30 protein-coding genes and 1 tRNA gene (1 of these 31 running past the window's edge) are annotated in these 57,671 nt (G+C 40.5%); 26 read left to right on the top strand and 5 right to left on the bottom strand.

The genetic code is table 11. The features are described 5' to 3' along the window. The 9 genes from recQ to Q1W14_RS10640 form a co-directional block, all read left to right on the top strand. Positions 1 to 2,179 carry the 3' portion of a DNA helicase RecQ gene (gene recQ, locus Q1W14_RS10680; RefSeq protein WP_300701392.1) on the top strand. Its footprint begins 5 nt before the window's first position, so the window shows 2,179 of its 2,184 coding nt (coding positions 6-2,184); its start codon lies beyond the left edge, outside the window; the stop codon is at positions 2,177 to 2,179. 105 nt (positions 2,180 to 2,284) lie between these two features. Next, complete coding sequence (gene guaB / locus Q1W14_RS10675) at positions 2,285 to 3,760, top strand: IMP dehydrogenase (protein ID WP_300701391.1); 1,476 nt, start codon at positions 2,285 to 2,287, stop codon at positions 3,758 to 3,760. 124 nt (positions 3,761 to 3,884) lie between these two features. Next, complete coding sequence (locus tag Q1W14_RS10670) at positions 3,885 to 5,429, top strand: peptidylprolyl isomerase (RefSeq protein ID WP_300701390.1); 1,545 nt, start codon at positions 3,885 to 3,887, stop codon at positions 5,427 to 5,429. Between the two features lie 58 nt (positions 5,430 to 5,487). After that, positions 5,488 to 6,333 carry a peptidyl-prolyl cis-trans isomerase gene (locus Q1W14_RS10665; RefSeq protein WP_300701389.1) on the top strand — a complete coding sequence of 282 codons (846 nt, stop codon included), beginning with the start codon at positions 5,488 to 5,490 and terminating at the stop codon, positions 6,331 to 6,333. Between the two features lie 16 nt (positions 6,334 to 6,349). After that, positions 6,350 to 7,717: a peptidylprolyl isomerase gene (locus Q1W14_RS10660; RefSeq protein ID WP_300701388.1), complete on the top strand. Its 1,368-nt coding sequence runs from the start codon at positions 6,350 to 6,352 to the stop codon at positions 7,715 to 7,717. A gap of 28 nt (positions 7,718 to 7,745) precedes the next feature. After that, on the top strand, positions 7,746 to 9,470 hold the full coding sequence (locus tag Q1W14_RS10655) for an OstA-like protein (RefSeq protein ID WP_300701387.1): 1,725 nt from the start codon (positions 7,746 to 7,748) through the stop codon (positions 9,468 to 9,470). 4 nt (positions 9,471 to 9,474) lie between these two features. After that, positions 9,475 to 9,771: a hypothetical protein gene (locus tag Q1W14_RS10650; RefSeq protein ID WP_300701386.1), complete on the top strand. Its 297-nt coding sequence runs from the start codon at positions 9,475 to 9,477 to the stop codon at positions 9,769 to 9,771. Positions 9,772 to 9,806: 35 nt separating this feature from the next. Next, on the top strand, positions 9,807 to 11,696 hold the full coding sequence (gene mutL, locus Q1W14_RS10645) for a DNA mismatch repair endonuclease MutL (protein ID WP_300701385.1): 1,890 nt from the start codon (positions 9,807 to 9,809) through the stop codon (positions 11,694 to 11,696). Between the two features lie 241 nt (positions 11,697 to 11,937). Continuing rightward, positions 11,938 to 13,125, top strand: a complete 1,188-nt coding sequence (locus tag Q1W14_RS10640; RefSeq protein ID WP_300701384.1) for an OmpA family protein — start codon at positions 11,938 to 11,940, stop codon at positions 13,123 to 13,125. Between the two features lie 108 nt (positions 13,126 to 13,233). On the opposite strand, the gene trpS is transcribed toward Q1W14_RS10640, so the two are convergent. Both trpS and Q1W14_RS10630 read right to left on the bottom strand, forming a co-directional pair. Then, positions 13,234 to 14,328: a tryptophan--tRNA ligase gene (trpS, locus tag Q1W14_RS10635; RefSeq protein ID WP_300701383.1), complete on the bottom strand. Its 1,095-nt coding sequence runs from the start codon at positions 14,326 to 14,328 to the stop codon at positions 13,234 to 13,236. Between the two features lie 131 nt (positions 14,329 to 14,459). Next, positions 14,460 to 16,493 (bottom strand): PAS domain-containing hybrid sensor histidine kinase/response regulator, encoded by a 2,034-nt coding sequence (locus Q1W14_RS10630; protein WP_300701382.1) that lies wholly within the window; start codon positions 16,491 to 16,493, stop codon positions 14,460 to 14,462. A gap of 388 nt (positions 16,494 to 16,881) precedes the next feature. Between Q1W14_RS10630 and bglX the strand changes: the two genes are divergently transcribed. Together bglX and Q1W14_RS10620 are read left to right on the top strand one after the other, a co-directional pair. Continuing rightward, a complete protein-coding gene (gene bglX / locus Q1W14_RS10625) occupies positions 16,882 to 19,095 on the top strand; it encodes a beta-glucosidase BglX (protein WP_300701381.1) in 2,214 nt (737 codons plus the stop codon). Positions 19,096 to 19,139: 44 nt separating this feature from the next. After that, the gene (locus tag Q1W14_RS10620) at positions 19,140 to 20,933 is read left to right on the top strand and encodes a hypothetical protein (protein WP_300701380.1); all 1,794 of its coding nucleotides are present in this window, start codon (positions 19,140 to 19,142) and stop codon (positions 20,931 to 20,933) included. A 301-nt stretch (positions 20,934 to 21,234) separates the two neighbouring features. On the opposite strand, the gene Q1W14_RS10615 is transcribed toward Q1W14_RS10620, so the two are convergent. Beyond that, complete coding sequence (locus Q1W14_RS10615) at positions 21,235 to 25,155, bottom strand: ATP-binding protein (protein WP_300701379.1); 3,921 nt, start codon at positions 25,153 to 25,155, stop codon at positions 21,235 to 21,237. 4 nt (positions 25,156 to 25,159) lie between these two features. After that, the gene (locus tag Q1W14_RS10610) at positions 25,160 to 26,158 is read right to left on the bottom strand and encodes a nucleoside hydrolase (RefSeq protein ID WP_300701378.1); all 999 of its coding nucleotides are present in this window, start codon (positions 26,156 to 26,158) and stop codon (positions 25,160 to 25,162) included. Positions 26,159 to 26,372: 214 nt separating this feature from the next. Here Q1W14_RS10610 and Q1W14_RS10605 point away from each other — a divergent pair, with 214 nt between their 5' ends. The 14 genes from Q1W14_RS10605 (at position 26,373) to Q1W14_RS10540 (ending at position 57,018) form a co-directional block, all read left to right on the top strand. Further along, a complete protein-coding gene (locus Q1W14_RS10605; RefSeq protein WP_300701377.1) occupies positions 26,373 to 29,450 on the top strand; it encodes a TonB-dependent receptor in 3,078 nt (1,025 codons plus the stop codon). A gap of 18 nt (positions 29,451 to 29,468) precedes the next feature. Beyond that, the gene (locus tag Q1W14_RS10600; protein WP_300701376.1) at positions 29,469 to 31,022 is read left to right on the top strand and encodes a RagB/SusD family nutrient uptake outer membrane protein; all 1,554 of its coding nucleotides are present in this window, start codon (positions 29,469 to 29,471) and stop codon (positions 31,020 to 31,022) included. An 80-nt stretch (positions 31,023 to 31,102) separates the two neighbouring features. Further along, on the top strand, positions 31,103 to 33,505 hold the full coding sequence (locus Q1W14_RS10595) for a glycoside hydrolase family 2 TIM barrel-domain containing protein (protein ID WP_300701375.1): 2,403 nt from the start codon (positions 31,103 to 31,105) through the stop codon (positions 33,503 to 33,505). A gap of 252 nt (positions 33,506 to 33,757) precedes the next feature. Next, on the top strand, positions 33,758 to 37,198 hold the full coding sequence (locus Q1W14_RS10590; protein WP_300701374.1) for a glycoside hydrolase family 2 TIM barrel-domain containing protein: 3,441 nt from the start codon (positions 33,758 to 33,760) through the stop codon (positions 37,196 to 37,198). 18 nt (positions 37,199 to 37,216) lie between these two features. Next, the gene (locus Q1W14_RS10585) at positions 37,217 to 39,961 is read left to right on the top strand and encodes a beta-galactosidase (RefSeq protein WP_300701373.1); all 2,745 of its coding nucleotides are present in this window, start codon (positions 37,217 to 37,219) and stop codon (positions 39,959 to 39,961) included. A 4-nt stretch (positions 39,962 to 39,965) separates the two neighbouring features. Next, positions 39,966 to 41,381: a sialate O-acetylesterase gene (locus Q1W14_RS10580; protein ID WP_300701372.1), complete on the top strand. Its 1,416-nt coding sequence runs from the start codon at positions 39,966 to 39,968 to the stop codon at positions 41,379 to 41,381. Between the two features lie 19 nt (positions 41,382 to 41,400). Beyond that, entirely contained in the window at positions 41,401 to 42,936 is a 1,536-nt protein-coding gene (locus Q1W14_RS10575) for a right-handed parallel beta-helix repeat-containing protein (protein WP_300701371.1), read from the top strand. A 34-nt stretch (positions 42,937 to 42,970) separates the two neighbouring features. Beyond that, positions 42,971 to 45,265, top strand: coding sequence for a family 20 glycosylhydrolase (locus tag Q1W14_RS10570; RefSeq protein WP_300701370.1), 2,295 nt, complete (start codon positions 42,971 to 42,973; stop codon positions 45,263 to 45,265). An 11-nt stretch (positions 45,266 to 45,276) separates the two neighbouring features. After that, a complete protein-coding gene (locus tag Q1W14_RS10565) occupies positions 45,277 to 46,668 on the top strand; it encodes a right-handed parallel beta-helix repeat-containing protein (RefSeq protein WP_300701369.1) in 1,392 nt (463 codons plus the stop codon). Positions 46,669 to 46,673: 5 nt separating this feature from the next. After that, complete coding sequence (locus tag Q1W14_RS10560; protein WP_300701368.1) at positions 46,674 to 49,076, top strand: beta-galactosidase; 2,403 nt, start codon at positions 46,674 to 46,676, stop codon at positions 49,074 to 49,076. Between the two features lie 15 nt (positions 49,077 to 49,091). Beyond that, positions 49,092 to 50,906 carry a DUF5107 domain-containing protein gene (locus Q1W14_RS10555; protein ID WP_300701367.1) on the top strand — a complete coding sequence of 605 codons (1,815 nt, stop codon included), beginning with the start codon at positions 49,092 to 49,094 and terminating at the stop codon, positions 50,904 to 50,906. Between the two features lie 18 nt (positions 50,907 to 50,924). Beyond that, a complete protein-coding gene (locus Q1W14_RS10550; RefSeq protein WP_300701366.1) occupies positions 50,925 to 52,361 on the top strand; it encodes a hypothetical protein in 1,437 nt (478 codons plus the stop codon). A gap of 325 nt (positions 52,362 to 52,686) precedes the next feature. Further along, on the top strand, positions 52,687 to 55,908 hold the full coding sequence (gene carB / locus Q1W14_RS10545) for a carbamoyl-phosphate synthase (glutamine-hydrolyzing) large subunit (RefSeq protein WP_300701365.1): 3,222 nt from the start codon (positions 52,687 to 52,689) through the stop codon (positions 55,906 to 55,908). 546 nt (positions 55,909 to 56,454) lie between these two features. Further along, complete coding sequence (locus Q1W14_RS10540) at positions 56,455 to 57,018, top strand: sugar O-acetyltransferase (RefSeq protein ID WP_300701364.1); 564 nt, start codon at positions 56,455 to 56,457, stop codon at positions 57,016 to 57,018. Here the strand turns inward: Q1W14_RS10540 and Q1W14_RS10535 are convergent. Next, a complete protein-coding gene (locus Q1W14_RS10535; RefSeq protein ID WP_300701363.1) occupies positions 57,013 to 57,372 on the bottom strand; it encodes a thiol-disulfide oxidoreductase DCC family protein in 360 nt (119 codons plus the stop codon). The two genes, Q1W14_RS10540 and Q1W14_RS10535, sit on opposite strands and share 6 nt — an antisense overlap. 222 nt (positions 57,373 to 57,594) lie before the next feature. On the opposite strand from Q1W14_RS10535, the gene Q1W14_RS10530 reads away from it, so the two are divergent. Then, a tRNA-Val gene (locus Q1W14_RS10530) sits at positions 57,595 to 57,669 on the top strand. Positions 57,670 to 57,671 lie beyond the last annotated feature (2 nt).

Here is a 57,671-nt window from a genome sequence, read left to right as displayed (position 1 = left end):
AGGGAAGAAGAATAATTTGACAGACCAGCTGAAGAAATACTTCGGGTTCGATAAATTTAAAGGAAATCAGGAAGCGATTATCCAAAACATGTTGGACGGTAACGATACTTTTGTATTGATGCCTACCGGTGGAGGAAAATCATTATGCTACCAGTTCCCCTCCTTATTAATGGAGGGCACAGCCATTGTGATTTCTCCTTTGATTGCATTGATGAAAAATCAAGTCGATGCGATGCGGAACTTCAGTGAAGAAGATGGTGTGGCACATTTCATAAACTCTTCTCTTAATAAAGGCGCGATAGATCAAGTTAAATCTGATATTGTCAATGGCAAGACAAAGCTGCTTTATGTAGCTCCTGAGTCGTTGACAAAAGATGAAAATGTTGATTTCCTGAAAACAGTAAAGATCTCTTTCTATGCTGTAGACGAAGCTCATTGTATCTCGGAATGGGGACATGACTTCCGTCCGGAATATCGCCGGATTCGCCCCATAATCAATGAAATAGGAAAAGCCCCACTGATAGCGTTGACTGCGACTGCTACTCCTAAAGTGCAGCATGATATCCAGAAAAATCTGGGTATGGTGGATGCGCAAGTGTACAAGTCGTCGTTCAATCGTCCGAACCTCTATTATGAGGTACGACCTAAAACTACAAACGTAGATAGGGACATCATTAAGTTCATCAAAAACAATAACGAGAAATCAGGTATTATTTATTGCCTGAGTCGTAAGAAAGTTGAGGAACTTGCTGAAATCTTACAGGCTAACGGTATCAATGCCCGTGCATATCATGCTGGAATGGATTCGGCTACACGAACACAAAATCAAGATGATTTCTTGATGGAAAAAATAGATGTGATTGTGGCGACTATTGCTTTTGGTATGGGTATCGATAAGCCCGATGTGCGTTTTGTGATCCATTATGATATCCCCAAAAGTCTTGAAGGATATTATCAGGAGACCGGACGTGCCGGAAGAGATGGAGGAGAAGGGCAGTGTATTACTTTTTATACCAATAAGGACTTGCAGAAGCTCGAAAAATTTATGCAAGGCAAACCTGTAGCAGAACAGGAAATAGGCAAGCAGCTTCTGTTGGAGACCGCTGCGTATGCCGAATCTTCCGTGTGTCGCCGAAAGACTTTACTTCATTATTTCGGTGAAGAATACACAGAAGAAAATTGTGGTAATTGTGACAACTGTTTAAATCCCAAAAAACAAGTGGAAGCTCAAGAATTATTGTGTACCGTGATTGAAGCTATTCTAGCGGTGAAAGAAAATTTTAAAGCGGATTATATAATAGACATTATACAAGGTAAAGAAACCTCAGAAGTACAGGCACATCTGCATGAAGATCTTGAAGTGTTTGGCTCTGGTATGGGCGAAGAAGACAAAACATGGAATGCTGTTATTCGTCAAGCTCTTATAGGTGGTTATCTGAGTAAAGATGTTGAAAACTATGGCTTGCTGAAGGTTACGGAAGACGGTAAGAAATTTCTGAAACATCCGAAATCCTTTAAGATTACAGAAGATAATGACTTCGAGGAAGTAGAAGAAGAAGCACCGGCACGCGGGGGCGGAGCTTGTGCGGTAGATCCGGCACTTTATTCTATGCTAAAAGATTTGCGTAAAAAGCTGTCTAAGAAGTTGGAGGTGCCTCCTTATGTAATTTTCCAGGATCCTTCCTTAGAAGCAATGGCTACTATATATCCTATTACATTAGATGAATTGCAGAATATTCCGGGTGTCGGAGCCGGTAAGGCAAAACGTTACGGCGAAGAATTCTGTAAACTTATCAAACGCCATTGCGAAGAAAATGAAATAGAACGTCCCGAAGATTTGCGTGTACGCACGGTAGCTAATAAGTCTAAGATGAAAGTAGCCATTATTCAGGCTATCGACCGCAAAGTTGCGTTAGATGATATTGCTATGTCAAAGGGTATTGAGTTTGATGATCTGCTGGATGAAATAGAAGCCATCGTTTTTTCGGGAACCAAATTGAATATTGACTACTTCTTGGAAGATATTATGGATGAAGATCACATGCTTGATATCTACGATTACTTCAAGGAGTCTACTACCGATAAAGTTGATGATGCGCTGGATGAATTAGGTGATGATTTCACCGATGAAGAAGTACGTCTGGTACGTATCAAGTTCATCTCTGAAATGGCGAACTAACTCGGTTCTTTCGTTTAAAAAAAGAAAAAAAATATTGCGTGCAGATATACAGAATGGAATAAAAACCGTATATTTGCACGCAATAAATTTTAAACGCATAACCCTATGTCATTTATTGCTGATAAGATTGTAATGGATGGGTTGACGTACGACGACGTATTGTTGATTCCTGCTTATTCTGAAGTCTTGCCCAAAACTGTCGCACTTACGACAAAGTTTTCACGAAACATTGAGTTAAAAATCCCGTTTGTAACTGCTGCTATGGATACGGTTACCGAAGCGAAAATGGCTATTGCCATTGCTCGTGAAGGTGGTATCGGTGTGATACACAAGAATATGTCTATTGAAGAACAGGCACGTCAAGTAGCTATTGTAAAGCGTGCAGAAAACGGAATGATTTATGATCCGGTGACCATAAAGAGAGGTTCTACTGTTAAGGATGCATTGGACTTAATGGCCGAATACAGAATTGGTGGCATTCCCGTGGTAGATGATGAAAGATACTTGGTGGGTATTGTTACCAATCGTGACCTTCGTTTCGAGAAGGATATGGATAAGCATATTGATGATGTAATGACAAAGGAAAATATCATCACTACCAATCAGACTACCGATATGGAAGCTGTTTCTCAGATTTTGCAGGAACATCGTATTGAAAAGCTTCCGGTAGTAGATAAGGAAGGAAAATTGGTAGGATTGATTACTTACAAAGATATTACGAAAGCGAAGGATAAACCGATGGCATGCAAAGATTCTAAAGGTCGTTTGCGTGTTGCTGCTGGTGTAGGTGTGACTGCTGACACATTGGACCGTATGCAGGCTTTGGTGGATGCCGGGGCAGATGCTATTGTCATTGATACAGCTCATGGACATTCTCTTTCTGTAATAGAGAAATTGAAAGAGGCAAAGAAACGCTTTCCAAATATTGATATAGTTGTTGGCAATATTGCAACAGGTGAAGCTGCAAAAGCATTAGCCGAAGCTGGAGCTGATGGAGTGAAAGTTGGTATTGGTCCGGGTTCTATTTGCACGACCCGCGTTGTAGCAGGAGTAGGTGTACCTCAATTATCTGCGGTTTATGATGTGGCAAAAGCATTAAAAGGAACAGATGTTCCATTGATCGCTGATGGTGGATTGCGCTATTCCGGTGATGTAGTAAAAGCATTGGCTGCCGGTGGTTACAGTGTAATGATTGGTTCATTGGTTGCCGGAACAGAAGAGTCTCCTGGAGATACAATTATTTTCAACGGTCGTAAGTTTAAATCTTATCGTGGTATGGGCTCTTTGGAAGCAATGGAAAATGGTTCTAAAGACCGTTATTTCCAAAGTGGAACAAACGATGTGAAGAAATTGGTTCCGGAAGGTATTGCAGCTCGTGTTCCTTATAAAGGCACCTTATATGAAGTTATTTTCCAGTTGGTTGGCGGTTTGCGTGCTGGTATGGGTTACTGCGGTGCTGCTGATATTGAAAAATTACATGAAGCCAAGTTCACTCGCATAACAAATGCCGGTGTATTGGAAAGCCATCCTCATGATGTAGCTATTACAAGCGAGGCTCCTAATTACAGTCGTCCTGAATAGTGTAGTTAAAAAAGAAGATATATGCCCGGAAAGTATAAATGCTTTCCGGGCATTTTTATATCTTTGGAGTCGCAAAATGAGGAGTTTACTTCTATCCATTGTTTTGCTTTTATAAAAAGCGATTATGATAAGACAAATATTGACTTACGTTTTTCTTTGCTTTAGTTTCATTGCCGTTGCTCAGCAAGATCCGGTATTGATGCGCATAAATGGAAAAGAGGTGCTCCGCTCTGAGTTTGAATATCTCTATAATAAGAATAATAAGCTTGCGGGGCTTAGTCAGAAGACTCCGAAAGAGTATGCTGATTTGTTTGTAAACTCAAAGTTGAAAGTTGAAGCAGCTGAAGCTGCGGGCATCGATACTACTCGGGCTTTTCAGGCTCGGTTAGACGCATTTCGAAATCGGTTGACTGAATCTTACTTGACTGATGGAGAAACTACCGAGCAAATAGCTCGCCGAAATTATGATAAAATGAAAGCCGACAAACGATTGGATCAAGTGTTTGTAAGTCATATTTATAAATCTCTCCCGCAAAATATTTTAGGTGGAAAATTACGTCAGGTGGAAGCTAAAATGGATTCCATTTATGCGGTACTTATGAAAGGTGGTGGAGGTGCAAACTTTGATACTTTCGTTGAGAAATTTTCTGATGAGAAGGAGACGTTTTGGGTGGGCAGGTTAGGAATGCCAACCGAATTTGAAGATGTGGTTTTTAGTTTGCAAACCGGAGAGATCTCCCGCCCATTTTTTACGCCGCAGGGTATTCATATTGTAAAGGTATTAAAAAAGAGGGAAACACCTCCTTTTGAAGAAGTGAAGGATGAAATAATTCGTCGGCAAATAGGACGTCATGGTATGGACCAGGGAACTGAAGTATTGGTCGAAAAGCTTAAAAAGGAGTATGATTATAGTCCTGATAAGGTTGCAGTGGATGAACTTATTTCTAAAGGTCAGACTTCCCGTATTTTATTCACTTTGGCAAACAAAGCATATACAGGAAAAGAATTTGCCCGATTTGCTACTGCTCATCCCGCAGGAGTGCGTCGCCAGTTGAATGACTTTGTCATGAAATCGGTACTGGATTATGCAAAAAAACATTTGGAAAAGAAGCAACCTGAATTTCGTTTACAGGTGCAAGAGTATCGTGATGGCCTCTTACAGAATGAAATCAATAATCGTGAAGTCAAAAGTAAGATGAACGAAAGTGGATTAAAATCTTATTTTGATGAACACCGATCAGATTACCATTGGAAAGAATCGAGATATAAAGGTGTTGTGTTACATTGTATAAGTAAGCGTGTAGCAAAACAAGCACGTAAATTCCTGAAACATTTGCCTGAAATAGAATGGTTGAATGCTATTCGCTTGACATTTAATGCTGAAGCTACTCCGCAAATTCAGGCTGAGGCTGGCTTGTTCTCTTCTGGTGATAATGCGTTTGTTGATGATTTGGTTTTTAAAACAAAGACTTCCACTCCTCTGATGTCGTTTCCCTTTACCGTTGTAATGGGCAAAAAAGTGAAAGGTCCCGATGATTATAAAGCAGTGGGTGAACAACTACTTTCCGACTATCAGAGCTATCTGGAACAGCGTTGGGAAACTGGTTTACGTGCTTCTAGTAAGGTTGAAATTAACCAAGAGGTTTTAAAAACAGTTAATAATCACTGATGCAACCAATTAAAGCACTATCTTCGTACCTTGAAATAAAGTAAAATATCAGTAGCTGATGCGAACAACCTGCTTTGGGCTTTTATTTATTCTTCTCTGTATGGCCTGTGGTCAACGACAAGACGACCATAAGGGACAGATCCCATTAGTGGAGTTAGACGGAAATTACCTTTATCGGGAAGATTTGCAGGCAGTACTACCTGCGGATTTATCGAAAGATGACAGTTTACTGTTTGCCGAACATTACATTCGCAATTGGGTAGAAGATATTTTGCTGTATGACAAAGCCCAAAGCAATATACCCAATAATACTGAAATAGAGAAGCTTGTAGAGAATTATCGTAAAGCGTTGATAATGCATACTTATCAACAAGCTTTGATACATCAACGTCTTTCAGAAGAGATCTCAGAAGAGGAGTTGAAGGACTACTATGAAAAGAATCAGACGCTTTTCAAAGTAGAACGTCCGCTGATGAAAGGGCTATTTATCAAAGTTCCGCTGACGGCTCCGCAATTAGCTAATGTTCGTCGTTGGTACAAGACCGAGACCCAAGAAGCGGTAGAACATTTGGAGAAATATAGTTTGCAGAATGCTGTGAAATATGAATATTTCTACGATAAATGGGTGCCGGTTTCCGAAATTCTGGATTTAATACCGTTGAAAACGCCTGATGCGGAGGATTACTTGGATAAGAACCGCCGCGTAGAGTTGAAAGATACGGCTTATTATTATTTCCTGAATATAAGCGATTATCGTCCGATGGGCGAACAGGAGCCATACGAATTTGCCCGTACACAAGTAAAGGATATCTTGCTGAACATGAAGCAAGTGGACTTTATGAAGCAGGTAAAAGATGATTTATATCAACGTGCAGTGAAAAGAGACAAAATTAAGTATTATTAGTATAAGAATACCAAGAATGAAAAAGTGTATGAACTTTAAGTTTGTAGTTTTATTTGCCTTGACGTTATTAGCCGGTTCTACCGTATATGGACAAGACAACGTGATTGACGAGGTGGTTTGGGTAGTAGGTGACGAGGCTATATTGAAGTCCGAAGTAGAAGAGGCTCGTATGAGTGCTTTGTATGAAGGACGTAAGTTTGACCGTGATCCTTATTGTGTAATACCCGAAGAGATAGCTGTACAAAAGTTGTATCTTCATCAGGCTGCACTCGATAGTATTGAGGTTCCTGAAAGTGAAGTAATCCAGCGTGTAGACTACATGACGAACATGTATATTACTAATATCGGTTCGCGTGAGAAAATGGAAGAGTACTTTAACAAGACTTCCAGTCAAATTCGTGAAACCTTGCGTGATAATGCTCGTGAAGGTTTGAAGGTACAGAAAATGCAGCAGAAACTGGTAGGAGAAATTAAGATCACTCCGGCCGAAGTACGTCGTTACTTTAAAGATCTCCCGCAGGATAGTATTCCTTACATACCTACTCAGGTGGAAGTGCAAATTATTACCCAACAACCTAAGATTCCTTTGGATGAAATTGAGGATGTGAAGAAGCGTTTGCGTGATTATACTGAGCGTGTCAATAAAGGTGAAAGCTTTTCTATGTTAGCACGTTTGTATTCTGACGACCGCGGCACTGCTATCAATGGTGGTGAAATGCCGTTTACCGGTCGTGGTTACCTGGACCCTGCTTTTGCCAATGTGGCTTTTAACTTACAAGATCCGAATAAAGTTTCTAAAATTGTAGAGTCTGAGTATGGTTTTCATATTATCCAATTGATGGAAAAGCGTGGTGACCGTATAAAGGTACGTCATATTTTGTTGAAGCCTCATGTTCCGGAAGAAGCATTGATAGCTGGTAATGCACGTTTAGACTCTATTGCTGATGATATTCGTAATAACAAATTTACGTTTGAAGAAGCTGCGTCCATACTTTCACAAGATAAGGACACACGTAACAACCACGGTTTATTGCCGAACCCTAATACAAATACTTCCAGATTTGAGATGCAGGAACTTCCCCCTGAAATCGCTAAGGTGGTAGATAATATGAAAGTCGGTGAAATATCTGAAGCTTTTACAATGATTCCGCAAAAGACTGGTAAAGAGGAATGTGTGATTGTGAAACTGAAGAGTCGCACTGTCGGTCATAAGGCTACCATTTCTGATGACTATCAGAACTTAAAGGAAATTGTATTGGAAAAACGTCGTGATGAAATGTTGGAGAAGTGGATACGCGAAAAGCAGAAACATACTTATGTACGTATCAAAGACGATTGGAAGAATAACTGTACATTCAAGTATCCGGGCTGGATTAAAGACTAATCCGGACGGGTTTACATAGACTTTTTGTATGCAAAAGAAAGATACAAGAAAACATCTCCTTTTCAGGCATAGATACCTACTTGCAGGTATTCTATGCCTGTTTGGTATGTGTTTGCTGAGTGCTCAGGACAAGAAGAATACTTCTGATGCTCCGGAGAAAAAGAAGACTGAAGTGTCTGCTGAGAAGAAGAAGATGGGGACTACTGAGAAAAAGAAAACGCGTGTTGATTTGTTGTATGCCGATGAGGCGCAGGCTGATAAGCAACAGCGTCCTGATGTACAAGTATTAATCGGCTCGGTTCGAATGAAACATGATAGTATGTACATGTTTTGCGATAGTGCGTTGATCTTCGAAAAAAGCAATTCCGTTGAAGCTTTTGGTAATGTACGTATGGAACAAGGTGATACCTTGTTTATTTATGGCGACTACTTGTATTATGATGGAATGTCCCAACTGGCAATGATTCGCGAGAATGTGCGTATGATAAACCGTAAAACAGTGTTAACCACTGATAGTTTGAATTACGACAGATTGTATAACTTGGGCTACTATTTCGAAGGTGGTACGCTGACCGATGAAGAAAATGTTCTTACCTCCGAATGGGGAGAATATAGTCCGGCTACCAAGTTGGCTGTGTTTAACCATGATGTAAAGTTGGTCAATCCACAATTTGTATTGACTTCTGATACATTGAAATATAGCACATTGAGCAAGATCGCTACGATTCTGGGACCTTCCGATATTGTGAGCGACAATAACCATATTTACTCTGAACGTGGTGAATATAATACGACGACGGATCAAGCCGAACTGCTAGATCGTTCCGTATTGACCAACGAAGGCAAGCGATTGACTGGTGATAGTCTTTACTATGATCGTAAATTGGGTTATGGCGAAGCATTTGATAATGTGGTGATGAACGATACTGTCAACAAAAATATGCTTACCGGTAACTATTGTTTTTATAATGAACTTACCGGAAATGCTTTGGCTACCCAACGAGCAGTTGCTATAGACTACTCGCAAGGTGATAGTCTTTATATGCACGGCGATACTTTGCGATTGATTACCTATAATCTCGATACGGATTCTATGTATCGTGAAATGCGCGTTTATCATAAGGTACGTGCCTATCGTACTGATGTACAGGCAGTGTGCGATTCATTGGTCTATAATTCTAAAGATTCTTGTATGACGATGTACACTGATCCGATTGTTTGGAATGGTAACCAGCAATTGTTAGGTGAAGAAATCAAAGTCTATATGAATGATAGTACTATTGATTGGGCGCATATCATCAATCAAGCTTTGGCTATAGAGAGAAAAGATAGTATTCATTATAACCAAGTGGCCGGTAAAGAGATGAAAGCATTCTTTGAAAAAGGTGAGATGCGTCAGGTAGATGTGAATGGTAATGTGTTGGTTATCTACTATCCGGTAGAGGAAAAAGATAGTTCGTTGATTGGACTCGATTATACTGAGGGTGGTTTCTTGCGGATGTTGTTGAAAGACCGTCGCATGGAGCGAGGTTCGTTTATAGGTAAGGCTAGCGGTACAATGTATCCAATGAACCAGATTCCACCGGATAAATTTAAACTTGCTTCTTTTGCATGGTTCGATTATATTCGTCCACGCAATAAGGAAGACATCTTTGAGTGGAGAGGTAAAAAAGCTGGTGAGACTTTACAAAAAAGCGATCGGAAACCTGTAACTTCACCAAGAAATATGCATATCAAACGTAATAATAAGTAGCGCTATGGGAATGTTTACAATGCGGAAGCCCCGCGGCTTTAATCACCAATACATCTATGTGGATGAACGGAAAGAGAAATTAGCGAAGATGGAAGAGAAAGCCAAACGCGAATTAGGAATGCTTCCCGAAAAAAAGTTCACGCCCGAAGATATTCGCGGAAAATTCGTAGAAGGGACCACCCACTTGAAGCGTCGTAAGCAAAGTGGGCGTAAACCAGTGCATTTGGGCCTGATTATCATATTGATTGCCTTACTTGCCTTCCTGTGGCATTATCTCCAAACCGGAGAATGGGCCTTCTGATTCCTTCATTAATCATTAAACATTAATCATTAAAAATGAGCGATATCATTCATTTGCTGCCCGATTCGGTTGCTAACCAAATTGCTGCCGGAGAGGTAATACAGCGGCCGGCATCCGTCATTAAAGAATTGGTGGAAAATGCGATTGATGCCGAAGCCCGGGAAATACATGTTTTAGTAACCGATGCCGGAAAAACGAATATTCAGGTTATTGATGACGGAAAGGGTATGTCCGAGACAGATGCGCGCCTCTCTTTTGAGCGCCATGCAACATCGAAGATACGCGAAGCTGCTGACCTGTTTGCTTTACGTACAATGGGATTTCGTGGTGAAGCGTTGGCGTCTATTGCCGCAGTAGCAGAGGTTGAGTTAAAAACGCGTCCTGCTAGTGAGGAATTGGGTACGCGCTTATTTATCGCTGGTTCCAAAGTAGAGGCTCAGGAAGCGGTATCTTGTCCCAAGGGGAGTAACTTCTCTATTAAAAATTTATTTTTTAATATACCAGCCCGCCGCAAATTCTTGAAGGCCAACTCTACGGAGTTGAGTAATATCCTGACTGAGTTTGAACGGATAGCATTGGTGCATCCTGAAGTTGCTTTCTATTTGTATAGCAACGATACCGAGTTATTCAATCTACCTGTTATGCCCCTGCGTCAGCGCATTATGACTGTTTTTGGCAAGAAGCTGAACCAGCAGTTACTATCAGTAGATGTAGATACTACAATGGTAAAAGTATCGGGTTTTGTAGCCAAACCGGAGACAGCACGGAAGAAAGGTGCTCATCAGTATTTCTTTGTGAACGGACGTTACATGCGACATCCTTATTTCCATAAGGCAGTGATGGATGCATACGAGCAACTTATTCCGGCAGGTGAACAAGTTTCCTACTTTATTTATTTCGAAGTAGATCCGGCTAATATCGATGTAAATATTCATCCGACAAAGACGGAAATCAAGTTTGAGAATGAACAGGCCATTTGGCAAATATTGTCAGCTGCGGTAAAGGAATCATTAGGTAAGTTCAATGCTGTGCCGACCATTGACTTTGATACCGAAGATATGCCCGACATTCCTGCATTTGAACAAACACGTCCGATAGAACCACCTAAGGTGCATTATAATACCGACTTTAATCCTTTTAAAAGTTCATCTGCTGCTGCTTACGGTGGTGGTAGAGACTATTCTCGCCCAAAGATGGAGTGGGAGGGGCTTTATTCCGGTATGGAGAAATCCAGTAAAATGAATGAGCCGATGGAGGAAGAACCGGAAGTAGATGAAGGTAGAGAGCCTTATCTTCCCGAACCAACTGATAATATTTCAGTTGCACCTGCTACTTTGTATAGTAGTAATGTAAATATTGAAAAAGGAGCACAGCACTTTCAGTACAAGGGACGTTTTATTCTGACTTCCGTGAAATCGGGACTTATGCTGATTGACCAGCACCGTGCACATATCTGCGTACTGTTTGAACGGTATATGAATCAGATACGTGAGAAACGGGGGATATCACAAGGGGTATTATTCCCTGAGATAGTGCAATTACCTGCTTCCGAAGCAGCGGTGTTAGAAAGCATTATGGATGACTTTTCAGCTGTAGGTTTTGAACTGACTCCACTGGGTGGCGGTAGTTATGCTATCAATGGCATTCCTTCCGGCATCGAAGGTTTGAACCCGGTGGAGCTTGTCCGTAGTATGGTGCATACGGCTATTGAAAAGGGGAATGATGTGAAAGAAGAAGTACATACTATTCTTGCATTAACTTTGGCACGTGCCGCTGCTATTGTTTACGGGCAAGTGCTAAGTAATGATGAAATGGCTAATCTGGTAGATAATCTTTTTGCATGTCCAACACCGAACTATACGCCGGACGGACGAATAGTATTGTCGACTTTAAAAGAAGAAGATATCGAAAAATTATTTAAGTAATTGGACTGATGTCCGAAACGCATGGTCTGTTTGAGGTAAACAGATGATGCGTTGATGGCAAACAGACCATCTGTTTATGTTAAGCGGATGGTCTGTTTGTTTTTTATGTATTATATAGAAGATTTTTCGAACTCATATTTAGCAAAAAAAAAACATTTTCAGAACTTTTTAGTCCAACTGGTGTTTTTATATCAGTTTATAAGATTGGAAAAACAATTAACCACTTAACTATTTAAAGTATATGAAAAAGATTCTAATGATTCTGGCATTGTCCAGTTTAACCTCTGTTGCTTTTGCGCAGCAGAGTGAAGTAGTCGTCGGATTCGAGGAAATCCAGGTACAAGACAAGTATCGAGTGTTAACTAATACATTTTGGGATAACTGGTTCTTCTCTATTGGCGGCGGTGCTTCTGCTATGTTTGGAGATAATGACCAAGCAGGTAGTTTTGGTGATCGCATTAGCCCGACTTTGAATTTTGCTGTCGGTAAATGGTTTACTCCCGGATTGGGATTACGTGTGCAATATAGCGGTTTGCAAGCTAAAGGATTTACGTATGATGCAGGTGCACCTTATGTAAAAGGAACCCAAATGAAGGATGGCTATTACAAACAGCGTTTCGATTATATGAACTTACATGGTGATGTGATGTTCAATTTGAATGCCCTTTTTGGAGGTTACAATCAATATCGTGTATACGAAATTATACCTTATTTAGGAGCGGGGTTTACTCACAATTACTCAAGCCCTCAGCGCGAAGCTCTAGCAGTAAACGCAGGTATCATCAATCGCTTCCGGATTTCGAATGCAATCGATATTAACCTGGAGTTGAGCGCAATGGGTGTAGAAGATAAATTTGATGGTGAAGTCGGTGGCAAACATGGATTCGATGGTGTATTGAGTGCAACTCTCGGTCTGACTTATCGTTTCCCTAAACGTGGCTTCAATCGTCCTATTCCTCAGTTGATTTCTCAGGCAGAATTGGCTATCATGCAAGAACAGCTGGCTCAATTAGCTGCTAATAACCAGCAATTGCAGAATGCGTTGGTAGCTGCTCAGAACCAACCGGTAGCTGAGGTTTCAGAAACTGAAGTTGTTGTTCAAAGTGATATTGCACCGCGTACTGTATTCTTCACAATTGGTTCGGCTGATGTAACTCCACGTGAAGTTATGAACTTGTCTTACTTGGCTGATCAGATGAAACAATTCCCGGATGCAACTTACACAGTCAACGGCTATGCTGACTCTTATACCGGTACACCGTCATTCAACCAAACATTGAGTTTGAAGCGTGCACAAGCTGTTGTGAATGTATTGGTTAAAGACTTCGGAATCTCTGCCGATCGTTTGAAAGTAAGTGCTGATGGTGGTGTCGATAAGTTCGGTCAACCTATCTTAAACCGCGTGGTATTGGTAAAATCTGCAGAATAAGTTACTGATAACAGATAAATAGAAAGTGGGCTACGTTTCCTAAATGGAAATGTAGCCCACTTTTTATTATCTTATAAATAAGAATATAGTGCTATTCTAGATTGCTATTTATTCTCCACTGAATTTCCTGACTTGTTCTGCTATCAATTCAGCATCATCAAAATAATTGATTTTCATTGCTTTGCGAACGTCATCCAAGGTAGCTGCCGCAGCTTCTCTTGCTGTCTCGCAACCTTTCTGCAACATATCATAAATGGCAGGTATATCTTTTTCAAATACCTTGCGACGGTTACGGATGGGCTCTAAAGTCTCTTGCATGATGGAGTTGAGGAAATTCTTCACCTTCATGTCACCCAAACCACCACGTTGATAGTGAGCTTTCAACTCTTCCAGATTCGGATAATCGGGCAGGTAAAGTCCAAAATGTTCTGGACGGCAGAAAGCATCCAAGTAAGTGAATACAGTGTTACCTTCAAGTTTACCCGGGTCTTGTACACGCAGATGGTCAGGATCGGTATACATACTCTTCACTTTCTTCTGTACTTCGTCGGCAGTGTCGGAGAGATAAATGCAATTACCCAATGATTTACTCATCTTGGCTTTTCCGTCGGTTCCCGGCAAACGCAGACATGCTGCATTGTCCGGTAACAGGATTTCCGGTTCAACCAATGTTTCGCCGTATATGAAGTTAAAACGACGGACGATCTCACGTGCCTGTTCCAGCATCGGTTCTTGATCTTCTCCTACGGGAACAGTAGTTGCTTTAAACGCAGTTATATCTGCCGTCTGACTGATGGGATAGGTGAAGAAACCTACTGGGATGCTTGCTTCGAAGTTGCGCATCTGTATCTCAGTCTTAACTGTTGGGTTACGTTGCAGACGAGATACGGTCACCATATTCATATAATAGAAGGTGAGTTCGCAGAGTTCTGCTATTTGCGATTGAATGAAAATAGTGGATTTGGTAGGGTCTAAGCCTACAGCCATATAGTCCAATGCAACTTCAATTACATTTTGGCGCACTTTTTCGGGGTTGTCTACATTGTCTGTCAGAGCCTGTGCGTCCGCAATAAAAACAAAAATCTTATCGAATAATCCGGAGTTTTGTAGTTCAACTCTTCTTCTTAACGATCCTACGTAGTGTCCGATGTGCAAGCGTCCGGTAGGGCGGTCGCCTGTAAGTATAATCTTTTCTTTTCCCATTCTTATGTATCCTTATGATTTAAAAAACGTCACAAAGATACTCGAAATAATTAAGAATTAAGAATGATAAATGAAGAATTAGGAATACAATACCGTTGCATTGCCTAATTCTTCATTTCTAGGTGTGTTAATTATAAATATGCGTGGTTATACATCGTACTTTCCACTATGCTAAGTAACTCCTGTTTCTTGACAGGCTTAGTAAGATATTCATTGCAGCCTGCTTCCAAGGCATTCACTCGGTCGGAATTGAAGGCATTAGCTGTAACGGCAATAATAGGGATGTCTTTGTCGAAGATACGTATTCTGCGAGTGGCTTCCAGTCCATCCATACGAGGCATACGTATGTCCATAAGAATCAGTGAGTAAGGATTCATTCTTGCCATTTCTACTGCTTCGATTCCATTGATTGCTCGGTCTATATGTGCATTTTTCAACAAAGATTTCAGTAATAGGTAATTGCTGTCTTTGTCTTCTGCAACTAATATATACTGATCTTTAAGAAAATCATGATCCGTGCTGGACGATTTGGATAATGTTAGAGGAATGGACAGAATGGCCGGTGCCACCATTTCTGCTTCCTTCAGCTCTATCTCCGCTTCACAACCATTCCAAGCCCAAAAGGTGGAGCCTCTCCCATATTCTGATTCGAAACCTATGCGTCCTCCTACAGCATCGGAGATGGCTTTGCAAATAGAAAGACCTAAACCGGTACCTTGGGCAAAATCATCCAATTTTTCGAAACGTTGGAAGATGAGGTGTTGCTTCTCTTTGGGAATGCCGATACCGGTATCTTCCACATAAAGACGGAGCCCTTTGTCCATATATTCATATCCTATTTTGATGTATCCTTTCGGGGTGTATTTGATGGCATTGGTGGCAAAGTTGGTTAATATCTGTGCCAAACGGTTCTTGTCCAGATGCACGATACATTTGCGGTAAGGATTTACGATACGGAATTCGACATCCGGATTGGTGATGCGCTGCTTCATTGAAGTTGCAAAATCATCGAAGAAAGAAGCCAAGTCAAAGGTTTCACGCTTCAGTTCCATCATACCCGACTCTAACTTTGAGAGGTCGAGAATATCGTTGATTAATCTTAAAAGCAAATCATTGTTTACGTTGATGATTTGGGCAAATTCATCCCGTTCTTCCTGATCATTGGTGGTCATCAATAGCTGTGAGAATCCCACAATAGCATTGAGTGGTGTACGGATTTCATGGCTCATATTGGCAAGGAATGCCGATTTAAGTTTGTCAGCTTCCTGGGCTTTCATCTTTTCTTCTTCCAGACGTTCGTTGATGTTTTTCCACTCGGTGTCGTCGCGGCGGAAACCGATGTACTTGATAACTTTCCCGTTCTGATCTTTTTCAAAAGGAGTACCGTATACCGTAGTATAATGCCAATTGTCATTATCAGAATATCTCAGGCGCTTATGGAACAAGAGTGTTTCATCACGGCCTTCATTCATAGTGTCGATAATGTCTTTTACCCGCTCTTTATCATCAGGATGAACGGCATTGAAGTAATCTTCGGAAGTAAGTATGCTTTCTGAGCCTTTGATATGCTCATTGCTTGAATTGAACAGATGGGTGATATTATCATATTCCCACTGTACCAAACCACTGGTCTGGATGGCAAGTTTTACTTTTTTGTCTTTGTTCTCAAGTTCTTCATTATGCAGATATTGATGAGTTACGTCTTTGAGGGTGCCTACAATACTTTTAACAGTATTGTCATCACTATATTCGGATACTGTCATTTGAGTTTCGAAATACATGTCTGAGTTACTTTCTTTATCATGTATCTTGCAGACACAAACTTCTTTCTGCGATAGATTATTACTAAGGCGGGAAAGGGCAACTTCAAAATTAGTACGATACGGTTCAATAATCAATTTCAGTAACCTGCTGTATTTAACGCTGGTCTGCGATCTTAATTTTCCATATAATGCATTAAATATTTGTTCTTCGCAATTGTAGGACCAAATAGAGATGTCTGCTGCACCAATTGCTAGTTCCAATTTCTTACGGATAGCAATCAATTCAACTTTCTCATTTGAATTATTCCATTGATGTTTTAAGCGACTATAGAGTGTGTACAAGGACACTGTGGTGATGAATAATAGTATAGTCAGTGCTGTTAAAATAAATATAGTTGTCATATAATAATGCAGTTAAAATTGCGACTTTTTGGTTGATGTATAATTGTTGAGACTGAATAACAGGCTCATTAAGGCATAGTATAGACTTTACTTTAAAGAATCTTGTTCATGATACTGCTTATTTGATTGTTCGTAATTGGTTGATTTCCGTAATTATAACAATTAGAAATACTATTATGTTGCAGAAAAAAAGGAATTATTTTTTTTACAAGTGGAGAGTCTTTGTTATTGGCTGTATTAATCGTGAAAATAGGAGGTTAGTATTAGAATTATAGTAGTAATAAGCCTACAGTGGAGTATTGTGTTATTATCAAGTGGCTTTATGTTATTTCGTTATAATTTATAGACCTAAATTTGCCATTGATTGAAATTCATAAATAGAAGTACTATGCAAAAACTATTGATTTTATTGTTATCAGCATTGTATCCTTGCTTAGTTATTCAGGGACAGAAGTTGATTTACAAAGATGCGAAGCAACCGATTGAAGTTAGAGTAAATGATCTGTTAGAACGGATGACTTTACATGAAAAGATACTTCAACTAAACCAATATACATTTGGAGAAAATGATAATCCTAATAATATTGGCACGGAAGTGAAGAACCTGCCTGCAGATATAGGTTCATTAATTTATCTTCATACTGATCCCAAATTACGCAATCAGATTCAGCGGAAAGCAATGGAGGAATCCCGTCTTGGAATACCTATTCTTTTCGGGTTTGATGTGATCCATGGATTACGTACTGTATACCCTATCTCGTTGGCTCAGGCTTGTAGTTTTAATCCTGAATTAGTGACTCAAGCTTGCCGAATAGCTGCCAAAGAAGCTGTGTTATCGGGCATTGACTGGACATTCTCTCCAATGATTGATGTGGCTAGAGATCCTCGTTGGGGACGTATCTCCGAATGTTATGGAGAAGACCCCTATCTGAATGCTATTTTGGGAGTAGCATCAGTGAAAGGATATCAGGGTAAAAACTTGTCTGATCCTTATTCCATAGCTGCTTGTCTAAAACACTTTGTTGGCTATGGGGCATCCGAAGGTGGTCGCGACTACAGATATACAGATATATCGGCTCAGACTCTGTGGGAAACCTATTTACCACCCTATGAAGCATGTGTAAGAGCAGGTGCGGTCACCCTAATGAGTGCTTTTAATGATATAAGTGGTATACCTGCCACTGCAAATCAATATATATTGACTGATATTTTGAAAAAGAAGTGGCAGTTTGATGGCTTCGTTGTATCGGATTGGAATGCTATTGAACAATTGATTTACCAAGGAGTGGCCAAAGATAAGAAAGATGCTGCTTACAAGGCTTTTCAGGCAGGAGTAGAAATGGATATGCGCGATAATTTATATTATGAGTATTTAGAACAGCTTATTGCAGAGAAGAGAATTTCAATTGCACATGTAGATGATGCTGTTGTCCGCATACTTCGGTTAAAGTTTCGTTTAGGATTGTTTGATGAACCTTATACAAAAGAGTTAAATGAATCAGACCGTTATCTACAAAATGAAGATGTTACTTTAGCGGCTGGTTTGTCAGAAGAATCAATGGTATTATTGAAGAATAATAATAATCTGTTGCCTCTTTCTTCAACAGTCAGGAAGATTGCGGTGATAGGCCCCTTGGCGAAGGATAAATCCAATCTATTGGGAGCTTGGGCTTTCAAGGGTCAGGAAGAAGATGTGGAAACGATATATGAAGGGATGCAGAAAGTATTCGGGGCTAAAATTCAACTGAGTTATACGCAGGGATGTGCATTAGATGGAGAAAATGAGTCTGGTTTTTCTACTGCTTTACAAACAGGCAAAGCAGCCGATCTGATAGTCGTGTGTCTGGGAGAGTCCAAGCAGTGGAGTGGGGAGAATGCTTCACGCTCTACTATAGCTTTGCCGGCTATTCAAGAGAAACTGCTCCTACAGCTAAAGCGGGCGAACAAGCCAATTGTACTGCTTCTTTCCAATGGTCGTCCGCTTGATCTATCCCGATTGGAGCCACAGGTCAATGCAATCATTGAGATGTGGCAGCCAGGTATTGCAGGAGGTACTCCGTTAGCAAAGATTCTGGCAGGTGAGGTGAATCCTTCGGGGAAACTATCCATTACTTTTCCACGGTCTACGGGGCAGATCCCTATCTATTATAATATGCGACAACCTGCCCGTCCGTTTGATGCTATGGGAGACTATCAAGATATCTCGACCGAACCTATGTATCCTTTCGGTTATGGATTGAGTTATACTACATTTACTTACTCCAATGCGAAGCTTTCATCCCGAAAAATAAACAAGGGAGAAAGGATTTCTGCTGAAGTTACTGTGACCAATACCGGAAAGGTGGCGGGAAAGGAAACGGTGTTATGGTATATTTCTGATCCGGTTTGCTCAGTTTCTCGTCCGATAAAAGAACTCAAGTTCTTTGAGAAACAGTCATTAGAAGCAGGTGAGAGCAAAGTCTTCCTATTTGAGATAGATCCTGTGCGTGATCTGAGTTATGCAGACGCAACGGGACACCGCTTTCTGGAAGATGGAGAATTCGTTGTACAAGTAGGCGATAAAAAGCTGGTATTTGAAGTCATGCCCTCGCAACCGGAATAAAGTATTTCACTTTTAATAGAAAACCGTTAAAAAGCAAAAAAAATATGTTTTATAAGAAATGTATAATCAGTGTATTACTACTATGGCTATGTACGTTCTCCCTTTGTTTGGCACAGAATGAATTTAGTGCATGGAATAAAAACAAAGCCGCACGGCTTGATAAACCATTGTTTGTTTACAACAACTGGTCTGCTTATGATGAATTGTCTGATAATATACCATTGGACGAAGCATTGGCTATGAAAGAGTTGGAGCACATTGTACGCTTGAAGAACTTAGGTGTACAAGTAGATTATTATATGATGGATGCTTTCTGGTTCGATGTAAACGAAGGGTATCGCAAGTGGCGGTCGGATCGTTGGCCCGAAGGTCCTAAACGTTGGTTAGAAGCTTGCAAAAAAGAAGATATCAAACCTGGATTATGGTTCTCCACCAACCTGTTGCGTATAGGAGGCCCGGCAACCACGATGAAACCTATTCCCGAATGGGAAGGTTCTGTATCAGAAGAGAGAACTACATTATGCTTATTCAGAGGTGGGTATCTGTCTCACTTGATGGAAACGTTGCAAATGTATGCCGATATGGGCATTAAGATGTTTAAATTTGATTTTGCCTACTTTGATGCAGCAACACCTGAGGTCAAATGTACTATGTTACCTTCTGAGATAGAGGAACAGAACCGAAATGCATTTATATTAGCCATCAAGGAATTTCGTTATAAGAATCCGGATGTACTTTTCATCGGATATAATGGATTTGGAGGGGATATGGAAAATACAGTTACGCCATTTCACAAGACTGTAGACCTGCGTTGGCTGGAAATATTTGATACGATGTATTGCGGTGATCCCCGATTATCGGATGTTCCTATGATGAACTTTTGGCGTTCGCAAGATTTGTATTCAGATCACATGACTTTCCAATATTTATTTAATGGACTTCCTATTCAACGCATAGACAATTGCGCCTTCATGATTGGCACCACAGGTACTTGTTATAACAGAGCATTGAATGCTTGGAAAGGAATGATGATTTTGACTATGGCACGTGGCGGTTGGCTGAATGTATGTCATGGAAACATTGATTTGCTAAGTGACGAAGAGGTCCGCTGGATGAGCAAAGTACAACGGCTATACTTGAATGTACAGCAATACGGACGCATTTCCGCATTTGGTTCTATACCGGGTAAAGCGTTGCCATACGGATATATGGCTTCTACCGATGGAGGCAATCTTTATACAATAGTCAATGCCTCACAAAGTAAAGCCAAATTTATCCTGCCGGAAGCTATAGGAGAAGGACGGATCCTTTTCAGAGATAATGGTTATATACCCGTTTTAAAAGGAGATAGTATAGAATTAGGACCGGAACAAATGGCAGTTATCGGTTTTGGCAAATTCAATACTTCCCCCTATGACTTGGGTATTGAAAAAGACATTATCATACCAGAAACCATCCAGCAAGTAGAAATCAATGTCCAAAAGAAAGATGAACATACTTTGCAAGCCCATTACACCCCTTCAGCAGGAAAGACGGTGCGTATATTATTTCAGCAGTTAGACGAACAGGGAAAAGCATTTCGCTCATGGGGAGGTGCTCCACCATCGGGAATAAAAATGGGCCGTTTTTTTAATATAGAAGTACGACAAGGCAAACGCTTACTTCCAATAATGAAATCACATGATAAGATGATTTGGTGCGGTCTGTCATGGGCTGTTGCCGAAATTTTAGCAGATGACGTAAAGGGTAACCAACCTTTAGAAATTAGCTGCACCACTGTAGATGGAAATAGTCAATATTGTAGACTGAATTTGTATGAGGTAGAATACCCTCGTTAAGAAATAGTAGTAACAAACAAAAGGGGTGTCTATGAATTCATTTCAGACATCCCTTTTTTAAATCTAAGCTTGAGATAAGTGTGTATAACGGGAAAGAATTTGAACCTGCCCGGAATACCTTCTGAAGAGTGCATTTCTCCGGCACCGGGGAACGAGGGGTTCGGCACCGAGGAACACTGCCTCCGACACCGGGGAATCCCATCCTTCCCGGTGGCAACTTTTTTAGATAAGCACAACGATGTGCCATTCTCATTTAATTTAATATCATTCAGTAATGATCATTGCTTATGTCGAATTCAGGTTAGTTATTATTTTGTTTTTTCAAGTCTCTAAAGTTTTTAGGTGTTTCATTGTATACTTCTTTAAAGCACTTAATGAAATAATGAGCCTGATTAAACCCCGTCAGATAAGCAATTTCTGCGACGGACAGATCGCTCTTAATTAGTAATTCTGAGGCTTTGCGAAGTCTGATAGCCCGTATAAACTGGTTGGGAGACTGCCCGATAAGCATCTTGAACTTCTTGTGAAGAACAGTCTTGCTAATATTCATTGCTACAGAAAATTCTTCGATATTGAAGTCTGCTTTTTCCAGATTCTCTTCAATCACCTTCATAGCTTGTTGCAAAAATACTTCTTTGGAGTTAAATTCAATATCATCACTATCTTTGGCAATTAAGCTTTTCAGTAGTAATTCCTTTCTCCTTTGACGTGTATTCAGAATATTCATGATTTGATTAATCAAGGCCTCTGTGTCAAAAGGCTTTTTGATGTAAATATCGACTCCCTCTTTGTAGCCCCTCCGCTCATCTTCAGAGGAAGTCTTGGCAGTCAGTAAGATTACAAATATATCAGCATAGAGAGAGTTCTCCTTTATCCGGCGGCAAAGCGTTAAGCCATCCATTCCGGGCATCATGATATCAGATATAACTATTTCGGGAAGATATTCATCGACGCATTTCAATGCTTCTTCGCCATTGGTAGCTGTTACTACACTGAAATAGTCAGCCAGCTTTCCCGAAAGATACTTCAATATTTGTTCATTATCTTCTACCAACAGAATGGTAGCACTATTTTCTATATTGGTGGTAGGCGTTTTAAGCTCTGTAATCATCAGTTCTGCTTGTTCAGCCTTTTCCAGCGGTAACTTGATGCAAAAAGTAGTACCCTGCCCAGGTTGTGAGTCAATAGTAACCTCACCGTTCATGATCGAAACGAACTTCTTTACGACATAAAGTCCTATCCCTAGTCCGTTAGGGGTGTTTTCTTGATTGTACTGTGGTTCACGGTAGAATTTATTGAATACATTGGCCTGATATAGTTGATTGATACCAGGTCCAGTATCTTTTACAAAAACAGACAACTGTTCTTCTGCATACTCCAATACTACAGAAACACTTCCGTTGTCTGGAGTGTATTTGATGGCATTGCTCAACAGATTATAGAGCACCCGTTCAAACTTAACACTATCTATTGATATATAGGTAGAGGGTACATTTGCCTGATAAGAAAGCTGAATGTTTTTGGAATGCGATAAATAATTGAATGCATTAACAATGATACGGCAGAACGAAACAATTTCTACCATCCTATTATTAATCTTTACTTCCGAGAACTCCACTCGTTTAAAGTCAAGTATAGTAGTAAACAGATCAGATAAGAAGGTAGCATTCTTTGTGATAATGCTTAACCTTTCATGTTGGATATCATCCTCTTTGGTTTCACGCAACATGTCATTTGCCGGTGCGAGGATGAGAGATAGCGGAGTAATCAAGTCATGCCCCAGACTCTCAAAGAAACTTTCTTTTTCCTTCAATAATTCTTCTTTCTGCCGGTTTTCCATTTCTTGAATCTTCTGTATGCTCTTTTTCCTGTAATGTCGGATGATTATGTATATAAGCATTGCAATGTTCAATAGAATGATTAAGAACAGAAAAAAATAAAATAATGATGTTTGCCACCAAGGAGGAGTTACTATGATAGACATGGACCAACAAGGTTTATTACCCGCTTCTTCGCTATACTTCATCAATTCCAGTGTATACGTGCCAGGATTGAGTTGTGAAAAAGTCAATGGAACGGATATATCAAGATATTGCCAAGTATCGGTGAACCCTTTCATTCGATACAAGTATCGGTTGCGGTAGTTGGCTTCACCTATTTCTGTAAAAGACAAAGATATCCATTTAGAAGTATAGGATAAAGTGATTGAAGGGATATATTCTGTGTTTTCTTTTAAAATAACCCGGTTGTCTATTGTATCTCCAACGTGTATTTTCTTATGATTTATTTCTAAATCAGTGAGTAAGAGTTTCGTTTTATCAAATTGCTGCAAAGCTTTCTCCACATCTACCGTCATCAATTGTTCTGTATTACCAAACAGAATATATTCTTTGCCCCCATACATGAATTTTTCAGCCGAAAGAATAGAAGAGTTTCCCCAATAACTGATATTAGGTTCACAGATTCGTTGTTCGCTACTAACGTAGCAAAACATCTTTTCTCCAATAAAGAACCAAAGATTATCATTAGCATCAAGAAGCAATGATTTGATAGCTCCTTGCGGTAGTGGATAGGTAGGAAATGCTGTAGATACTTGTAAGGAGTCGCTGCGCAGCTCCATTCTTAATAGGTTATTTGAAGTCCCTATCCACCAACATTTATTTCTTTTATCTTCTATGATGGAATATACTATCTCGTTATCTATCACTTTATCTTTCAATGTAACCTGATCGGAAGCATTAAAAATAGAGAGGCCGTTGTGCGAGGCTATAAACAACTGGTTATCTTGATAAGGAATGATAGCATTTATCCTGTCCCGACTAAAAGAATCATAATGAACATAATTCTTTATCTGTCGATTCTCTCTATCCAGACATACAGACATCAATCCGTTTTGTTTAGTACCAATCCATACCTTAGCATTACTTATATGGAAGGCAGTGATCTTTTCCAACTCATTATTTGCTACAAATTCTTTCCACTGAGTTTTTTGGTTCTGATTATCTTGAAAAGAATATAGTAAACCTATTCCGTCATGTCCTACTAAAGTAATATTATCATCCTGACTGATGGACAGAATATGGTCTTTGAACTTGTCATTACTCTTATAGCATTCTTTCTCAACTGATGTTCGCATATCGTAATGATACATACCATCTCCCAAAGTTCCTAATAGAATTTTATCATGTAATAAGGCTATTGAGGTAATAGGCGAATGAGCTTTTTGGATGGAAAGCAGCTGATTAATCCCTTGATCCGTAGGTGAGTATTTATAAAGTCCTTTCCCGTATGAGCCTATCCAAGTATTATCAAGGCTATCTTTATAAATAGCATTGATAAAAGTGGTGCCTAAATATTCGGTACCTGGCAACGGATATATCTTCCGTTCTTTCTTGTCATAGACTTTCAATCCCTCTCCCCAAGTACCAATTAAGAGCTTATTTTCTTCGCCTTCTATACGATATATAGGTACATTGCTATTATGTAACCTGATGGTTTGAGCTTTCTCGGGATGATTGGTCCAAATTAACTCATAGAGTGCATTGTCCCATGAAGAATAATAGAGTGTGTTTTTTTCTCCTGTATCATGTATTTCAGTGATTGTTTGATCTTTGGAACCTATGCCTGTCCATTCGTCCTTTCGAGAATCATACATGATAAGTCCGGTATAGGTACTTACCCATATATATCCTTCGGGCTTTTCTACAAAACTGGATACGATGGTTTTCCAATGACTTCGCTCTACTTTAAAACGAGTCCTTTCTTCGTTTTCAGGGGTCAACTTACAGACACCTTCTTCCCAACTCCCCAACCATATGTTATGTGCTGAGTCTTCAAATATTGAGATTATTCGATTAGGAATTGGTTCGGAGGTCCATTCGCTTAAGTGTACAAATTGATCTGTACGTGGGTTGTATATATCTACTCCTCCCGTTTTGAAACCAATCCAAAGTAATCCTTTTGAGTCAAGGAATAGTGTTTCTATATTGTTGTTCTTTAAACTATTAACTGTGTTCTTTCCTGATTTATAGACTTTGAAACGGTGTCCATCAAAACGGTTAAGACCATCTTCGGTAGCAATCCACATATAATGGTCATTCTCACAAATAGATGTGATTTCAGAACTTGACAATCCATCTGCCAAATCATAGTGCAGTAGTTTTTGGGCATTAGCGATATAGGTAAAACTAAAGCAGAATAAAACGAGTAAATATTTTCTCATAATCTTAGTATTTAGGGCAATGCATCATATATTTTTCAAGGAGAACTTCCATATCCTTTGCCGGACATGATTCTATTAAGCGAATATGCTTTCCTGCTTTCGCCGCCTCCCAAGTGTTATTACCTGTAGAATCTATGGAAATGGTGCCATGCTCGCCTATATAATAAGGTGTAATCCCCTTGATTGCCACCCAAACAGTTGCTTGATCCCAGCTCCATCTACCCTGTGGCTCACCTTGTGACATACTTAAGGCAAATACATCTTTTATAGGATTATTTTCTACCGGCATTTGACTTACTGAACGACCGGTTATAATATTATAGCCAATCTCAAATCCACAAAAAACTATTTCTGTAGGCCAATGCTCTGCGACAAATGAAGAAGAGGAAGCATCACAATAAATATTATACTCCCGTCCTTCAGGAAACATACCTGCCATAGATACCAATCGTTTCACTTTTCTTCTTACAAGTTCAGTTCCTGTTTCAGCTGAAACTTCATCTCCTTTTGATTGTAGTAGTTCTTTCAAATTAGAGAAAGCGCCAATCGTACAGATAGTAACACTGCTGTCGGGTTGTGTACACAGAGCAGAACGGTATATTTTGACTGCATCGGGTGCATCGGAAGATTTTGCTGTTCGATGAGTATACTTTTGAGGCAAGTCTTCGGTCCATTTTCTTTCATGCGGGCACTCCAATGTTACGGCATTTTTGCTTTTAGCTACTCCTAAAGAGATATTGGGACGATTAAAGAAAGTGTTGATAACTTCAATGCAGGGAACGGTCAATTCCGATTTATTAGAAGATACGGTAGCCAGTATATCCACATATCCGCTATCTGCTAGCGCATGCATTACTGCCATTGCTCCTACATCATCATAGTCGGGACCTAAGTCCGTATCTAAAATGAGCAGTACTTTATCATCTTGTTTAGTACTGGGAAAGCCACATCCATATAAGAAAAGTAACAGGAAAAAGTTAAAAAGCCAATTTAAGTTTGCCATAGTATTATAGGTATAATTCTAAAGTCAAAAGTAGAAAAAATAGCTTGTTCTCTGTCTTGCATAGCCAATTAAAAATAGAAAAATCGTACCGATTGATAACAAATTCCTGTTTTCTGTACTGAATATAGGAATTTGTTATTCATTTGCATTCTTGTGTTATCCTGTTTGCCATTAAACATAGACTTTTGTATCGATAACTATTAAATTCAATATTATGAATAAACAACATGCTTTGCAAAAACGAATCATCTTCGGATTGCTATTTCTTGGTGGAGTAACTCTCTCCTATGCATCAACAGAAAAAGATTCCGGATTGTCTGCATCAGCCATCACTCAACAAACCTCAACTGTAAAAGGTTCGGTGAAAGATGCTGCCGGTGAAGCAATCATCGGTGCTTCTGTTATGGTAGAAGGAACCACGAATGGTCTGATTACAAATGTAGACGGACACTTCTCTATTCAGGCCTCAGTAGGTCAGAATCTCATAATCTCTTATATAGGTTATGAATCACAAACAGTGAAAGTGACTCGGGCAAATCAACAGGTTAATATTATTCTGAAAGAAAGTTCGGAATTGATAGACGAAGTTGTGGTGGTAGCTTACGGTACGCAGAAAAAAGCAAATCTTACAGGAGCCGTAGCTTCCGTAAAAGTGAATGATATTAAAGATATTCCTGCATCTAATACATCAAGCTTGCTGCAAGGACGAATGAGTGGTGTTACGGTTAGTTCCTTTTCGGCACAACCCGGTGTTGAAGGAGATGTTGAAATCCGTATTCGTGGTATAAATACATTTGGTGACAGCAATCCGATGGTATTAATTGATGGCGTTGAGGGAAGTCTAAGTAGCATTGCTCCCAATGATATTGAAAACATATCTGTTTTAAAAGATGCCGCCTCGGCTTCTATTTATGGAGTTCGTGCTGCTAATGGCGTTGTCCTTATTACAACTAAACGCGGTAATGCGGATAAGAAGACATTATCTTATAGTGGTTCTTATGGTATTCAGAAGGCAACTATTCTACCTACTTATATCAATTCATGGGATTGGGCAACTCTCTATAATGAACAGAATGAGGCTATGGGAGATCCATCAACGAACTATACTCCCGAAATGATTCAGCAAATGAAAGACGGATCCAAACCTAATTTATTTGCCAACACCAGATGGTCTGATAAACTTTTCCAATCAGCACCTATCCAAACTCACCATTTGTCTATGTCGGGTGGGAATGAAAACTCACATTACATGGGCTCTATAGGATATGTAGGTCAAGATGGTATTATGAAAGGTACAAGTACCGACCGTTTTAATTTCCGTCTGAATGCGGATAGCAAGTTTATTGACATGATTACTCTAGGATTAAACGTTGCGGGAAATCATGAAGAAGTAGAAGAACCTACCATTGGTACTTACTATGTATTCGAACAGATGAAGTGGCATTCCCGTCCTTCGGTACCTTATCAATATAATAATGGTGAATGGGGCTTCGTAGATGGTAACGATAAAATGCAGCCTATCAAAAATCCAGCTTACGCTACTTCTGTAACTTCTAAAACAAAACACAGTCGTTTTGACGGTAAGGCATTCCTGGAGATAGAACCGATTAAAAACCTTTCTATCAAGACAAGTTTCGCTTATCAGTATAACCAATGGAACAGTGTAGGTTTTGATCCGGCATATATTCCGACCGACTCTTATGGTAAGCCCGTAGGTGGTAGTGGAAAGAATTATATGACTGATGCTTACTACACCGAAACTCAATGGATCAACGAGAATCTTATTACCTATCATTTTGCTGTAAATGGTCATGCTTTCAACTTTTTACTAGGACAATCCAACCAATACAATGATTTCCGTTCAACAACCGCATCCGGTGAAGATCTTCCTAGTAATAATCTTTCTGTACTGAATGGAGCTTTAAGCACTTCTGCGAAAGGAAATGCTGCTGAGGCTGCTTTAAGATCATTCTTCGGTCGTGTGAACTACAATTACAAGGATCGTTACTTAGCAGAATTCAACCTTCGTCGTGATGAGTCTTCCAGAATACCAAAGAAGAATCGTACTGGTTATTTTCCCTCAGTATCTGTAGGTTGGAATATTGCTCAAGAAGATTTCATGAAGAACGTTAATTTTATCAATCAATTGAAGTTGAGAGGTAGCTGGGGTAAACTGGGTAATCAGGAAATAGGTTACTATCCGTTTGCACAATATATTGGTTTGGGCAATAACTATGTATGGGGTGATAAAAAAGTTTCGGGTGTAGCTATCTCTTCCTTAGCCAATCCTGATATTAAATGGGAAACCACTGCCACTACAGATATAGGTATCGACGCCGCTTTCTTAAATAACAAGATTACCTTTACTGCCGATTATTTCTATAAAAAGACTTCTGATATTTTGCTACAATTGCCTATTCCGGGAATTGTGGGTATCTCTACCGAACCTTATGTAAATGCTGCATCCATAAAGAACGAAGGCTGGGAACTGGCATTAGGTTATAATGACCAATGGGGTGACTGGAAATTCGGTGCGAACATCAACCTCAGTAAGGTGAAAAATGAAATCCTGGATTTGCATGGTAAGGAATCCTGGATTAGCGATTGGTCTATCAATTTGGAAGGACATCCTATTAATTCATACTACGGTTATGTAGCCGACGGTTTATATCGTACACAAGCTGAGGTGGACGAAGCTAACGAAAAAAGCATACTCGGTGGTGGTGGCCTGAAGTTGGGTGATATTCGCTATAAAGACATCAGTGGTGCTGACGGTAAGCCTGATGGAGTTATTGATACTTACGACCGTACAGTGATTGGAAATCCATTTCCCGACTTTACTTATGGCTTTGGCTTGAATGCCGGATACAAAGGTTTTGATTTTTCTGCTTTCTTCCAAGGTGTAGCCGGTGTAGACCGTGTTGTAATGGATTATCCTACTATTTCGGGCAATGTTACTACCATCTTCCTGGACCGCTATTCCGAGAAAGCTAATCCTAATGGAAATTTCCCTCGTTTGGGTAATGGTGACTATAATAGTCAACCTTCTTCATTCTGGTTGAAAGACGCTTCTTATCTGCGTTTAAAAAATATTGAATTAGGCTATTCTTTTAAATCGGAGTGGATTCGTAAAGCTAGACTGGAGCGTCTCAGAATATATGTTTCGGCACAGAATCTCTTTACCATCACCGGCATTGACGATTACGATCCTGAAAAGTATGGTAGCGATACCCGTGGTCATGCTTATCCCAATGCCAAGACCTTCTCGGTCGGTTTAAATATTACATTATAATTTTAAATAAAGAAGATTATGAAAAAGATATATCATCTAATTATTCTGTCATTAGGCTTTTCCCTCTTTTCTTGTTCAGACTTCTTGGACCGCGAATCTTTGTCTGAATTGTCTAATGGTAATTTTTGGAATACAGAAGCCGATGCAACCAAAGCGTTGGTAGGTTGTTACGATGCCTTGCAGAGTGAAGGTAGCCTTGGATTTTGCTGGCCGGGTGGAAAGACTTGTAGTTTACGCGAATTGGAATTTGCAACAGATAATGGTTACTTTGCTTGGATTCCTTGGGTAGGTCCCGATGTAATTACAACTAATACCATGAGTCCTACTTCATCTGTTGCCGAAGGAGTATGGAATGCCTCTTATGCAGGTATTGCACGATGCAACAATGTCATCGAGAAAGTTCCGCAAATGCTTGAAGCTAATAAAATAAGTAAAGAAGCGGGTACCACCATTCTTTGTGAAGCTAAGTTTATCAGAGCTTTGTTCTATAATCATTTAACCAGTTTGTTCCGCGATGTTCCTAAAGTATTCAATGTATTGACTACTGAAACGAGCCAAGTGCCCAAGTCGCAAAAAATAGACATTATAAATGATATTATCAAAGATTTGAAAGACATTACAGCTGAAGGTATGCTGCCAGTCTCTGCCGATAGAGGCCGTGCTACCAGAGGTGCTGCATTGGGATTACTGACTCGTGTTTACTTATACAACGAGATGTATAAAGAGGCTGCTGAGGCTGCCCAGCAAGTTATTGGATTGAACCAATATGAGATAGATCCTAATTACAGTACTCTGTTTTCAGAAGCAGGCTGTGCTAGCAAGGAAATTGTTTTCGCTATTCGCTTTAAGAATACCGATCAATCAAATGGTGAAGGAGGTTTCTTGACTTATAACTATGGCTATCCGATGGAGTGGCAATTGCCTTATCCGAACTTAGCTAATGATTTCTACTGTAAAGATGGAAAGCCTATTACAGCTTCCGGTCTTTATGACCCTAACGATGATTCTACTCGCGACCCACGCTTAACGTATACTTTAATGACAAAGAACGGTGATTCTTATCAAGGAAAAGTAAGTGATGCTTGGTGGACTTGGAATAGCCCGTTCCAAATGTTCATGCGTAAGTATCAGAATCAACCGACAACCTGGGGACCCGATAATCAAGATATGTATGTCATTCGCTATGCTGATATATTGTTGATGCGTGCTGAGGCATTGGCTAAACAGAATACAGATAAAGATGAAATTATGTCGTTAGTAGACCAAGTTCGTCAACGTGCAGATGTTATGATGCCGAAAGTGAAAGATGCGGAAGGGACAAATCTCTCTTACGATGAGTTACTTAATGTAGTCAAGCACGAAAGAAGAGTTGAATTGGCTTTGGAAGGATGCAGATACTTTGATTTGATGCGTTGGAAAGAAATGGAGCAGGCTTACGCAAGATGTCGTGCAGATGGCGGTGCAGGTTCTCATATCTTCGATTCATCCAGAGGATATGTATGGCCTATTCCACAGAAGGAATTAGATAATAACAGAGCCTTGGTTCAAGCACCTGAATGGGGTGGTAAATAATTAAAATATATTCCAGATAAAGGCTGACCGGAAGAAAATCTTGTCTGAAAGTCGGCCTTTATTTTGCTAAAAATGAAATTATGAAAAGTATATACAGCCTGCTATTTGGGTTACTGATATTGGGATTGGTAAGTTGCAATGAAAAAGCAACTACGCTTCGTGAACAATCTTTTGATGAAGACTGGTTGTTTCATCGTGGTGATATAGCAGAAGGAGAAGGAACGGGTTTAGACGATTCGCAATGGCGTAAACTGAATCTTCCCCACGACTGGAGCATTGAAAATATTCCCGGAACAGATTCTCCTTTTGATGCCAATGCGGTTACCGAGGTCTCGGGAGGCTTTACTGTTGGTGGAACAGGATGGTATAGAAAGTATTTCTATATGGACGAAGCAGAAAAGGGAAAATGTATATTTGTTGCTTTCGATGGCATCTATATGAATGCTGACATTTGGGTGAATGGTAATCATGTAGCCAAGCATGTTTATGGCTATACAGCCTTTGAAGTGGATATAACAAATAACGTACGCTTTGGCGAAGAAAACTTGATTGCTGTTCGCGTAAAGAATGAAGGAATGAATAGCCGCTGGTATACTGGTTCTGGAATTTACAGACATACTCTCCTAAAGATAACTAGTCCATTGCATTTCGAGAACTGGGGTACATTTGTCACGACTCCCGTTGTTTCAGAAGACAAAGCAGAAGTGCAAATACAAAATAGTTTGATTAATAAGGAAAAGTTAACAGGAGAACTTTTAATACACACACAAATTTTAGATAAAGATAACCGTACAGTAGTTCAGAAGGAACAACAAATTACATTGAATGGTACTGAGAAGGTAAAAACTGAACAAACATTGGAAATCTCTTCACCACAATTATGGTCTGTTGATAGGCCCTATTTATATAAAGTAGTGAACCGACTGATGCAAGATAGTAAGATTATAGACGAAGAATCGATTTCAATAGGTGTACGCGATATTGCTTTCAGTGCTGAAAAAGGTTTTCAATTGAATGGAAAGACCATGAAACTCAAAGGTGGATGTATTCACCATGATAACGGTCTTTTAGGCTCAAAAGCTTTTGACCGTGCTGAAGAAAGAAAGATTGAATTGTTGAAAGCAGCTGGCTTTAATGCTTTGCGCTTGTCACATAATCCCCCATCAACAGCTCTGCTTAATGCCTGCGACCGTTTGGGTATGTTGGTCATTGATGAAGCATTTGATATGTGGCGTCACGGTCATTACAAAGGTGACTATGGAGACTATTTTGATGACTGCTGGCAAAGTGATATGCACAGCATGGTTGCCCGTGACCGTAATCACCCTTGTGTCATCATGTGGAGTATTGGCAATGAAATCAAAGACAAAGAAACAGTTGAAGTCGTAAATATATGCAAGGAACTGACTGCTTACGTAAAGACACTTGATGCCACCCGTCCCGTTACAGCCGGTGTTAATTCTATAGTCGATGCAACAGATGATTTTCTGAATACATTGGATGTTTGTGGCTATAATTACTGCCTGAACCGTTATGATTCGGATGCCAAACGCTGCCCCGAACGCATCATATACGCCTCAGAGTCATACGCTTCCCAAGCATACGAATACTGGAAAGGAGTAGAAGATCATTCATGGGTTATCGGTGATTTTATCTGGACTGCTTTCGACTATATCGGCGAAGCAAGTATCGGTTGGTGCGGCTATCCCCTTGACAAACGTATCTTCCCTTGGAACCATGCTAATTGCGGAGACTTGAATCTTTCAGGAGAACGCCGCCCGCAATCCTATTTGCGTGAAACGCTTTGGAGTGACAATCCGGTATCTCATATCGTTGTAACGCCCCCCAGTCCTTCTTTTCCTTTGAATCCTGATAAGGCAGATTGGAGTATATGGGATTTTCCTGATGTAGTAGACCATTGGAATTTCCCCGGATATGAAGGAAAGGAACTGATGGTATCTGTATATTCCAATTGTGAGCAAGTAGAGCTTTTCTTGAATGACAAATCCTTAGGAATGCAAACAAATACTGCCGACAAGAAGAATGTATTAGCTTGGAAAGTTTCTTACGCTTATGGAGTACTGAAAGCAATAAGCTACGACAAAAACGGAAAATCGTACGACACAACACTGGAAAGTTCTGGCAAAGTCGAAAAGATCAACCTATCAGCTGACAGAACGGAAATTATGGCCAATGGCAATGACTTAAGTTATATAACTGTAGAGTTGGTAGATCGTAAAGGTGTTCGTAACCAACTGGCAGAAGAATTGGTGGAATTCTCCATCGCAGGCGACGCTACCATCGAAGGAGTAGGCAATGCCAATCCGATGAGTGTGGAGAGTTTTGTTGCAAACAGACGGAAAACTTGGCGCGGAAGCAATTTATTGGTAATACGCTCCGGTAAATTACCCGGCAAGATTATAATAACAGCAAAAGTGCAGGGACTTCCTGCGGCAAGCGTTACGATTAATCAGAAAAGTTAGATAATATATAGCTTCTTTCGGTAAATGCGAAGTTTTAATAGCTGGTAATTGTAGCTAAATGTAAACAAATAGGAATTACTTAAAATATTCGAGTCCTTTTTTACTAAAAAACAGGCAACGTTTTAGTAAATCGTTCCCTAAGATTTAGTAAAATTCCACTCGCTTTTTAGTGAATTTATAAAGAACTTATAATCAAATAGATACAAAACGATTAATTGTAGTCTTTTTTCTTAAAGAAAACTTGGAAGTTATATGAAGTTGAAAGCATTAATAAAACGATATATATTTGCCGTTGCAGGCTTGTTGGTTGTAACAGCATGTAACCCAAACACAGACTGTTTCGATCGTAAGGTCAACCTAGACCAAGATTGGAAATTCTATCGAGGCACGATGGAAGAAGTCTGGAAAGAGAATTTTGATGATTCGGCATGGCGTGTACTAGACGTGCCGCATGATTGGAGTGTAGAACCTTTGGCGCAATCAGACAGTATGTCTATCGGCCCTTTTTCCAAAGAGAGTGCCGGAGGCTTCGCTACCGGACAAACTGTAGGTGGTGAAGGTTGGTATAGAAAGACATTTGTCATCAGTAGTAAGGATGCCCACAAACTTCATTCACTCTATTTCGAAGGAGTGTATGCCCAATCCGAAGTGTGGGTTAACGGACAAAAAGTGAACTTTAATGCTTACGGTTACTCATCATTCAGGTGTGATATTACTCCTTATTGCCATCCGGCAGGCGAAACCAATACAATTGCCGTAAAAGTAGTTAATGAAGGGAAGAACTCACGATGGTATGCCGGATCCGGCATTTATCGCCATGTGTGGTTAATGAAAACAGATCCTGTGCATTTGGATGAATGGGCGGTAGCCGTGCGCACTACAGAACTTTCCGGAAACAAAGCAACGTTAGCAATAGATGCGGACGTTTTGAATGAACATGCGGAAAGTAAAGAAGTCATCATGACTATCACCCTAATTTCTTCCGAAGGCGAAGAGGTAGGTATAAAGGAGCAAGTAGTGAATATAGATGCAAAAAGTCTACAAGCAGTTTCCATCTCTATGCCTGTTGAGGATGCTAAGTTATGGTCGGTTGATACTCCTTATTTATACGAAGCGATAATTTGTATTCGTTCAGGGCAAGATGTATTAGACCGTATTTCTATTCCTTTTGGTATCCGTACCCTTTCCTTTAGTGCTAAAGAAGGATTTAAACTGAACGGTTTACCACTAAAGTTAAAGGGAGGATGCGTGCACCATGATAACGGATTGTTGGGTGCAGCTTCTCTGGACAGAGCGGAAGAACGTAAGGTTGAACTACTTAAAGCTAATGGATATAATGCCGTTCGATGTGCACACAATCCACCAGCGGAAGCTTTCCTTAGAGCCTGCGACGAACAAGGTATGCTGGTCATTGATGAGGCTTTTGATCATTGGCAAAAAGAAAAAAATCCGCAAGATTACCATCGTTTCTTTGACGAATGGAATGAAAAGGATATTTCTTCCATGGTATTGAGAGATCGGAATCATCCGTCTATCATTATGTGGAGTATAGGAAATGAAATACAGGAACGCTCAGATGATGCCGGCATAAAGATTGCAGAAAGGCTAAGGAATATCGTGAAAAAATTAGATCCTTCACGCCCCGTAACAGCAGCCATCAACGACTATTGGGATAATCCGCAGATGAAATGGAAAGAAGATGCCGCTAAAGCCATGCAACATCTCGATGTAACAGGTTACAACTATATGTGGTACGAATACGAGAACGATCATCAGAAAGACTCCACCCGCGTGATATACGGCAGTGAAACCGTGGCACAGGAAGCCGCTGTTAATTGGAATCTGGTAGAAAAGCATCCGTATATTATAGGTGATTTTGTCTGGACATCCCTTGATTACTTAGGTGAAGCAGGAATAGGACATACTATGGAACTGAATAAAGGCGAGAGGAATCCGCAATTCATGGGCTGGCCCTGGTACAATGCCTGGTGTGGAGACATTGATATTTGCGGTGAGAAGAAACCTCAATCCTATTACAGGGATATCATTTGGAAAGAACGGGAAATAGCCGTAGCCGTGCAACCCCTGCCTGCTCCTGGGAAAGTGGAAGATGTAAGTTATTGGGGCTGGAAGAATGAGCTTCTTAGCTGGAATTGGAAAGGTTTAGAAGGTAAACCCGTAAAAGTGAATGTCTACAGCCGTGCACCCCAAGTAAGACTTTATCTTAACGGAAAACTGCTAGATGAAAAGGATTCATCTCAGAAAGATTATACGGCTACATTCATCGTTAATTATCAATCGGGTGAGTTGAAAGCTGTTGCCACCTATGAAGGCATTGAGTCATCGTGTGCCATTCTGCAAACCACCGGTTCTCCTACACAAATACGCTTGGTGGCAGACCGTAAAGCGATCCGTACCGACCGGGACGACTTAGCTTATATAACTATTGAATTAGTAGATAAGGAAGGTAGAGTAGTGCCTGATGCCGACCAAAAGGTAACCTTAAAAGTTGAAGGAAACGGTGTGTTGCGTGGCTCGGGGAACGCTTGTCCTACGGATATGGAAAGTTTCCGGTCTGTGTCTCCCGCCACTTTTAGAGGAAAAGCTATGGCTATTTTACAGCCTGATGGTACTGCCGGTGAAATAACTTTGAAAGTTTCTGCTGAAGGCATGCAGGATGCGTCAATCACAATCAAAACAATAAATAAACTAAATCCTGTAAAACAAGGAAGTGGTATTGTAGTATCCGGTAGCTTATGGAAAGATACTAAAGGCAATCAAATAAATGCTCATGGAGGTGGTTTCCTCTTTCACAAAGGAACTTATTATTGGTATGGTGAATTGAAAGGAGATTCCACCTATTGCTTAGACTGGGTTAAGTCTTGGGAGTGCTGGCGGGCCGAAGCCGGAGGAGTATCTTGTTATTCCTCCAAGAACCTGACCGACTGGACATTTGAGGGCAAAGTACTGTCTACTGTAGACAATGACCCGAATTCTGATCTTCATCCTTCGCAGGTAATAGAACGTCCGAAAGTTATTTATAACGAGAAAACCGGTAAGTTTGTAATGTGGATGCATATTGAGAGCCCTGACTACGAAAAAGCTCATGCAGGAGTAGCTATCTCTGATTCCCCAACAGGAGCGTTCACATATTTGGGCTCTTTTAAACCGAACGGAGCAGATAGCCGAGACCAAACCATTTTTAAAGATGAAGATGGCAAAACCTATCATATCTGTTCATCAGAATGGAATAGAACATTATACATCAGTCTGCTGAGTGATGATTATACTAAACCGTCAGGGATTTATGTCCGTAGATTCATCGGACAGTCACGGGAAGCTCCTGCTGTATTCAAAAGAAACGGTCGCTACTATATGATTTCATCCGGTTGTAGCGGATGGGACCCTAATAAGGCTAAATGGGCTGTTGCTGATTCAATAATGGGAGTTTGGCAACTAAAAGATAATCCTTGTATGGGGCGTGAGGCTGATAAAACATTCTATGCTCAAAGTACCTATGTACTTCCTGTCGAAGGAAAGCCCGATCAATACATAGCTATGTTCGACCGATGGAACAAAACGGATTTAATTAATTCCCGGTATATATGGCTTCCGATTGAGTTTCATGGAGACCAACCACTCATTCGATGGGCGGATCAATGGAGTACAGAAAATATGGAAACGGTTTATTAATCCGATAATGTAATGAATATGAAAAAAATCAATTTATTCCTCATAGGACTTTGCATGTTTACGGTTTTGCCGGCACAAAAAGTCTATAAACTGGATGCCTCAAATGTAATGGAAACTCCATTATACGGACACTTCAAGATGGGAAATCCAGGTCCTAAAGACAAAGCGATTGAAATCAACAGTCTATATATGACTATCGGCGGAAAGCCTATGTTGCCTGTTATGGGAGAATTACATTTCTCCCGCATACGTAAGGATTTATGGGAGGACCGTATCTTGAAGATGAAAGCTTCCGGCATTAATGTAATTGCTACTTATCTGTTTTGGAACCATCATGAAGAGATTGAAGGGCAGTTTGACTGGGAACATGAGAAGGATTTACGCAGCTTTATCAAACTATGTGGTAAACATGGGTTACTTGTAGTGCCGAGATTGGGACCGTGGTCGCATGGAGAAGCACGCAATGGTGGAACTCCTGACTGGATATTGCAAAAGAAATATCTAAAAGACCGCTCCAATGATGTAGTTTATCAGAATTATGTTAAACGCTATTTTTCTCAGATTGCCAAACAACTGGAAGGGCTCTATTATAAAACAGGAGGAAATATCATTGGTATCCAATTGGAAAATGAATACTGGTATGGAAAAGCAGGCGAACCGCATATTCAATGGCTGAAAGATCTAGCTTTGGAGAATGGAATTGATGTTCCTATGTATACGGTTACAGGTTGGGGAGATGGCTCTGTGCCTCCTTTCGAAGTGATTCCTTTATGGGGTGGCTATGCGGATGCTCCGTGGGTAGAGCATGTCGGTAAAGAATATCAGCCGGGGAACTTTCTTTTCGATTCCTTCCGTGACAATAAGAATATCGGTAATGACCAGATAGATCATCAGGGCGTATATATGACGTACGAGAAGTATCCTTACTTTACCTGCGAAATGGGGGTAGGTGTACAAAATACATATCATAGAAGGCTTTGTATAGACCCCTTAGACGGATTGGGGATGATTATTGCTAAATTGGGTTCTGGTTCCAATTTACTGGGATATTATATCTATGCAGGTGCTACCCAGTTTACGGGCAAACTTTGGTCTACTGAAGAAGACCAGGTAAAAACCGGCTATTGGAGTCGCTTACCAGTAAAGTCCTATGACTTTCAGGCGGCTATTCGTGAATCGGGTGAAATAGCTGAGTCTTATAAGAAAGTGAAGAAACTGCATTATTTTGTCAATGAGTTTGAGAAAGACATCACTCCTATGATGCCTGTCATACCCAAATGGGAAGAAGACGGGTTGCAGGTTGCAGTACGTTCCAATAATGAATCGGGTTATTTGTTTGGTATCAACTACTCGCGTTATTATCCGAAGAAGGAACAAAAGAATGTGAAGTTTGAGGTTAATCTTCGTGATAAAGTCCTGCGCTTTCCCCGGAAGGGTATTGAAATGCAAGATAGCACAGTCTTTATCTGGCCTTTGAATGTAGAACTGGATGCCATGTGCATCAACTATGCTACGGCACAATTAATGGGAAGTGTGGATAACTGTTATCTGTTTTTCCAGAATAAGCAGGTTCCTGTAGAATTCTCTTTGGATAAAAAAACAGTGAAAAGCGTGGAGGCATCCCAGGCTAGAATAAAGGAAGAAAGTGACTGTTGGGTAATAGACGAACTGAACCCCGGAAAGGATTGCATTCTTAAAGTGCAGTTGCAGAATGGAAAAGAGAAATTTATCATAGTCCTGACAGAGAAGGAAGCGGATAATTGCTGGTTATTAGAGCAGAATGGAAAGAAACAATGCTACCTCTCGGAAGCAGGATTGTACAGTTCACTGGGAGATATCTATATGTTTTCTATCGATAAAAAAGTGACTTATTGCAAACTACAAGCTGGTATAACCCCCTCTTTCAAAGAAAAAGTAGCTGTATTCCATCAACCGGAAGTAGGTATTCGTGTTGAGCCTAAGGGTATATTAGAAGAAGCAAAGTGGTTGGAAACTGCTAACTTCAATAATATCGAACCTTATCAGCAGCGTTATCGCCGTTTCTTCTTCAAAGAGTTCAATCTGGATAATCCTTCAGGAATAAAGAAGGTTACTTTGTTGCTATATCCCGAATCGAAATGTACACTCAATCTAAATGATACTTGGGTCAATCAAGAAGTTAAACCCAACCAGTTGAACGAAATAGATCTTACCGGATATGCCAGTAAAGGCATTAACACACTATTCGCATCTTTTCCGTTTGTAGAAGGAAAGAAACAATTTGCAGCACGCGTAATTGTGGAATACTACAATTACGATAGGATAGACTTTAGTACGGATGACTCCTGGTTGACAACAGATTATTATTCTAATCCTTCACTTACACGAGAATTTCCGAGACCTGTAGCTCCGGTTATAGTTGAATTACCCACATTTGCCAAAGATCTCGCTTATGAGACTTTCAAAGAATGGAGTATACAAGTACCAACAGATGCATTGAGAGAATTGAATAATATCTATATGCGCATTAAATACTCCGGAGATAAAGCTGAACTATACAACGGTTATATGCTTTCGGATGATGATTACAACAGTCATGCCACTTGGACAGTGGGGTTGAACCGGCAAGAACATTCTGTAGAAGGGAAGAACCTCCAACTTGTGATTTACAAACTGGATAAGGATGAAAAGATATTCTTTGATTTACCAGATAATGGTAGCGACGAGAAAGCTGCTATAAAAAGTATCAAATTTAATTTTGAATGTAAACAAAAAATAGATTGATAAGATGAAAAGATTCAGTATACTACTATTTTTCCTAACTTTAGCCTTACCGGCTATTGAAGCTAAAAACCTAAAAGTTGCAGGTATTTTTGGAGATAATATGATTTTGCAGCAAAGAACCAAAACTCCTATATGGGGATGGGCGGATGTGGGAACTATAATCACTGTTACCTCCTCATGGAATAATAAAAGCTACTCCAGTAAAGCAGAAAAGGATGGTACATGGAAAATTATGGTTCAGACTCCGGAAGCAGGAGGTCCTTATACACTGGCCGTAGCAGATGAGAAGGTCATTACTTTCAATGATGTATATATAGGTGAAGTTTGGTTGGCAAGTGGACAATCTAATATGGCGATGGAGTTGAAAGATTGCTATGAATCGACTAAAGCTATCTTAGCTTCTAAGAAAAGTAATGTTCATTTTGTGAATGTTCCCCCCGTTGGAAGCTACAAACCACTTACTGATATTAAAACAGACTGGGTGGCTGCTACTCCCGGGAATGTAGGAAATTGCAGTGCGGTAGCTTGGTATTTTGCTCATTTCATTCAAAAGAACCTGGATATTCCTGTTGGTATTATTAATGCCAGTTTCGGTGGTTCCATTGTGGAAACTTGGATGAGTAGGGAGACTTGCTTCGCATTGGGCGGCATTTCGGTTCCTGACTTAGGTGACGGAACAACAGGATGGGCAGCCAATATTCCTACTACCATGTATAATGGAATGCTGAACCCTATTATTGGCTATGGCATACAAGGTTGTATTTGGTATCAGGGAGAATCGAATGTGTATAATGTTGCTCAATACTCGGATCGTCTCGTGGCTATGGTTGCAGAATGGAGGCAAAAATGGGGAAACGATTTTCCGTTCTATTTTACGCAGATAGCTCCTTTTGATTACACCACTTGGAATGTTCCCAGTGAAGTGGGTGAACATGTAGGTGCCTATCTACGCGATGAACAAAGAATTGCAGCAAATAAGATTAAGAACAGCGGTTTGTCTGTCATTCTGGATGTAGGAGAGGTAGAACAGATTCATCCTGTTCGTAAAGAGAAAGTAGGGGAGCGTTTAGGCTTGATGGCTTTGGCGGAAGTCTACAGGATAAAGGGCTTTGAATATAAAAGTCCGGCCTATGATAAAATGGAAGTGGATGGCGATAAGGTCGTGATTTATTTTAAGGATTTAGGCTTCGGGCTTACAAGCTATGGGAGAAAACTCATGTTGTTTGAAGTGGCTGATGATAGTCGTATCTTTCATCCGGCAGAAGCTTATGTAGATGAAGAAAGAGATGTCGTAGTAGTATATTCCAAATATGTGAGGAATCCTAAAGCAGTCAGGTATGCTTTCAAGAATTACGTGGAACCAGAGTTGTTCAGCCTTAGCGGGCTTCCAGTATCTTCTTTCCGTACCGATAATTGGTAATGTTAAACAGATATATAGAATGAATATGAAAAACATAAAGAAAATTTTCTGTGGAAGCTTAGTCCTGTTACTAGCTTCTTGTTCTCCGAAAGTAACTACCACAAACTATTATTTCGATCCGGTGAATGGAGATGACACTAATAAAGGTACTACTGTGCAGGCTCCCTTTAAGTCTTTGACTAAACTGAATCAATTGGTTCTTAAAGGTGGAGATAGTATCTTGCTGAAATCTGGTGCAATATTTGCGGAAAAGTTATTCCTTTCTTGTAGTGGAGAAGAAGACAGTCCTATTGTATTGGGTAAATATGGAGGTACGGATAAACCACATGTGAAAGGTAATGGCGTAGATACCGCTGCTGTTCATATCTTTAATTCCGAGAATTTGGTGATACGTGATATAGAGATCTCTAATAGAGGCAATGCTCCCAAAGCTGGTTTGTTCGGTCTGTGGGTGGAATTGGATAAGTTCGGCGAATCACACAATATGAGTATAAATAATCTATATATACACGATGTATATGGCAGCACCGTGATAGAAGAAGGGGGCGGCATGGGAATGTGTATTCAGAATGGCAGGGATAATGACAGCATCTTCAACCGATTTGTTGGTATGAACATAGAGAACTGCTATATAAAAGATTGCCAAAGAGACGGAATCAAGTTCAGGGGGTATTGGATCAGAAGTCAATGGAACCCGAATCTAAAGGTCGTTATTAGAAATAATGTATTAGACGGAGTACCGGGTGATGGTATTGTTCCGGTAGGCTGTGACGGTGCATTAGTGGAATACAATGTAATGAAGAATTGTCCAAGAACTCTACCCGAGTCAGAGGCTTGTGATGGTATTTGGCCTTGGTGCAGCGATAATACAATCGTGCAGTTTAATGTTGTTAGTGATCATAAGTCCATCATAGACGGCTATGCATATGATTCGGACTGGGGATGTAAGAATTCAGTCTTTCAATACAACCTGAGTTATAATAATGATGGTGGTTTTATGCTGGTAATCGGTACAGACGGCTGGCCGGAAGATTGGTGTTTAAATGGTAATATCGAAACTAAAGTACGTTACAATGTTAGTATCAATGACGGCTTACGAAACTATCTGACAAATGCCAGTCATGAGGATGCTTATTTTAGTCCTGTCATGCACTTCACCGGATATACGCAGAACACATTGGTAGAGAATAACCTGTTTTATCTCTTTCCCAAATCAGAGCCGCAGATAGACCGGACTTTATTCCATTTTACCAAGCATGATTCATCTTATGGTAAAGGTGATACCTTTAAGAATAACTATATCTATGCGCCCGAAGTAACTGTAGTGGTAAAAGAAGAGAAAGCTGTTGATAACCAATATTTAGGAAATGTTTATGTTGGAAGCTTACAAACGCCTGCTACCGGATTTAAGAAACATGAAGGTCCATTTAGCAAGTCATTATGGTATAATGCAGAAGATAAAAATTGGGACATCCTTCTTGACTTCCTGAAAGGTAAGACTGTACCAATCAATGGCAAAGAACTGAAGGTACTTGATGTTATCGGTGCGAATTAGAATAATTACCTAGAACTATTAATACACTTTAAGTATGAACTCATTCAGATTAACAATAGCTAATTTTATTTTACTGTTCTTACTGGCAGGCGCAGCCGCAAAGGGTGCTAATATTATTCCTCAACCGGCTTATGTACAGGAGAAACAGGGAACTTTTAATTTTGCTCATAAGGGAAATATCTTGTATTCAGGTAAACAGCAAGAGGTTAATAACATTATCAAGACTTTTATAGAACAAGTAAGTCAAGATTATGAATTGAATCTTCGAACTGATAAAAGTAATAAAGCCGATATCTTGTTGCAGGAAAAGAAATCGTTGGGTAAGGAAGCTTATGAACTTTCCGTTACTTCAGGTAGGATTACGATTAATGCTTCTACACCGGCAGGCTTTTTCTATGGCCTCCGTACTCTCAATCAATTAATTCTAAGCAATAGTAGTCATACTTCTATCCCTTGTATCCTCGTAAAAGATACACCTCGTTTTTCTTACCGTGGTTTTCTGATTGATGCGGGACGGTATTATCTGCCTCTGGCAGATGTGAAAAAGGCGATTGATCTGGCTGCGAACTATAAATTGAATCGCTTCCACTGGCATCTGACTGACGACCAAGGCTGGCGATTGGAAATAAAAAAATATCCGCGCCTGACTGAACAAGGTTCTACCCGACCTAATTCAGCTATCGGTACTTGGGATCAATATTATCCCCGCCATTATGATGGAAAAGAACATTCCGGTTATTATACGCAAGAAGAAATCCGTGACATTGTGAACTATGCTGTCGAAAGACAGATAACCATTGTTCCTGAAATAGAGATGCCGGGACATGCTTTGGCAGCTTTAAGTGCTTATCCTGAGTATGCATGCAGCTTTCATTCCGGTCTTGCTATGATGGCAGGAGCAGGAATCTCCGACCAAGTATATTGTCCCAAACCTCAAACTTTTCAGTTTATAAAAGACATTCTTACGGAAGTTGCAGACTTGTTTCCCGGAGAATATATCCATATTGGAGGTGATGAGTGTCCTAAGACCTCATGGGAAAAGTGCAATGATTGCCAAGCTTTGATTAAAAAGGAAAATCTGAAAGATGAATTTGAACTTCATGCTTACTTTATCCAGCAGGTTGAGAAAATAGCGGATGGATTGGGACGCAAACTTATCGGCTGGGATGAAGTTCTGGAAGGTGCTCTTCCTCTGAAAGCTACTGTTATGTCATGGAGAGGTGAAGCGGGAGGTATAAAAGCTGCCCAATTAGGCAACGACGTGATTATGACTCCTAATACTTATTGCTATTTGGACTATTATCAGGAAAACCCGGAGTTTGCACCATTGACTATTGGTGGTTTCGTCTCTTTGGAACGAGCATACGATTATGAACCTATTCCTACAGCACTTACTGTAGATGAAGCTAAATGTATTACCGGAATCCAGGGAAATATCTGGGGAGAATATGTGGCTACTATTGAGAAATTTGAATATATGGCTTTCCCCCGTTTGCTTGCTCTTGCTGAAGTAGCTTGGAGTCAACCGGAAAATAAGGACCGTGAACGCTTTATCGCCAACCTAAAGAAAGAATTTTCTTTCTTCCAAAAGAGGAATGTCAATACATGTCGCGAATATTTCAGACCTCGTATTCAAAGTGGATGGAACAACGAAAACGGGAAGTTTGCCATTACTCTTGAAACGATATGTCCTGATGCAGATATCCGCTATACATTAGATGGGGCAGAACCAACTTCTGAATCAAAAGTTTATAAGGAACCTATTTATCTGTCAAGTAACACTTGTGTAAAAGCAATTGTGACGGATAAGGACAAACAGGTATTGGAAACACCAACAGTCAAGAATTTCAGGATAAACAAGGCTACCGGATGTAGCTATACACTTTCTACCGATACTTGGAGTTTGGACTGGTATGATGTGAAACCGGCTTTGTTTACTGATGGCGTTCAGGGATTCATCCCATCAAATAGCGAATGGGCTGCTATAGTTTCCGGTGTGGAGATTGTTATTGATTTAAAGAAGAACACAACGGTATCCGGTGTTGGCTTTGGTACGATGATAGCTCCTATCAACAGTGTACTGCCGGCCAAGTCGATGGAATGTTATCTTTCAGCGGATGGTAAGGAATACCAACCGATTGGGCAGAGTACTTTCTCGTATCCTATCTATAAAGGAATGAAGGAAATTTATCATAACTATGTAAATACGAATGGAAAAGAAGGACGTTATCTGAAACTCGTGATTAATGGACAAACGGAATTACCGGCAGATTATCCTTATCCAAATGGTTCGGCTTCAATTGCACTGGATGAAATAGAAGTCTATTAAAACAAAGAATTATGCACAAACATTTAGTACTATCTATATTATTAGCTTGCTTAGCAAGTTGGGCCAATGGAGCACGGAATTTTTATGTGAACTCCTTTAGTGGCAGTAAAGTTGCGAATGGTAGCATAGAGTCTCCTTTCAAAAGCTTGGATGATTTGAAACAGATTGATTTCAAGCCGGGTGATTGTATTCACTTGGCAGGAAATCAGATATTGACTGGTTCCATCAACATCAAGAATGTGATGGCTACACGAGAAACCCCATTTGTCATTACCTCTTACGGAACTGGTACTGCACATATTTATTCAGGTCACACATCTGCAATTAAGATTGAAGCTTGTGAAAATATCCATGTGCAAAATGTAGTTGTAAAAGGTTCAGGACGCAAGAAGGGGAATGTTGGAACAGGTGTTGAAGTCATAAACTCAAGATTTATAGAAATTGATAAGATAGAAGCTTCGGGTTTTCAGATAAATGGTATTGGCATTATCGGTGGTGGGGATGTACGCATCACTCATTCATACGTACACGATAACGGTTCTAATGGAATCGAAGTAACGGGCGAATGGGGTAAGAAGTCGGTACACAATGTTTATATAGGTCATTGTGTTGCTGAGAATAATGTAGGTAATCCTACTAATTTAGAGAATCATAGCGGAAGCGGGATACTGGTGGGACATGCCACTAATGCTACGGTTGAATATTGCGAAGCCATGGGCAATGGATGGGATATGCCAAGATCGGGTAATGGACCGGTAGGTATTTGGGGATATGAGGCCGACCGACTAACTATTCAGTATTGCTATTCTCACGATAACAAGACTTCTCCCGAAGGCTTGGATGGTGGCGGGTTTGATTTTGATGGGGGTATTACCAATTCAATCATGCAATACAACCTGGCAATGAATAATGAAGGGGCTGGGTATGGTTTGTTTCAATTTGGCGGAGCAACCGAATGGAGCAATAATATCATGCGTCACAATGTAAGCATCAATGATGGTATAAAGAACTCCCAAGCAGGAATTTATGTGTGGTGTGATCCGTATAATAAGAATATACCACTCTGTAATACAAAAGTCTATGAAAACCTGATTATCAGTAACCAAGGTCATTCCATATCATTTAATACCGGATTTTCTTCCGGACTGGAATTTTCAAACAATACATTTGTATTGACCAATGAAGGAATGGAACACTTACATGGGGATGAGACAAAAGGAATGGCAATTTATAAGGGAAATCAATTTTGGGCAGAAGTGGCAGAACAACAAGGAAAGCCCCAACCCAAAGTAGTAGAAGACGTAACTGCAACTTATGCGAAAGTGAATTATACTCTTCCCCAAAGGATTGATGTACTTCAACTGAAAGACATAATAACCGAGTTATTGACTCAAAAGAAGTAAGGCTTATGTGTAAAAGAACTCTTTTGCTCTCCATGTTATTTGCCAGTATAGGCGGACTTTATACCCAGGCAAATGCACAAGCATCTTACGAAATAAATCTGAATGTTGCAGACAAAAAGATAGAGACGGGCTATCTGACATTAGGTGGCATGGCTCCCAATGGTGGCTCCATAGCAGTAAATAGCTATTATGTCGAACTGGATAATTGTCCCTTTATTCCCATAATGGGTGAAATGCACTATACTCGTATTCCGAACGAACAATGGGAAGAACAAATTTTGAAAGCCAAGTCGGGAGGAATCAATGTCATTTGTACGTATGTCTTCTGGAATATGCACGAGGAGGTAGAGGGAGTCTTTGACTGGGATGGCGATAAAGATCTTCGTCGATTTATTTTGCTTTGCCAGAAGCATAACATGAAGACCATCGTCCGCTTGGGTCCTTTTTGTCATGGAGAAATAAGAAATGGCGGAATACCTGATTGGATTTACGGACGTCCCTTTCTGATTCGAACCAACGACCGCGAATATTTAAAGTATGTAGACAGACTCTATGCAGCTATTGCTGCTCAATTAAAGGGACTGTATTATAAAGATGGCGGTGGCATTATCGGCGTACAACTAGAAAATGAACTTCAGCATTCGGCTGCTCCGTGGGGTATCCGCTATCCAGATCAACCGATAGATTATACCGTAGCAGACTATGATGTACAGAATACCAAATTTGGCGTATCCGTGCAAGAACAGGATATTCAAAGCCCTGAAGCAGGTAACCAACACATGAAAACCTTAAAAGAAATAGCCACATCTCATGGAATAGAAGTACCTCTATACACGGCCACCGGCTGGGGGAATGCAGCTATCATACCGCAAGAAGTGATTCCTGTAACAGCTGCCTACACATATCCTACTTGGGCGGAGATAACTACTTCGCCATTTTATCTATTCAAGGATATTCATACTACTCCCGACTATTCTCCGGTGCGTTACGAAGGACATCGCTATCCATCATTCTGCGCAGAGATGGGAGTTGGTATTCAGATGACTTATGGTCGGAGACCTCGTATTCCTGCCGAAGCGGGAGAGGGGCTAATGATACGTTCGTTGGGTAGTGGCGCCAACGGAATAGGCTATTATATGTATCATGGTGGAATTACTCCCCAAGGAAAATGTGGATTCTTGAGTGACGAAGCTTCAGGTGTACCTAAAATGTCTTATGATTTTCAAGCCCCTATTGGTGAGTTTGGACATACACGCGACTCTTATCGTGCTCTACGCATCGTGCATAACTTTGTAAATGATTTCGGGCATCTATTGGCTCCTATGGGAGTGGTGCTGCCGGAACAATATGACACTATCATGCCCGCAAATACTCATACACTCAGATATGCAGTACGCAAGAAAGGAGATTCAGGCTTTATCATCTTGACGAATTTTCAGGATCATTCTGATCGTAAAGCTTTGACTGGAGTCGATCTTACGCTGAATTTGTCAGATGAGGCTATTCGTTTTCCGCAACAAGGAACAATGACAATAGAGAAAGATGTAAGTGCTATTCTTCCTTTCAACATGGATTTGGACGGTATACTTTTGAAGTCGGCAACTGTGCAACCTCTTGCTAAGATCACTCAAAAAGGAATAACCCATTATTTCTTCTTCGCACCCGATGGCTTGAAGCCGGAGTATATTTTCGACAAAAAGACATTGAAAGGCGGGATTAAAAAACTGGTACCAACTCCAGGACTTGAGAGTACAGTGAAATTACAATCCGTAGCCGAGAATGAGATACTAATCACAACTTTAACAAGAACACAGGCTTTGAATGCTTGCAAAGTGAGTACCGGAACAGAAGAGAAGTTGTTGATAACTTCTGCTGATATACTGCAAGAGAATACAGAAGTTAGGTTGCAATCTATCGACTCTCAAATACAAGTAGTGATATTTCCAGCCAGCCCTGTTGCTTCGAAAACATCTTTGCGGTCTAACAAACAAAAATATTTTAGTAGAATATCATTCACTCCCAAAGAAATAACTATCACTCCCGATATTTACACTGCTAGTGATAGACGTTTTCAAATCAACTTATCCAAAGACTCTTTTAAGGATGTGAGCGACTTAATTCTTTCTATTGATTATGTAGGAGATACCGGAGCAGCATTTATCAATGGGAAAATGATAACGGATAATTTTTATAACGGGACTCCGTGGAAAATAGGTTTAAAGCGTTATGCCGATGCAATCCAAAAGGATGGTATTTATTTCTACCTACAACAATTGTACGGCAATGCCACTTATTTGCAGGATCTGCCGGAAGATGTCAAACTTGATTTTTCAAAAGGTGGTATATGCCGGCTGAATGGAATACAGATTATTCCCGAATACTTTGTGACCTTTACTATTGGAAACTAAAAAAAAGAACAGATTATGAAACAGACTAAGTTTTACCTTAAAGTAATAAGTGTGATAGTAGGAATAGGCATTTCAACCGTTACTTGCTTTGCGCAAGAATCAGCTTCGGTGATATGCAAGGAGTACAACGAGATAGTTCTTACTCATGTACTGACGCCAACAGGACCTGTGCCTACAGCAATGGATGCTGATGCAGTTTATCCCTATCCCAGTTATAGTGAAACCTCTAATCGTCCTGTTCCCAAAGCATACCGTTTGGTATCACTGGAGAATGATGCGATGAAAGTCATAATCTGCCCTGATTTGTGTGGTAAGGTCATGTCAATAATACACAAAAAGAGCGGAAAAGAAGTATTGTACAATCCTCAAGTCATCAGGCATACCCGTATCTTACCCCGTTTCTATTTCGTGGCAGGAGGAATCGAAGTAAGTTTCCCAATATCTCATACTCCTACCCAAAATGAACCGGTTCGCTATCAGATAGACCGAACTGCTGAACGGGTTTATGTGACTTGTGGCGAAAGAGAGTTGCACTATGGTATGCAGTTCTCCGTAGAATATTCTTTGGGTTCGAAAGACGAGTTCCTTACACAACGCGTCAGAATGCACAATCCCGGTACACAAGCTTATCCTTGGATGTCATGGACCAATGCGGCTATACCTTGTATGCCCGATACTGAATATAGTTTTCCACAAGGAGAAGTACTGGTACATGCCTCTGCCTTAGACACTATAAACTGGAAAAAACAAGGGCCTAAAATAGAAAAGGATATTACGGAAATGACCGGCTACTTTTGGAAGACAAAAGATATAAATGCTTTTGGTGCCTATACTCCATCATTGGGATACGGGCTTTATCACATTGCAGAAGAACAAAGTGCACCCGGTATTAAGTTGTGGAGCTATGGAGTAAAAGAGGACAAAGAATGGTCGCTATTAAGTACAAATAAAAGGCAGACTTATGCTGAATTGCAGGGAGGTCCTATTAGTGATCAATCTATCAAACTGGAACTGCAACCCGGAGAGTACAGGGAACATACTGAATTCTGGATTCCGGCTGACAAGCGCCTGGATATTTATCAGCTTACTGTTCCTCAGGTTTCCTTGCGTCCTATAACGGAAGTTCCTCTTTTCGGCTGGGCTAGAGTCGATGAAGTTAAGACTTGGATTAGTTTGCTGAACGCCTTTGAATATGGAACAGAATTACCACAGATAAATCCGATAGCCACCACTTGGGCTCCTTCGGGTATGAAAAACTTGGATGATGCTTTTCAATGGGCTATTCTTAAATCTGGTAAAGAACAACAGACTTACTGGAAATACTATTATGGTGCTTGGCTGGCAGGTCGCGAAAGATTACAAGAGGCTATCAACTGTCTGCAAGGTGTAAATTTTGGATTAGCGCAAGCTCTATTAGCCCGATTGTACGAATCAAATAAGGAACTAGAAAAAGCAGAAGCTGCCTACGACGCGATACAGGAAGAATGGGTAGCCTTACATCCACAAGTCGTAATCCCCCGTGATAAATTACTGCGTCGACTTGGTAACCGGACTCTCACCAAGCGTGAAGCCTGGCTTGACAAGTTGAATGCTTCATCCGATGAATGGATTGCAGAAAGACACGTGCAACTGCTCATAGACAAGAAGCAATATAAAGCTGCTAAAGAGCTACTGCTTTCTACTAAATTTCAGAAAGTACATCAGACATACACCCGTACAGATATGTGGAGGCAAATTAGCAAAGCTCTAGGAGAACCGTCAAAGGCTATTCCCGCTAGCTTAGGTGAAGACCGTTTAGCACGCTTTGGTGCATATAGAGAATTTGAATAACCCATCATTACTACAATCATGAAAAATATAATATCAATCACTATCATTTTCACTATACTTCTATTCGCCAGTTGTGGGCAGAAATCCAATGATGCTGTATGTATTGCCGTCTATCCGGACAGTATTGTTAGCGACGTTTCCAATCATCCGGTAGGTATCAACCTGAATTTCATTATGGATGGAGGACGCTTTCCAAATCCTCAAACCAGTGTGGCGGGAGCCATTACAAAGATGGGAACCAAATATCTCCGTTATCCGGGCGGTGAAAAGTCCGATTTATACCTTTTCAGCATCCCTCCTTATGATGAATCGCATGTCACCACAGCACGAACCATTGGATTGGAAGACTATCCCGGAATATTCAACAATGGAGAATTGGTTTACGACCCATTGGACTTCGATGAATTCATGCAAATTTGCCAAGTTGCCGGTGCAGAGCCCATATTAGTTGTTGCCGCCGATAATTATTTGCGTATACCAGGAAAAGGGGAAAGAGTATCCAGTCGACAGGAACTTATCAATCATGCCACCGAATGGGTAAGGTATGCCAATATTAAGAAGAAATATAATGTACGCTATTGGATGATAGGTAACGAAAGCTGGAATAGCAACAATGTAAACTCTACCGTGGATATTTATGCCCGTGATGTTATAGACTTTTCAAAGGCGATGAAAGCCGTGGATCCCTCTATCTTAATTATTCCCAACGGCGATAGTGATGAATTCTTTAAAACCGTCATAACTACCGCCGGAGATCACATTGATCGTTTATGCGTAAGTAATTATGGTGTATTCAACTTCAGCGCCGGATACGAAAGCTATAAAGATACCACTCGTTGCCTAATATGGCCTGCACAAACAGCTCTTAATGCCATGAACCAATATGCCACGCCGCAACAACTTGACAGATGGAAACTGATAGTGGCTGAATATGGAACCATAGACTGGGCTCAACTTTGGCAAGGTACCAACGATATGGGACATGCAATTGTCAATTTTGACATGACAGGGCAACTACTAATGCAACCGCAAATAGAGTTCTCTTGTTTTTGGAATACCCGCTGGTTGAATAATGAGAACCAACCTCAAACAGACCATGATGCCATTGATCCAAACGGCAACATCAATCCTACCGGTTACTCCTTATTAATATGGAATCGTTTTATAGGGGATAAAATGATAAAATCCGAGTCTAAAGGATATATCATATCCTATGCCAGCTATTCCCCAAAGAAAAATCAGCTATTTGTTTATCTTATTAATAAAGGTGATAAACCGGAGAATGTACATATCGCCATTTCCGATATAAAGGAAGCAAAAGTAGTTCAGTGCTGGGAATACTTTGGTAAGGATGATAAAGATATTGCTCCTGTGTGGCAACAAAAAAAGGAATTGCCAGAAAAAAATATCACCTTGAAGAAATTTTCGATTACTGTGGTAGAGTATAATTTATAAAGCTACTATCGTAAAAGGGATGTTTGTAGGATTCATTGAGCGCGTATTAATCTACAGTTGATAGAAAAAACCTTTTCAGATTATTTGCTCATTTCATAAATAAGTCGTTACTTTGCACAAATTTTAAAGTAGCAATGACAAGACAGGATATGAGAAGCAAATACTACCTCCATTCGAATGAATATCATTCGGGAGCTGTTGGTTTCTCTTTCTTCGATAATGATATTTTAGTTCTTTGGTAATGCGTTAATCCTTTCAAAGGGTAACGCATTTTTTTTGTGCCGTATAATAGAACGATGAAACTTATAGATAACTACATAGAGAAATGGAAAAGAATTTAAAGAAAGTACTCGTTTTGGGCTCTGGAGCGCTCAAAATCGGTCAGGCCGGTGAATTTGACTATTCAGGTTCACAAGCATTGAAAGCTTTGCACGAAGAAGGTATTAGTTCGGTATTGGTAAATCCGAACATCGCTACTATCCAGACATCGGAAGGTATTGCTGATAAAGTTTATTTTTTGCCGGTTACTCCTTACTTCGTTGAGGAGATCATCAAGAAAGAACAACCCGATGGTATTTTGTTAGCTTTTGGTGGACAAACTGCATTGAACTGCGGTGCCGAACTATATACAGCAGGCACATTGGCAAAATATGGCGTGCGCGTACTGGGTACTTCTGTAGAGGCTATCATGTACACAGAAGACCGCGACTTGTTCGTGAAGAAACTTGATGAAATAGAAATGAAGACTCCCGTCAGCCAGGCTGTAGAAAGCATGGAAGACGCACTTGCTGCTGCTCGCAAGATTGGTTATCCGGTTATGGTACGCTCGGCATACGCATTGGGCGGTCTGGGTAGCGGTATCTGCGCTGACGAAGAAGAATTCTTGAAACTGGCCGAAAGCTCTTTCGCTTTCTCCAAGCAGATTCTTGTAGAAGAATCCTTGAAAGGCTGGAAAGAAATGGAGTTTGAAGTAATCCGTGATGCTAACAATCACTGCTTCACCGTAGCAAGTATGGAAAACTTCGACCCGCTGGGTATTCATACCGGTGAGTCTATCGTAGTAGCTCCTACTTGTTCTTTGAACGACGAACAAGTGAAGATGTTGCAGGAACTTTCTGTTAAATGTATCCGTCACTTAGGCATTGTAGGTGAATGTAACATTCAATATGCATTCAACGCTGATACGAACGATTACCGTGTAATTGAAGTAAACGCTCGTTTGTCCCGTTCTTCCGCACTGGCATCTAAGGCTACTGGTTATCCGTTGGCATTTGTTGCCGCTAAGATTGCATTGGGCTATACGCTCGATCAGATTGGCGAAATGGGTACTCCCAATTCAGCTTACGCAGCTCCTCAACTAGACTATTTGATTTGTAAGATTCCTCGTTGGGACTTGACGAAATTCGTAGGTGTCAGCCGCGAAATCGGTTCAAGCATGAAGTCGGTAGGTGAAATCATGTCTATCGGTCGCTCTTTCGAGGAAATCATCCAGAAAGGTTTGCGTATGATTGGACAAGGCATGCACGGCTTTGTAGGCAACGATGATATTGACTTTGAGGACTTGGATTACGAACTGTCTCATCCTACCGACTTACGCGTTTTCGCTATCGCAGCTGCTTTGGAGAAAGGCTATACTATCGACCGCATCTTCGAACTGACAAAGATCGATCCTTGGTTCCTTGGCAAACTGAAGAACATTGTAGATTATAAGAATAAGCTTTCTGCGTATAATAAGGTCGAAGATATTCCTGCTGACGTGTTGCGTGAAGCAAAAGTACTCGGTTTCTCTGACTTCCAGATTGCCCGCTTTGTGCTGAACCCGGAAGGAAACATGGAGAAGGAAAACCTTGCCGTACGTGCCCGTCGTAAAGAACTGGGCATCTTGCCGGCAGTGAAGCGCATTAATACAATTGCTTCCGAACATCCTGAACTGACTAACTACCTTTACATGACGTATGCCACTCAAGGTTACGATGTAAACTACTATAAGAACGAAAAGTCAGTGGTTGTACTCGGTTCGGGTGCTTACCGCATCGGTTCATCAGTAGAGTTTGACTGGTGCTCGGTGAATGCCATCGTGACTGCTCGCAAACTGGGTTACAAATCCATCATGATTAACTATAACCCTGAAACCGTTTCTACGGACTACGATATGTGCGACCGTTTGTACTTCGACGAACTTTCTTTTGAACGTGTACTCGACGTTATTGACCTGGAACAACCTCGTGGTGTTATCGTATCAGTAGGCGGACAGATTCCTAACAACCTGGCAATGAAACTTCATCGTCAGTCAGTTCCTGTTCTGGGAACTTCTCCTATCTCTATCGACCGTGCCGAGAGCCGCAACAAGTTCTCTGCAATGCTCGACCAACTGGGTATCGACCAGCCGGCTTGGCAGGAACTTACCAGTCTGGAAGACGTAAAAGGCTTCGTAGAGAAAGTAGGTTATCCGGTATTGGTTCGTCCGTCTTACGTACTCTCGGGTGCAGCAATGAACGTTTGCTATGACGAAGAAGAATTGGAGAACTTCTTGAAGATGGCTGCCGATGTATCAAAAGAATTCCCGGTAGTAGTGTCTCAGTTCCTTGAAAACACCAAAGAAATCGAGTTCGACGCAGTAGCTCAGAACGGTGAAGTGGTAGAATATGCTATCTCTGAACACGTTGAGTTTGCCGGTGTACACTCCGGTGACGCTACGTTGGTATTCCCTGCTCAGAAGATTTACTTTGCAACAGCTCGCCGCATCAAGAAGATCAGCCGTCAGATTGCAAAGGAACTCAATATCTCTGGTCCGTTCAATATCCAGTTCTTGGCTCGCAACAACGAAGTGAAGGTTATCGAGTGTAACCTGCGTGCTTCTCGTAGCTTCCCGTTTGTATCTAAGGTGTTGAAGCGCAACTTTATCGAAACAGCTACCCGCATCATGCTCGATGCTCCTTACACACGACCGGACAAGTCGGCATTCGACATTGACTGGATTGGTGTAAAAGCTTCTCAGTTCTCTTTCTCTCGTTTGCACAAGGCAGACCCGGTGTTGGGTGTAGACATGTCCTCTACCGGTGAAGTAGGTTGTATCGGTGATGACTTCTCCGAAGCATTGTTGAATGCAATGATTGCTACCGGTTTCCAAGTTCCTGAAAAGGGTGTAATGTTCTCTTCGGGTGCCATGAAGTCAAAGGTAGATTTGCTCGATGCAAGCCGCATGCTCTTCAATAAGGGTTACAAAATTTATGCTACAGCAGGTACCGCTGCATTCCTCAATGCACACGGTGTAGATACCGAGGCTGTCTACTGGCCCGATGAACGTGCTGATGCCGAGAACAATGTTATGAAAATGATCGCCGACCACAAGTTCGATTTGATCGTGAATATTCCGAAGAACCACACGAAACGTGAATTGACCAATGGTTACAAGATTCGTCGTGGCGCTATCGACCACAATATTCCGTTGATTACGAATGCTCGTCTGGCAGGAGCTTTCATTGAAGCCTTCTGTGAATTGAAGCAGGAAGATATTCAGATTAAAAGCTGGCAAGAATATAAATAAGCCGGTTGATATAATATTGTAATAAGGAGGGTGCTGAATAGCACCCTTTTTTGGTTTTATCAAGAAGGAGTGAGATTGTAACATGAATGTAATGGTATATGATTTATTAGCATTTTGATATGTTATCGGACAGGTGAGCTTGAACTCATTGATGGGAGCAATATAAAACATGTTGGGTATTAAAAGAAAATATCCTCAATTCTTATTGTAAACTTACTTTGCATAAAGATAAAACTTGCCTTTGTTATAGATAAAACTATAACCGAAGCTTTTGGTTATAAAACCGAAGGCTTCGGTTATATAGCCAGAAGCTCTGATTATATAATCAAAGCTTCTGGTTAAAGTTAATAATATGGGTAAAGCAACTTTTGTCTCTATACAAAGCAACTTTTCTCTTAACCTCAAGCGGATTTTATATTAATATCCCTCCATACGCCATGTTTTGATGTATCAGCCACAGTCGGTATAGAAGCTGAAGTATGGCATTTGATATTGGGCTGTTTTGTTTTTTATCTGTATATTTGCCACAAAGCAAAACCATACACTATGACTGAAGTAGAAAAAATGCGGAGTTCACAATTGGCAGATATGTCTGTTCCGGAGTTACAAGTAAAGTTTGAACATGCCAAAAAGTTATTGGCAAAGATGCGAATGTTGAGTACTTATGATGAGGGCTACCGCGAGTTGTTGGAAGATTTGGTACCAGGTATTCCTGCTACTTCCATTATTTGTCCGCCATTTCATTGCGACCATGGAGATGGCATCCGTTTGGGGGAGAATGTATTTGTAAATGCGAATTGTACTTTCTTAGATGGAGGATATATCACTATTGGGGCTCATACGTTGGTAGGGCCATGTGTGCAGATTTATACTCCTCACCATCCTGTGGACTATGTGGAGCGCCGAACCCCCAAAGAATATGCCTATCCGGTAACGATAGGGGAGGATTGCTGGATTGGTGGCGGAGCAATCATTTGCCCTGGAGTAACGATTGGAGATCGTTGCATTATTGGTGCAGGAAGCGTAGTCACCAAGGATATTCCTTCCGATTGCGTAGCTGTAGGTAATCCTGCGAAAGTTATTCGTAAGCAAACCCCTACAGATTTATAAAGTGCATTCATTCTTTTTTCCGAATAACCTGTATCTGTTTCGTGAAAGAAGCGAATAAAAAGCGTCTCTCATTTGAACGGGTAGATAAATGAATGGATAGAAGCATTTCCAAATGCCACCTAAATCTTTAAGGATATAGAGGATCGCAGTTGATCGTTTCAAACAATGATCGTTTCGAATATAAAATAGGGTAGTAGCCTGCTCTTGTGTAGCATTATATTTTTGTAACAGCGCTTTTCCTGTTTCCGACTGTATGGCGATAAACCGGAAAAGTGCTTTTTTGTCTCTCTTACTGATGAAGGAAATCGTGTTGCTGCAAAGATTGCATGCTCCATCAAACAGAATTATATTCATTTTCACTTTTTGTTGTTTGGGACCTGACTGGTATCTTAATAAGTAAATAACAATTAGCAGTAGTATTTGCTTAATTCCTTCAAAAAAATATTCTTTGATAAATTGCTGAAACTCAACGAGGATGTACTTTTATGTATATTTTCCTTAGAAAATAATTAATCAAAGTTTTGGTAGTCTCGAAAAAACACGTACCTTTGCATCGCTTTTGAAACGAAAGTGTACGGGCGTTTAGCTCAGCTGGTTCAGAGCATCTGCCTTACAAGCAGAGGGTCGGCGGTTCGAATCCGTCAACGCCCACA

Origin of the sequence: Bacteroides sp. (genome assembly GCF_030151085.1) — a bacterium.
In the GTDB taxonomy this organism is placed as follows: Bacteria; Bacteroidota; Bacteroidia; order Bacteroidales; family Bacteroidaceae; genus Bacteroides.
This window is presented reverse-complemented; position numbering and strand designations above follow the sequence as displayed.

Excerpts from the sequence above, each read along its gene's own strand:
- Q1W14_RS10615 (WP_300701379.1), bottom strand. The coding sequence starts at position 25,155 with ATGAGAAAATATTTACTCGTTTTATTCTGCTTTAGTTTTACCTATATC.
- Q1W14_RS10580 (WP_300701372.1), top strand. The coding sequence starts at position 39,966 with ATGAAAAGATTCAGTATACTACTATTTTTCCTAACTTTAGCCTTACCG.
- Q1W14_RS10550 (WP_300701366.1), top strand. The coding sequence starts at position 50,925 with ATGAAAAATATAATATCAATCACTATCATTTTCACTATACTTCTATTC.
- bglX (WP_300701381.1), top strand. The coding sequence starts at position 16,882 with ATGCAAAAACTATTGATTTTATTGTTATCAGCATTGTATCCTTGCTTA.
- Q1W14_RS10650 (WP_300701386.1), top strand. The coding sequence starts at position 9,475 with ATGGGAATGTTTACAATGCGGAAGCCCCGCGGCTTTAATCACCAATAC.
- Q1W14_RS10575 (WP_300701371.1), top strand. The coding sequence starts at position 41,401 with ATGAATATGAAAAACATAAAGAAAATTTTCTGTGGAAGCTTAGTCCTG.
- mutL (WP_300701385.1), top strand. The coding sequence starts at position 9,807 with ATGAGCGATATCATTCATTTGCTGCCCGATTCGGTTGCTAACCAAATT.
- Q1W14_RS10630 (WP_300701382.1), bottom strand. The coding sequence starts at position 16,493 with ATGACAACTATATTTATTTTAACAGCACTGACTATACTATTATTCATC.
- carB (WP_300701365.1), top strand. The coding sequence starts at position 52,687 with ATGGAAAAGAATTTAAAGAAAGTACTCGTTTTGGGCTCTGGAGCGCTC.
- Q1W14_RS10560 (WP_300701368.1), top strand. The coding sequence starts at position 46,674 with ATGTGTAAAAGAACTCTTTTGCTCTCCATGTTATTTGCCAGTATAGGC.
- Q1W14_RS10640 (WP_300701384.1), top strand. The coding sequence starts at position 11,938 with ATGAAAAAGATTCTAATGATTCTGGCATTGTCCAGTTTAACCTCTGTT.
- Q1W14_RS10665 (WP_300701389.1), top strand. The coding sequence starts at position 5,488 with ATGCGAACAACCTGCTTTGGGCTTTTATTTATTCTTCTCTGTATGGCC.
- trpS (WP_300701383.1), bottom strand. The coding sequence starts at position 14,328 with ATGGGAAAAGAAAAGATTATACTTACAGGCGACCGCCCTACCGGACGC.
- Q1W14_RS10540 (WP_300701364.1), top strand. The coding sequence starts at position 56,455 with ATGACTGAAGTAGAAAAAATGCGGAGTTCACAATTGGCAGATATGTCT.
- Q1W14_RS10600 (WP_300701376.1), top strand. The coding sequence starts at position 29,469 with ATGAAAAAGATATATCATCTAATTATTCTGTCATTAGGCTTTTCCCTC.
- Q1W14_RS10565 (WP_300701369.1), top strand. The coding sequence starts at position 45,277 with ATGCACAAACATTTAGTACTATCTATATTATTAGCTTGCTTAGCAAGT.
- Q1W14_RS10590 (WP_300701374.1), top strand. The coding sequence starts at position 33,758 with ATGAAGTTGAAAGCATTAATAAAACGATATATATTTGCCGTTGCAGGC.
- Q1W14_RS10670 (WP_300701390.1), top strand. The coding sequence starts at position 3,885 with ATGATAAGACAAATATTGACTTACGTTTTTCTTTGCTTTAGTTTCATT.
- Q1W14_RS10570 (WP_300701370.1), top strand. The coding sequence starts at position 42,971 with ATGAACTCATTCAGATTAACAATAGCTAATTTTATTTTACTGTTCTTA.
- Q1W14_RS10660 (WP_300701388.1), top strand. The coding sequence starts at position 6,350 with ATGAAAAAGTGTATGAACTTTAAGTTTGTAGTTTTATTTGCCTTGACG.
- Q1W14_RS10595 (WP_300701375.1), top strand. The coding sequence starts at position 31,103 with ATGAAAAGTATATACAGCCTGCTATTTGGGTTACTGATATTGGGATTG.
- Q1W14_RS10535 (WP_300701363.1), bottom strand. The coding sequence starts at position 57,372 with ATGAATATAATTCTGTTTGATGGAGCATGCAATCTTTGCAGCAACACG.
- Q1W14_RS10610 (WP_300701378.1), bottom strand. The coding sequence starts at position 26,158 with ATGGCAAACTTAAATTGGCTTTTTAACTTTTTCCTGTTACTTTTCTTA.
- Q1W14_RS10555 (WP_300701367.1), top strand. The coding sequence starts at position 49,092 with ATGAAACAGACTAAGTTTTACCTTAAAGTAATAAGTGTGATAGTAGGA.
- guaB (WP_300701391.1), top strand. The coding sequence starts at position 2,285 with ATGTCATTTATTGCTGATAAGATTGTAATGGATGGGTTGACGTACGAC.
- Q1W14_RS10620 (WP_300701380.1), top strand. The coding sequence starts at position 19,140 with ATGTTTTATAAGAAATGTATAATCAGTGTATTACTACTATGGCTATGT.
- Q1W14_RS10655 (WP_300701387.1), top strand. The coding sequence starts at position 7,746 with ATGCAAAAGAAAGATACAAGAAAACATCTCCTTTTCAGGCATAGATAC.
- Q1W14_RS10605 (WP_300701377.1), top strand. The coding sequence starts at position 26,373 with ATGAATAAACAACATGCTTTGCAAAAACGAATCATCTTCGGATTGCTA.
- Q1W14_RS10585 (WP_300701373.1), top strand. The coding sequence starts at position 37,217 with ATGAAAAAAATCAATTTATTCCTCATAGGACTTTGCATGTTTACGGTT.